The organism is Acidovorax sp. NB1 (genome assembly GCF_005405905.1).
GTDB lineage: Bacteria > Pseudomonadota > Gammaproteobacteria > Burkholderiales > Burkholderiaceae_C > Acidovorax.
This window is the reverse complement of sequence record NZ_BJHU01000025.1, coordinates 112,142-167,560: the sequence shown is the minus strand read 5'-3', so window position 1 is coordinate 167,560 and position 55,419 is coordinate 112,142. Positions and strand designations below refer to the sequence as shown.

The window sequence follows — 55,419 nt, the reverse complement described above, 5'->3', positions numbered from 1 at the left end:
TGCGCCGCTTCAAGCGCACCATCCGTGACAGCTTTGCCGGTTTTCTACGCTTCACGCACCGGTACTGGTTTCACGAGGTGTCCGAACAGGCCCAGGTGCGCGCGCTGTTCCGCATGTGCTCCAACCACCTCGGGCTGGACCCGCTCTACACCGAGGTCAAGGAGCGCATCGGCGAGATGAACCAGTACCTGGACGCCGACAGCCTGCGCCGCCAGGCCAACACCGTGGTGCGGCTGACGGTGGTGACCATCTTTGGCCTGATCGGCACCGTGACCACGGGCTTTCTGGGCATGAACCTGCTGGCCGAGGCCGATGCGCCGGTGGGGCAGAAGCTGGGCATCTTTGCGCTGGTGTTTGTGTTGACCACCTCGCTCACGGTCTACACCATGGTCAAGTCCAAGCGCCTGTCGGATTTTCTGGACGTGCTCTCGGACGAACGCGCCAGCGCCTGGCAAAAAGTCAGGGCGCTGGGGCTGGTGTGGCGGCGCACGGGGGAGTGATACGGCTTCGCCTTCAACCGCATAACGTCGTTGGTTCGCCTTGCCGTGCTACAGCACTGTCTGCGGCTTCCCGCCTGGTTATGCGGTCGAATGCAAATCCGTAGGACGCGCCCGCGCTTCACCGTGCCCCCGGCTGCCGCAGCAGCGCCGCCAGCACCAGCGCCTCGGCCACCACCTCCAGCGCCTCTTCCAGCGTTGCCAGCCACTGCGGCAGCTCGGGCCACCAGCGCCCCTGCGGCTGCACCTCTGGCCACTGGTCCACGGCAATGGCCGCCAGACCCACGGCAAACCCGGCCCACAGCAGGCAGCGGGTGCTGCGGTGGCCCAGGGCGTGGTGCAGCCACACCAGCATGGCCCCGCCCACCACGGCCACTGCCAGCATCGGCGCCTCGCGCACGGGGCCCCAGCGGCAGGCGTCCGTCCATTCGTGGCAGCGGAACTTCCACAGCTCGTGCAGCATGAACTGCTCGTCCACCGCCAGCACCGCAAACGCCAGCGCCAGGCACACGCCCAGCCCAAGGGGCAGGCAGCGCTCGGCCGTGAGGCGCAGCGCGGTGGTGCACAGCGCCAGCAGCAAGGCGCTGGAGAGCCAGGCTGCGGGCGAATGGTCGGAGCGGAAGGCGCGCTCCCAGCCCGGCGCGAACAACCAGGCGGCCAGCAGCAGATAGCCCAGCACCGCACACAGCAGGGCCGGGGCCACCCACCGGTGGGGCGGGGCGCTGCGGGAGGGTGGAGGCACCGGGTGGAGCGAGGGCATGGCGGGCTTGGCGGGCGTGAGGGGTGCCCAGATTCTGAGTTAAAAATGGCCTCTGCGCGCAATGGTATTGCCTTGTAAGCTATATAAATGATAGCAATTGCGGTGCGTGTGTGGTGTACGCGCTGTGCAGCCGGCGGGACTGGTCACGCGCAGGGAATGGCGACAGAATCCGGCATCCCCCCGCTTGCCCTGTATGGCCCTCCCCATCGACCCTTCGCGCAGCGCCTTGCCCCCTGTGGCCCAGTTTCTGGCCGAGGCCGCGCTGCAGCGGCAGACGGCGCTGCTGGGGCTGGACAAGAAACCCGGCGTGGCCCCCGCGCCGCTGCCCCCGGCCGATGCCAGTGCGCCGCCGCCCACGGCCACGTCGCCCAGCCCGGCGGCAGGGCCTTTGCCGGTACCGGCCGACAAGGCCAGCATCTCGCCCCAGGCGCGCGAGCAACTGGGGGCCGGGTTTGAGCCCCGGCGCGAAGCGGCGGGCCCCGGCGCGGGTGCCGTGGGGGCTGCGCCAGGCACGCGGCCGGGGCTGGCTGCCCGCGGGCCCCTGCCGCCCCCGCCGCTGCCCGTGGGGGCGCCTGCCCCCGCAGCGGGTGCTGCCCCCGTGCGGGGGGCGGACTGGCCCGCCACCGGCCTCAGTGCGCCGCTGATGGGCATGGTGCGTGCGGTGCTGGAGCAGGTCACGGCAGGCAGTGGCGCCCCGCAGCGGGTGGTGGCCGCGCAGCCCTGGCCCGTGGGGCTGGCGCAGGACCTGGAGCGTGGGGCGCTGGATGCAGACACACCGCCGCTGCAGACCTGGCTGGTGCGCCAGGGTGCGGTGCTGACCCCCGAAGGCCCGCGCAGTTTTGCGCTGACCCTGCGCGTGCCGGTGCCCTGGATCGCATCGCAGCAGCCTGCGCCCACGCCTGCATCTGCGCAGGGGGCTGCGGGCGCACCGGGGGCGGTGCCGCTGCAGGTGCCTTTTGCCGGCCCCGCGCAGGCGCTGCAGTCGGGCGTGCTGGCCCTGGTGCTGCAGGGGGCGGACGCCGCAGCGCCGCGCACCAGTGCGCTGCTGGTGCTGGACTTTCAGCCGCAGCTGGCCGCCACCGTGTATGGCCGCGACATGCTGCAGCAGGCCACGGGCCGTCTCGACCCCTGGACGCAGATGGCCGTGCTGCAGGCCAGCGGCCAGGTGCCGCGTGAGGAAGACCGCGCGCGCAATGGCGCATCGGGCCTGTGCGAAACGGTGGGCTGCCCCTATGCGGCGCGGGCGGCTTGCGTGCAGCCGTTTTGCCTGGCGATGCGGGGCGTGCTGCCGCCCGAACCGGTGGGACCGGTGCCCAGTGCCTGACCTTCGGCACCGCGATATGAGGCCGCCGCACACCTGTCTTTCCGCAGGGCTATTTGCAGCCAGTGGCCCGTGCGATGTCAAATCCTGTAACCCTGTCTGTCTTGTGAATCGAACGGAGAATCGGATCCATGCCCCCGCTTCCTCTCTCCCCGTCCAACCCTTCGTTTCCTGCCGATTTCGTGCCGCTGGGTGGCACGCCCCGTGACTGCGATGACTGCGGCAAGGCCGTGGGCCTGGGCTTTCAGTTTGACTATGCCTACCACCCCATCGTGGACGTAGGGCGCCGCGTGGTTTTTGCGCATGAAGCGCTGGTGCGTGGCCCCAACGGCGAGGGGGCGATGACCGTGCTGTCCCAGGTCAACGACCACAACCGCTACCGCTTCGACCAGGCCTGCCGGGTCAAGGCCATCAAGGGCGCGGCCGAGCTGGGGCTGACGCAGCCGGTGTCGATCAACTTCCTGCCCAATGCGATCTACAAGCCCGAGGTGTGCATCCGCACGACGCTGGAGGCGGCCCGGGCCCATGGTTTTCCGCTCTCTCAGATCATCTTCGAGGTGACCGAGGGCGAGCGCATCGAGGACGGCCCCTGGTTTGCACAGATCCTGCGCGAGTACAAGCGCTGCGGATTCCAGACCGCCATTGACGACTTTGGCGCCGGTTTTGCAGGCCTGAAGCTGCTGTCGGATTTTCAGCCCGACATCATCAAGATCGACATGGACCTGATCCGCAACGTCGATACCAACCGCGCCCGCCAGGCCATCGTGCGCAATCTGGTGCGCCTGTGCGAAGACATGGGCATCCAGGTTGTGGCCGAGGGCATCGAGACAGCTGCTGAACGTGATTTCCTGTTCGACGTGGGCATCCGCCTGATGCAGGGCTACCTGTTTGCCAAGCCGGCCTTTCGCTCGGTGGCCACGGTGGACGCCTTGGCGCTTGACGTCCAGCCCCGCTGAGCGTTTGGGGGTTGGCGCCTACGCCGCCACCACGCGGTTGCGCCCGGACTTCTTGGCGGCGTACAGCGCGGCGTCAGCCCGCGCAAAAAGGCTGCAGGCGGTCTCGGCAGTGCGCAGGCTGGCTGCGCCAATGCTGATGGTGGTGGGCTGGCTCAGCCAGCTTGCCTGGGCCACCGCAACACGCATGCGCTGGGCCACCTCGTGGGCGCCCTGCGCGTCGGTGTGGGGCAGGATCACCGCAAACTCTTCGCCGCCCACCCGGGCCACGATGTCGATGATCCGGACGCAGCCGCTGAGCACCTGGGCGATGGAGCGCAGCACCTTGTCCCCGGCGTCGTGGCCGAAGCTGTCATTGATCTGCTTGAAATGGTCCACGTCCAGCACCAGCAGGCTCAGGGGCGACCGCGTGCGCTCTACGGCGGCTATCTCCAGCCCCAGGCTGTCGTCAAAAGCACGCCGGTTGTGCAAGCCGGTGAGCGGGTCGGTCCGGGCCAGCTCGTGGAGCGCCTGGTTCAGCTCGTCCACCTTGCGCTGCTGCTGCACCAGCTGTTGGTTCAGCACCTCGGCGTCGTGCAGTGCCCGGCGCAACCGGATTTCGCGCATGGCGGAGTGGGCCAGCTCCTGCAAAATTTCGATGTCCTGCGTCGTCCACCGCTTGGCCTTGAAATCCACCGCGCAAAAACTGCCTAGCACCTGCCCCGCCTCGGTGGTCAGGGGAATGCCCGCATAGGCCCGCACCCCCAGGGACGCCACGGTGGGCACCTCGCGGAACACAGGCAGCTGTGTGGCGTCTTCCAGCACCAGGGGCTCCTCCGACACGAGGGCGTAGTGGCAGAAGGTCCGCCCCGTGAGCTGCCGCAGGGAGTTCAAAGGCCCGTCCAGGCCGAACGTGCTTTTGTAGAAGTCACGGTGCGCGTCCAGCAGCGACACGAAGGCGACGGGCGCCCCGGTGATCTTGGATGCCAGCCGGGTCAAACGGTCAAAACTCTCTTCCGCAATGCTGTCGAGCAAACCGCTGTCATGCACCGCGGCCAGCCGCTGCGGATCGCAAAGCGCCGCCTGGATGCGGGCTTCGTCGGCGGGAGGGGGGAGTGGCCATTCCGTCATGGGGGTGGTGCAGGGAACCGGGTGGGGCTGCTCGAAGGTACACGATCCCCGCAGGCGGCGGCGCTCCTGCGCGCAAAAACCCTCCACCCAGGCTTTGCGCAGGATCAGCGCATGCCGGTGTGGCCCCGAATCTCTGCGTGGCGCGAGCGCGTGATGGGGTACGCCAGCAGCAGCGGAATCGCCAGCACCAGACACAGACCGGGCAGCACGCCGGTCATCAGGGTGATGCCCTGCAGTGCATCGGCCGACTGCACCACATTCGGCACATAACCCGTCACGTCCAACATGCCTGCCACCAGCACCGTGGCGAGCGTGCGCGCTAGCTTGTCCATCAGGCCGTAGAGCCCGTAGTACATGCCCGTCTGGCGCTCGCCCGCCTGCATGTGGCCGTGGTCGATGGTGTCGGGCACCATGGCAAAGGGCACGATCCAGTGCGCGCCCATGCCGATGCCCACCACCACCAGGATCGTGGTCATCAGGTGCTGGTCACCGGGCTTCACCCAGTACAGCGCCAGCAGCCCGGCTGCGCACAACACCAGCCCGAGGATGTAGGCCCGGTTCTTCTCCCAGCGGTCTACCACCACCTTCCACACAAACAGCGACAGCCCCACCACCCCGAGCAGGGTGCCCATGAAGCGGGGCAGGTCGCCCTTGTCGCCCTGCAGCTGGTAGATCACGAAGTAGGCCAGCGAGGCCTGCACCAGCGTGAGGCCCAGGCGCACCAGGGTGGCGGCACTCATCAGCAGCAGAAAAGGGCGGTTGTGCAGCGTGGTGCCCAGCGTGGCGCGCACGCTGGCCCACAGGGGCGGTGCGTGGGCCTCGGTGGCCGGTGGGGCACTGGCTGCAGGCTCGCGCACGCGCCAGGCCACCACGGCCACGGCCACGCCCGCCACCAGGCCAAACACGGCGCCCGCCAGCGCGTAGCCCGTGCGCGCATCGGGCGCGGCGCGCACCAGCACGGGCATGAGCACGCTGCCCGCAAAAAAACCCAGCAGCGCGCCCATCGACGCAAACGCCGTGAGGCTGGTGCGCTCGTCATAGTCCTGCGTCATGTTCGCGGCCATGGCCTGGTAGGGCAGCTGCACCAGGGTCATCATGGTGTCGAACACGGTGTAGGTGATGGCGATCCACAGGAATGCGGCCACGGGCGAGAGGCCTGGCGGCACCATCCACACGGCGGCCGCCGCCAGCCCCAGCGGAATCGCGCCGTAGATCAGGTACACGCGGTGGCGGCCATGGCGTGAGCGGGTGCGGTCGGTCATCCAGCCAAACAGCGGGTCGTTGATGGTGTCCCACACCTTGCCCACCAGCAGCGCCGCGCCCGCCACGGCGGGCGGCACCAGGGCCACGTCGGTGTAGAAGATCATGAGCAGAAAACTCATGGCGGCAATCAGCATCTGCAGGCCGACATTGCCCACGGCGTAGCCGAGTTTGGTGCCCAGGCTCAGGCGGCTCGCGGAGGGGCTCATGGGTGCGCGGCTGCGGGTTGACCGGTGATGTGGTCGGCGACCGCAGGGGCCAGTGTTCGGGGCGGGGCGGCCTCCAGCATCAGGCGCACTTCGCGGCGCAGCATCTTGTTGAGGAAACTGCGCGGGATCTCGGGTACCACGCGCACATCGTCGGGCTGCATCTCCACAGGCAGGTGCTGCACCAGGAATTCCGCCAGATCATGTTCCAGCGGCTGTGTGCTGCGGTCGCTGCGCCAGCTTTGCCGCAGGCTCACCACCAGCACGGCGGCGCTGCCGTGTTGCACCAGGCAGGCCTCCTTCACGGCGGGGTGGCAATGCGCCACCTCTTCGATCTCACGCGGGTTGAGCGCGTGGCCGTGGCGCGCCACGCGGTCGGCGCTGCGGCCCAGCACATGCAGGTAGCCCGCCGCATCAAAGTAGCCCACATCGCCCATCACCACCCAGCCATCGCGCAGGGTTTCGCTGGTCTTTTCGGGGTCGAGCCAGTAGCCCTCAAACCGCACCGGCGTCATCACGGTGATCAGACCCATCTGGCCCGGGGGCAGCGGCGCAAACTGATCGTCGCGGATCACCACGTCTACCCCCGGCATCACGCGGCCCACGGTGGAGAGGATGTCGTTGCCTAGCGGGTTGCCCTGCGCGTCCACATGCTCGTGCGGCAGCAGCCAGGTGATGGGGGGCAGGGCCTCCAGGCAGCCATAGCCCTGCTGAAAGATGGGCCCGAAGCGGCGGATGGCCTCGGCGATCTTGGGCGCGGGCATCATCTCCGAGCCGTAGGGCACGTGGGTCAGGGACGACAGGTCGTACTGGTCCAGCGTGGGCTCGTCCAGCAGGTCAATGATGGCCGAGGGCGACAGGAACGCGCGCGACACGCGGTGCTTCTGGATCAGCCCGGCCAGCGTGGTGGCGCGGAAGTCCTCGGGCATCACCAGCGCCGCGCCTGCCAGCAGTGTGGGCAGCACCAGGCCCGAGCCCGGGCCGGTGAGCGGCAGGCCCAGCATGTTCACGTCCGGCCCGTTGGCCGGGGGCTTGAAGTCGATGGCGCGCGAGATCAGGCGCACGCTGTCCAGGTACTTGCGGTTGCTGTAGCCGATAGACTTGGGCAGCCCCGTGGTGCCCGAGGTCATGTGCAGGGCAAACACGTCGTCCTCGTGCACGTCGGCCGTGCCTGCTGCGGGGGCGTGCTGCGCCAGGGCCTGTTCGTATTCATCCCCCAGCGCCAGCACGCGCAGGCCGGGCAGCTGTTCGCGCACGGCCTGCAGGATGGGGGCGCTCAGCAGCGGGTCGTGGATGAACACCGTGGGCTTGACGCGGCCCATGGTGGTGAGCGCCGCGTCGGCGGGCAGGTGCTTGTGAAAGCTCGCAAAGATGGTGCCGTTCTCGAAGGTGGCCAGCCGGGTTTCGTACTGCTCGCCGGTTTCGGGCAGCCAGGTGAAGACCACGTCGCCCTTCTTCACGCCCTGGGCCTGCATCCAGGCCTGCAGGCGATACACGCGCTCCTGCAGCTGCGCGTAGGTGAGGGTGCCGCGCCGGTCAATCAGCGCAGGCTTGTGGGCATAGCGCCGGTAGGCCAGGCGCGCCACCGAGCGCGCGGTGCGCAGGCGGTTGAGCAGAAAACGCGCGACAAGGCTGCGCAAGGATGGAAAAGCCATCGGAGTCTCCCTGGAGAGGGCTTGTTGAAACTGTGTCCAGGAAGTTTTTCACGCCGAGGCGTGTCAAGACATGACCATTTGTATGCGTACGTATCTTTGTGTTTCGGATTCGCCTGCGCGGTCGTTCTGGCCCCACCAACGGCGGGCATATATCGGGGTCCGCGTCGCCGCAGCACAACAAATCGCAGGTCGGCCGCCGGATGCCGGGCGATGTACCGGCCAGAAAAAAACCGCCAGGGCTGGATCGCAGCGGCTGGCGGTGGGTGTGCAGGCCTGTCCCGGGTCAGGGACGTTGGCCTGAATCACGGGCGAAGGCTTATGGGTACAGGCCACGCATTTCGCGGGCGTGCAGGATGCGCTGGCAGGCCACGATGAAGGTGGCGGTGCGCAGGCTCACCTTGTGCTCTTGCGCCACCTGCCAGATGCCCGCAAAGGCCTCTTGCATGATGCGCACCAAGCGGGCGTTGATCTCGTCCTCGCTCCAGAAGAAGCTGGAGAAATCCTGCACCCACTCAAAGTAGCTCACCGTCACGCCGCCAGCGTTGGCGATCACGTCGGGCAGCACCAGCACGCCCTTGTCGTGCAGGATGTCGTCGGCCTCGGTGGTCGTGGGGCCGTTGGCGCCTTCGATCACGAGCTTGGCCTTGATCTGGCCCGCGTTGTCTTTGGTGATCTGGCCTTCGAGTGCGGCAGGGATCAGGATCTCGCAATCCACGCCCCAGAACTCCTCGGCCTTCATCACGTCGGCGCCAGCAAAGCCGCCCACGCCGCCCCGGGTCTTCACATGCGCCAGCAATGCGGGCACATCCACGCCCTTGCTGTTGAAGATGGTGCCGGTGTGGTCTTGCACGGCCACCACCTTGGCGCCGGCTTCGGCAAACAGCTTGGCGGCAATCCCGCCCACGTTGCCAAAGCCCTGCACGGCCACGCGGGCGCCGTCCAGATGCAGGCCGGTCAGCTTGGCGGCTTCCACGCCCACGGTGAACACACCCCGGCCGGTGGCTTCGACACGGCCCAGCGAGCCGCCCAGGTCCACGGGCTTGCCGGTGACCACGCCGGTGGCGGTGGCGCCCACGTTCATCGAGTACGTGTCCATCATCCAGGCCATGACCTGGCCGTTGGTGTTCACGTCGGGGGCGGGGATGTCCTTGGAGGGGCCGATCAGCAAGCCGATTTCGCTGGTGTAGCGGCGCGTCAGGCGCTCCAGCTCACCCATCGACAGCTTCTTGGGGTCCACGCGGATGCCGCCCTTGGCACCGCCGTAGGGCACGTTCACCGCAGCATTCTTCACCGACATCCAGGCCGACAGGGCCATCACCTCGGACAGCGTCACGTCCTGGTGAAAACGCACGCCGCCCTTGCCGGGGCCCCGGCTCAGGTTGTGCTGCACGCGGTAGCCTTCGTAGTGGGCGATGGTGCCGTTGTCCAGCTCGATCGGCACGTCCACGATCAGGATGCGCTTGGGGCGCTTGAGCGTTTCCACCCAACGCGCCAGGTTGCCCAGGTAAGGGGTGACGCGGTCCACCTGCTGCAGGTAGTTGCCCCAGGGGCCGAGGTGGTCGGCCTGCAGGTACGAGGGCAGGGAGTGGGTGGGGCTGGCAGCGCCAGTGGGTGAAGACATGGTGAATTCCTTGTGGGATCAGTTCAAGCCGCGAAGCTTATGCCTGCGGTTGCACGCTGTCTAAGGCCGGAGTGTTTGAGTGCTATGCAAATAATGCATAACCAGTGGAAAGCACCTGTTTATGCGGCGCTGCAGCAAAAAAAGGGGCCCCGGAGCGCGCTGAAAGGCGCGTTGCCTGGCCCCGCTCAGGGGCTGCCCGGGCCCTGCTTGGCAGGCCTACGCGACGGTGACATGCGCCAGCGCCGGGTCGCCCGCCGGGTAGCGCAGGTCCAGGTTCTGCAGCACCGCACGCAGCACCGTGGCAATCATCAGATTGCGGTGCGTCTTGGAATCGGCGGGCACGATGGTCCAGGGCGCCCAGGGCGTGTGGGTGGCCGCCAGCAGCGTGTTGTAGGCGCGGCGGTAGTCGGCCCACTGCTTGCGCGCATCGATGTCGCCCATGCTGAATTTCCAGTGCTTGGCGGGGTCGTCCAGCCGCTCCTGCAGGCGCTCGCGCTGCTCGTCCTTGCCGATGTGCAGCAGAAACTTCAGCACGATGGTGCCCGTCTCGCTGAGCATGCGTTCAAAGTCGTTGATGTGCGCCAGCCGCTGCTGGTGCTGCTCGGGCGTGATCCAGCCGTTGACCACGGGCACCAGCACGTCCTCATAGTGGCTGCGGTTGAACACGGTGATGTCGCCCGCCTGCGGCACCTGCTGGTGGATGCGCCAGAGGTAGTCGTGGGCGCGCTCGGTCTCGGTGGGCGCCTTCCAGCCCACGGCGTGCACGCCCAGGGCGCTCATGCGGCCGAACACGCCCCGGATCGTGCCGTCCTTGCCCGAGGTATCCGTGCCCTGCAGCACCACCAGCAGCTTGTAGCGCTTGTCGGCGTAGAACAGGTTCTGCAGCGCATCCAGCTCCACCGCCAGCTCCTCCACCGCCGCCTTGTCGCGGGCCTTGTCGCCCAGCGAGAAGGGCTTGGCGCCGGGGTCAATGTCGTCCAGTGACATGGGCTTGCCCGGCGGCTGCCAGGGCTGCAGGCGCTGCAGCAGGGAGGACGGGGTGGTGGCAAACGGTGAAGGCACGGGCGGGCTCCTGGCAGTGCGGCGCGGTGCGCCGGTAATTTCAACAGGTCCTCAAAGATACCCGCTGTGCGCCGGTGCCTGCTGCCACTGGTCGTGCAGCCCGTCCACCCGCACCACGGCCAGGCGCGCCAGGTCTTCGTCCGCCAGGCCATCGATGCAGCCCACGTTCACGCCATACATCTCGCCCATGGGTGTCTCGGCGCCGTGGCCAAACACGCGCACGCCGCAGTGGCGGCAGAAGTAGTGGTGGTTCTTGTGGCTGCCAAAGGTGTAGCGCGTGAGGTCATCCTGCCCCCGCACGATGCGAAAGCCGCCCGGCAAGGCCACCGCAGGCCAGAAGCGGGTGCGGCGGCAGATGCTGCAGTTGCAGCGGTAGGTGGGCTGGGCCAGGTCCAGTGTGGCTTCGACGGCAACGGCGCCGCAGTGGCAGGTGGCGGTGTGGGTGGTGGCGGTCATGGCGGGGTCCTGTTGTTGCGCTGTGGGTGTGGGTGTGGGTGGGCGGGGCATGTTCGCAAACCTTGCGCCCGGCGGCATCCTTCGGGTGAACGATGCCGCGACCACCGGCTGACTGTCAATCCGGGGCCTTCAACCATGTGCCATGCGGTAGGCCAGCGGCGTCTGCCCCGTGGCCTGCTGGAACGCGCGGTGCAGGCCCGCCTCGCTGGCAAAGCCCAAATCTTCGGCAATGCGCTTGAGGGGCAGGGGCGTGTCGCACAGCGCCTCGCCCACCTGGCGCAGCTTGATGCGCCGCATCCACAGCGCGGCCGACAGCCCCGTGTGCGCCTGCACCCGGCGTGCCAGTGTGCGGGGCGACAGCGCCAGCGCCTCGGCCAGCGCGGGCAGGCGCAGCGCGGTGGCGGGGCAACGCTGCACCCACAGCAGCGCGCGGCGCAGGGTGGGATCGGTCACAGCCATCAGGTCGTGCTCCGCAAACGCGGGGTGGGTGGTGCGCGGGCGCGGCAGCATCAGCAGCGACTGCAGGTCGCCCAGCGCGGCGGCATCGAGCCGCTGGGCCAGCGCGTGCAGCATCAGCGGCAGGTGGCCGTTGGCGCCTGCGGCGGTGGTGGCGGGGCCGTCTTCCACCAGCGGCTCGTCAAAGCGCCAATGCACCGCGCCAAACTGCTGTTCCAGCGCCGCGCGCAGCCACCAGGTGGCCGTGGCGCCGCGCCCGCGCAAGCGGCCGCTGGCGGCGGCCAGCGCCACCCCGGCGCAGTAGCTCCACACCCGGGTGCGGCGGGGCAGGGCGCGCAGCGCCGCCACGGCGGGTGCCAGCTGCTGCTGCAGCGCGGGCGCCTGCCAGCCGTCGGGCGACGACAGCCACAGGCCGGGCACCAGCACCGCATCCACCTCGGCCTGCGCCAGCGCCACGCCGGGCGTGAGGGCCGGGCCCTGCCAGGTGGGCACGGGCGCCAGATCCACCCCCGCCCAGCAGGTGGTGACCACAGCGCGCTGCGCGCGCAGGTTGGCTGCACGTGCCAGGTCGGCCGTGGCAAACAGGCCGGCGGGCATGCAGCCGGGGTACAGCAGCAGGGCCAGGCGCAGGGGAGGCAAGGATGGCGGGGGCATGGTGCGGTGCAGGTGGGAGTGGCAGAAATTGGAAAGAAGTTGTCCAACCTGGCCATTCTCGCCGCACCCACGAATCCCAACAATCCATGGCATTCCCACCGGCTCTGGAGCCCCGCCATGCAGATCACCCAATTGCGCAACGCTACCGTGTTGCTTGAATTCACCTCCGCCGAAGGCCGCCCCGTGGGCCTGCTGGTGGACCCCATGCTCGCGCCCCGGGGCAGCCTGCCCGCGCTGCGCTACCTGGGCGCAGGGCGCCAGCGCAATCCCATCGTGGAACTGCCCGCAGGCACAGACGCGCTGCTGCAGCGTGTGACCCACGCCCTCATCACCCACTGCCAGCGCGGCCACTTCGACCACCTGGACCGCATGGGAAAGCGCTTTCTGCGCGAGCGGCAGATTCCCGTGCTGTGCATGCCGCGCGATGCGGGCTACCTTGCGCAGCGGGGTCTGCAGGTGCTGCCGCTGGCGGGGCCGGGGCGCCAGCCGCTGGTGCTGGGCGGCCACATCACACCCATCCCCTGTGTGCACGGCACCGGCTGGGTGGGCCGCCTGATGGAGCATGGCCACGGCTACCTGCTGGAGCTGCCGGGCGAGCCCAGCGTCTACCTGGCGGGCGACACCATGCTCACGCCCACCGTGCGCGACTGCCTGGCGCGCCTGCAGCCCGAGGTGGCGGTGCTGCCCGCCGGTGGCGCGCGTTTTGACCTGGGGGCAGAAATCCTCATGGACGCGGCCGACATGGCCGAGGCCGCGCAGCACACCCGGGGCGCCATCGTGGTCAACCACCTGGAGGCGCTGGACCACTGCCCCACCACCCGCACCGCCGTGCGCCAGCGGGCGGAGGATGGTGGCTGGGCCGACCGCCTGTGGGTGCCCGAGGACGGCGAGCGCCGCGAATACGCGGCTGTGCAAGCGTAGTTTGCTATGCAAACAATAGCTATGAAGGCATTGTGGACGCGCGGAGAAGCCGTTTTTGACTCGTATCTTTCGCCTTCAGCGCGTCACCGCGCCACCCCTTCCAGCGTGGCGCTGTCGCGCATCAGCGCCACAAACCGCGCGGCGCCCAGGCCCAGCGGCCGCTCTTTGGACCACACCACATCCACCCACAGCGCCGTGCCGTTGCTGAGGTTTTCAAACGGCATTTCCACCAGCGTGCCCGCCGCAATGCGCGGCTGCACCAGCGCGCGCGGCTGCCAGCCCCAGCCCAGCCCAGCCTCGATCAGGCCCAGCGCGGCCAGGTGGTTGTCGGTGCGCCAGTGGTGGCGGGCAAACACAAAACGCGGGTCGGTCTGCCCCAGGTCGCGGCTGGCCACCACGATCTGGCGCGTGGTGGTGAGGTGCTCCTCGCGCAGCATCGCGCCCTCGGGCGGCTCGCCGCGCGCCTGGGCGGCGGCGCGGGCCCCGGCCAGCACGGGGTGATCGGGAGCGATCACGGCCACCAAGGTTTCGGTGCCCACCTCCTGGAACCCCTCGCGCCCGTCGATGCTGGGCCGCTCGAACACCAGCGCCAGCTGCGCCCGCCCGCTGTGCAGCAGCGCCAGCGCGTCCACCTGCGGCGCGGCCAGCACCTCCACCTGCAGCAGCGGGTACTCGTGCGCCAGCGTCGCCAGCGGCCCCCGCCAGCGCGCGGCCAGCAGCTCGGGGGCAATGGCCAGGGTCAGGCGCTCCTCCAGCCCCTGGGTCAGCGCCAGCGCCTGGGCGTTGAGCTGCTGCAGCTGCTGGGCCAGCAGCCGCGCCTGGGGCTCCAGCGCGCGCGCAGCCGCTGTGGGGCGGGGCTCGCGGCCGCTGCGGTCAAACAGCTGCACATCCAGCTCGGCCTCCAGGTGCGCCATCGTCATGCTCACGGCCGATGGCACGCGCGACAGCGCCCGCGCGGCGGCCGAAAACGAGCCCTGGTCGAGCACGGTCAGAAACACCTGCACGCTGTCGGAGTTGAAGGCCATGGCGGTTTGATCTATCAGTAAAACTGAAATAAGCTGACTTTATGTGTCAGTGCAGCGAATATAAAGTACCGGCCATGGACAAGACACCCACTCTTTTTGGCCTGCAAGGCGTCAAGCGCCGCGTGATCTACGTGACCCTGTACGAGCTGATCGCCATTGGCGCCGCCACGGTGGGCCTGGCGCTGCTCACGGGCCAGGGCGCGGGGCATTCGAGCGTGGTGGCGGTGGCGGCCTCGGTGATCGCCATCGTCTGGAACATCGTCTTCAACTGGGCGTTCGAGCGCTGGGAGGCGCGCCAGCCCGTGCGCGGGCGCAGCGTGGCGCGGCGCGTGGCGCACGCCATCGGGTTCGAGGGCGGCCTGGTCTTCACGCTGGTGCCGCTGTTTGCCTGGTGGTTCGGCGTGAGCCTGTGGCACGCGTTTGTGATGGACCTGGGGCTCATCGTGTTCTTCCTCTGCTACACCTTTGTCTTCAACTGGGTGTTTGACCACCTGTTCGGCCTGCCTGCATCGGCCATGGCGGCGTCGTAAGAACAGCCCAGAGCGCGTTTCTTCAAACAATGTCAACCGCCGTTCGGCGGCGGGCAGGGGCGCTTTGCCGCCACCCATAATCGGCCGCATGCGTGGGCCGTTTTTATTGCTGCTGCGGGGGTTGCCGGGTTGGTGGGCTGGCGTGGTGGCCTGCTGCGTGCTGGCAGGCTGTGCCAGCAACGCCCCCACGCCGCGTGGCGAGGTGAAAGGCGCGCCCACCCATGCCACCGAGCTGGCCCAGTCCGACGCCAACCGCATGGCCACCCTGGCCATGCAGGAGAACCTGGACGGCCTGCTGCGCCTGGCCGACAAGCTCTACCGCCGCAACCCCGCCGAATGGCGCAAGGGCACTGCCACCAGCCGCGAGCAGGCGCTGGAGCAGCTGCGCACCGCCGTGTTACAGCGCCAGCCCTGGGCCCCACTGCAGGGCCGCCGCGACATCGCCGCCATGGCACTGGCCCTGGCGCCCGAGTTCGCAGGCGACCGCGTGGCGGCCTTCATCCATGCCACGGCCGACATGGTCATCACCGCCCATGGCGGCAAGACGGAGTTCTTCCTGCTCGACGGCGTGGACGCCCAGCACCTCTACAACGCCGCGCGCAATGTCGAAACCGCCGCCTGGCTGCTCGCCCAGCGCCGCAATGCCCAGGGCCAGCCGCTGCTGCTGGCCGACGAGATCGGCGCCCAGGGCCGCAACCTGAGCTTCGAGCGCGAGTTCGGCAAGATCATTGCGCGGCTGGACCTGCTGGCCGCCTTCACCACCGAAAAGTACCGCCGCGCGGCCATCAGCTATGTGCAGGGCATTGTGGGCGGTACCTTTTTGCAATTCCTGCCCGTGCGCTGAGGCGGCGAACGCCAGCTCGTATCACCCGGTAAAATCCGCCCCTTGCCCAAGGAGCGTTGCAGCGGCCCCACCGCCATGGTGAAGCCGTCAGGCTTGGGCACTCCAAAAGCTATTCAAGCCCCACCGCAACGACGCTCACCTGTTTTTCTGCTGCCCCTGCACAGGTGAGTCCTATGTCCGCGTCTGCCCCGTCCGTCCCCCCCATGAAGCTGTCTGGCCTGGAGCCCGTCTCCATTGGCGAGGGCACTTTGTTCGTCAACATCGGCGAGCGCACCAACGTCACCGGCTCCAAGGCGTTCGCGCGCATGATTTTGAACGGCCAGTACGAAGAGGCCCTGGCCGTGGCGCGCCAGCAGGTCGAGAACGGCGCCCAGGTCATCGACATCAACATGGACGAGGCCATGCTCGACAGCAAGGCCGCCATGGTGCGCTTTCTGCAGCTCATCGCCTCCGAGCCCGACATCGCCCGTGTGCCCATCATGGTGGACAGCTCCAAGTGGGACGTGATCGAGGCCGGTCTGCGCTGCATCCAGGGCAAGGGCATCGTCAACTCCATCAGCATGAAAGAGGGCGTGGAGAAGTTCAAGCACGAGGCACGCCTGGTGCGCCGCTACGGCGCCGCCGCCGTGGTGATGGCGTTTGACGAAGTGGGCCAGGCCGACACCTACGCCCGCAAGATCGAGATCTGCGAACGCGCCTACCGCGTGCTGGTCGATGAGGTGGGCTTCCCACCCGAAGACATCATCTTCGACCCCAACATCTTCGCGGTGGCTACCGGCATTGAAGAGCACAACAACTACGCGGTCGATTTCATCGAAGCCACGCGCTGGATCAAGCAGAACCTGCCGGGCGCCAAGGTGTCGGGCGGTGTGTCCAACGTATCGTTCAGCTTCCGTGGCAACGACCCGGTGCGCGAGGCCATCCACACCGTGTTCCTGTACCACGCCATCCAGGCGGGCATGGACATGGGCATCGTCAACGCGGGCATGGTGGGCGTGTACGACGACCTCGAACCCGTGCTGCGCGAGCGTGTGGAAGACGTGGTGCTCAACCGCCGCGCCGATGCGGGCGAGCGCCTGGTGGAGATTGCCGAAACCGCCAAGAGCGGCGCCAAGGACGAGAGCAAGAAGCTCGAATGGCGCGGCACGCCCGAAGCGCCCAAGACCGTGGGCGAGCGCCTCTCCCACGCGCTGGTGCACGGCATCACCGATTTCATCGTCGAAGACACCGAAGAGGCCTACCAGGCCATCGTTGCCAAGGGCGGCCGCCCGCTGCACGTGATCGAAGGCCCGCTCATGGACGGCATGAACGTGGTGGGCGACTTGTTCGGCGCGGGCAAGATGTTCCTGCCCCAGGTGGTGAAGTCGGCGCGCGTGATGAAAAGCGCCGTGGCCCACCTGATCCCCTACATCGAGGAAGAAAAGCGCCAGGACGAACTGGCGGGCCGCGACGTGCGCAGCAAGGGCAAGATCATCATCGCCACCGTCAAGGGCGACGTGCACGACATCGGCAAGAACATCGTCACCGTTGTGCTTCAGTGCAACAACTTCGAGGTGGTGAACATGGGCGTGATGGTGCCCTGCCACGAGATCCTGGCGCGTGCCAAGGTCGAGGGGGCCGACATCGTGGGCCTGTCGGGCCTGATCACGCCCAGCCTCGAAGAAATGCAGTACGTGGCCGGCGAGATGCAGAAGGACGACCACTTCCGCATCAAGAAGATCCCGCTGCTCATTGGCGGCGCCACCACCAGCCGCGTGCACACGGCTGTCAAGATCGCGCCGCACTACGAAGGCCCCGTGGTCTACGTGCCCGACGCCTCGCGCAGCGTGAGCGTGGCGCAGAGCCTGCTGGGCGACGGCGTGGACAGCTACGTGCAGGAACTCAACGCTGACTACGACAAGGTGCGCACCCAGCACGCCAACAAAAAGCAGACGCCCATGTGGTCGCTGGAGAAAGCCCGCGCCAACCGCACGCCCGTCAACTTCAGCACCTACGTGCCGCCCACGCCACGCCTGCTGGGCCGCCGCGTGTTCAAGAACTTCGACCTGGCCGAGCTGGCCAAGTACATCGACTGGGGCCCGTTCTTCCAGACCTGGGACCTGGCAGGCCCGTACCCCGCCATCCTCACCGACGAGGTGGTGGGCGTGGAGGCCACGCGCGTGTTTGCCGACGGCCAGGCGATGCTGAAAAAGCTCACCGAAGGCCGCTGGCTCAGCGCCAGTGGTGTGCTGGCGCTCTACCCCGCCAACAGCGTGGGCGACGACATCGAGTTCTACACCGATGAAACCCGCACCCAGGTTGCCATGACCTGGTACGGCATGCGCCAGCAGACCGAAAAGCAGATGATCGACGGCGTGATGCGCCCCAGCCGCTGCCTGGCCGACTTCGTCGCGCCCAAGGACAGCGGCATTGCCGACTACGCAGGCCTGTTCGCCGTGACCGCAGGCCTGGGCGTGGAGAAGAAGGAGCAGGCCTTTGTGGATGCGCTGGACGACTACTCCGCCATCATGCTCAAGAGCCTGGCCGACCGCCTGGCCGAAGCCTTTGCCGAATGCCTGCACCAGCGCGTGCGCACCGACCTGTGGGGCTATGCGGCGGGCGAGCAGCTGAGCAACGACGAGATGATTGCCGAGAAGTACGCAGGCATCCGCCCCGCGCCCGGCTACCCCGCCTGCCCGGACCACAGCGCCAAGACCGACCTCTTCAGCCTGCTGCAGTGCGAAGAGATCGGCATGGGCCTGACCGAGAGCCTGGCCATGACCCCCGCCGCCAGCGTGAGCGGCTTCTACATTGGCCACCCCGACGCGGTGTACTTCAACGTCGGCAAGATCGGCGAAGACCAGCTGCACGACATGGCCGAGCGCCGGGGCATGGATGAGAAGGTGCTGGAACGCCTGCTGGCGCCGAACCTGTAGCGCTATTGATTGGATAGCTGCCAGCGCTTGGTGGATGGGCGGTGGCGGCCTATTTAATTCAAATTTTCCAGCCCATCAGCCCTGGCTGTCCGGCAGCTTCGCAATCACCTTGATCTCGAACTGAAAGCCGTACAGCCAGGTCACCCCGATGCCCGTCAGCGTAGGGTGCGGCGCTTCGCCCCAGAACTCGGGCACGACGCCCCAGACGGTTGCGAAGTTCGCCTCAGGGTTGACCACAAACATCGTCACATCCACCACATCGTCAAACGTGCAGCCCGCAGCCTGCAGCACAGCATTGAGGTTGGTGAACGCCAGGCGCACCTGCGCGGCCAGGTCGGGCTCGGGCGAGCCGTCCTCGCGGCTGCCCACCTGGCCCGAGACAAACAGGAAACCGTTGGCACGCACGGCGGGCGAATAGCGGTTGCGTTCGTACAGCGCCTGGCGGCCTGCGGGGAAGACAACATCACGGTGGGGCATGGGATTCCTTTCGTTCTGCAGGGCAGATGATTGCGATGAAGGCACTGTAGAAGCGCGCGTTGTTCTGATAAACAGGCTAATCTGCGCACCACTGTTCCTGATCGCCAAACAATGGTGGGCGTGTTGCTGCTTCAACATGCCCCAACGACCTACACGCCATGGACCGTTTTGACGCCTTGCAGGCCTTCGCCCGCGTTGTGGAATCTGGCAGCTTCACCAAAGCCGCCCTTACCCTGAATATGAGCCGCACCACCGTCACCCAGCTGGTGCAGCAGCTCGAAGCCCGCTTGCGCGTGAAGCTCCTGCACCGCACCACCCGGCGCGTGCAGGTTACCCCCGACGGCGCCGCCTACTACGAGCGCGTGGTGCGCCTGCTGGCCGATCTGGACGATGCCGACGCCAGTGTCTCCACCGCCGCCACTGCACCCCGGGGCCGCCTGCGGGTGGATGTGCCCAGCCCGCTGGCGCGCCTGGTCCTCATCCCCGCGCTGCCCGCGTTCCACGCGCAGTACCCCGATATCCTCCTGCACATGGGCGTGAGCGACCGCCCCGTGGACATGGTGGGCGACAACGTGGACTGCGTGGTGCGCGGCGGCGCCATCACCAACCCCGCGCTGGTCGCACGCCATGTGGGCGACCTGCAATTGCGCGTGTACGCCGCCCCCAGCTACCTGCAGCGCGCGGGCACGCCCGAGCACCCGCAGGCGCTGGAAGGCCCGCACCACCGCACCGTGGGTTTTTTGTGGGCGCGCACCGGCCAGCCCCTGCCGTTCGAGATGCGCCGTGGCACCGAACACGTGCGCGCCCAGGGCCACGATGTTTGCGCCGTGGACGACGGCAACGCCTACCTGGCCGCAGGCCTGGCGGGCCTGGGCGTGCTCTGGCTGCCCGACTACATGGCTAGCCCCCACGTGGCCACTGGCGAGCTGGTGCCCCTGCTGCAGGACTGGACGCTGGCACCCATGCCGCTGTACGTGGCCTACCCACCCCAACGGCATGTGAGCGCCAAGGTGCGGGTGTTCATCGACTGGGTGGCGGGGTTGATGGCGCTGCATGCGCCGGTGGTGGGGCGCAGCAGGTGAATGCTATTGAATGAATAGCTGACAAAGATTGCTGGACAGGCGCAAGGCAGTGTTTTGAGTCAGAAAAATGCACTGGGCAAAGTGCAAAAACCTGCGCCCCCCCTCATCCGCGCCACGCCGCCTCAATCGCCGCCACATCAATTTTGTGCATGCCCATCATCGCGTCAAAGGCCCGCTTGGCCGCTGCGCGGTCGGGATCATTGATGGCCTGCGTCAGCACCCGTGGCGTGATCTGCCACGACAGCCCCCACCGGTCCTTGCACCAGCCGCAGGCGCTCTCCTGCCCGCCATTGCCCACAATCGCGTTCCACAGCCGGTCGGTCTCGGCCTGGTCCTCCGTCGCGATCTGGAACGAAAACGCCTCGCTGTGCGCGAAGGCCGGGCCGCCGTTCAGCCCCAGGCACGGGATGCCCAGCACCGTGAACTCCACCGTCAGCACATCGCCCTGGTGCCCTGCGGGGTAGTCGCCGGGCGCATGCATCACCCGCCCCACGGCGCTGTCGGGAAAGGTGGCCGCGTAGAACGTCGCCGCCTCCAGCGCCGTGCCGTTGAACCAGAGGCAGAGGGTGGTTTTGGGGGGCATGGGGTGCTCCTGTCGGGGCCAGCGGATGCTCGGGCCGAGCGGGGTGGAGCCGCGATTTTGGCAGTTTGTGCGGTGCCGCTTGAACCTTTGTGATTCGGCTGGAATGGGCCCAACCCGGTCCTTCGCCGTCCTCCGAAGCGGTCATTGGCCAACGCGTCGTCGCGACTGACGCTGTGCGCCCATTGCAGTCATCGCCGATACCTACAGGCAGCCGTCAAAGGGCTCGCTATGCGGCTCTCAGCCTTTTATTGATCGCCAAAGCGAAAGTTCGCTATGAGTGAAGGCCGTGACCCATGATGGATAGTGTTGATCGAATGCCATGCCAAATCTGGGACTCACCAAAAACCCATAGCGCGCAAACAACTCATCATCGCATTGTTCGAAGAAGAGTTTAAGACCTGTGAAGGAGACGCTCTCGCCCTCGATCTCCAATTGGGAAGAGTCAATCGAAACCTCCTTCAGCTTGCCGTCTTGTCCGAATCGATACACGCCTGCAGCGTAGTGCAGTTCCAATGCCCAGATACGGGATTTCACTTGTCGGTCGGATGGACCAAGGATCTCTTCCAGCTCGTTTCGATCAATCTCGAAACCTACTGCGCCCACTGTCTTGTACGCGACGACTCTGATTGTTCCCAACGGTAGTTCCAATTGTGCTCGTTGATGCTGTCTCGGGTGCTATTGGCGAAGGTCGGCTCCTGGCCGCATTCTGCCTTTGATCACTGCTTCGCAGAGTGGGCATGTTCAAGCCACATCGCCTCGAATGCTTCCTCCGTGATGGCTGAGCCTTCGAATTGCGGGTCTTGGTTGATTTCGTCCAACGGAGGCACGGCACCGATACCAAGACGCGTTCGCGGAGACTCGCGGCCACAGTCCGCAGCATCGACTGTGCCGTCTCTGAAGAACTCCAGCTTGCGCAACTCGGAACGGTCCACGCCAAGCTCCGACACCAATCGAATGGGGTCCTCGTCGCTTTGGTGCTTCCAGAGCACGTCGATGTACTTTTTGGTGGAGTTCACTGAGAGTCTGTGACGAATGTCTGGTTCTGGCCGTTATCTGCCGTTGGTTGTCTGAATCAATAAGCCTTTAACCGCGCCCGGACCCGCGCATTGTCTTGCCCTTCAGCGCGACCCCGCCCCACCCGCGCTCTCCGCCATCTCCAGCTGCATCATCACCATGTTGACCAGCGTGTGCACCGACGGCCGCCCGGTCTCGATCACGTAGTGGGCGGTTTCGCGGTACAGGTGGTCGCGCTGGGCGTAGAGGTCGCGCAGCTTGTCCATGGGGTTGCCGCCTTGCAGCAGGGGGCGGGTCTTGTCGTGTTTGACGCGCTTGAAGATTTCTTCGGGCGAGGCGCGCAGGTACAGCACGTTGCCGAACTGGCGCAGCACCTCGCGGTTCTCGGGGCGCAGCACGGCGCCGCCGCCGGTGGACAGGACCATGCCGCCGGGCTGGCAGGCCACGTCGGCCAGCACCTGGGATTCGATGTCACGGAAGCGGGCTTCGCCTTCGGCCTCGAAGAAGCTGCGGATGGTGGTGCCCAGGGTCTGTTCCAGCCGGTGGTCCAGATCGATGAAGGGCACGCCCGCCCGGTGGGCCAGTTGCCGGCCGACGGTGGATTTGCCCGAGCCGGGCATGCCGACCAGTGCGCAGCGAATCTGCATAGGTTCAAGAAAGAGGTCTGGGGGACGGGCTTGTGCACTGCGGGTGGGGCTGTGTCGCGTGCCGTGACTGGACGCCGAGTGTAAGCCTGCCCCCGCGCACCGCATGTCCGGCACGGCCTTAGCAACTGGCGCGACCCAGACCAGTGGACGCCGAGCAAGGGCCGCCCCGCAGCGAGGGCGTCGTCCCCCTGCCCGCGCGCAGCGCGAGAGCGGGGGTGAAGGAGCGAAGCTCCTCAGGGGGGTGTCCGAATCACAGTGCGGCATACACCAACGCCGGATACAACTCGCACAGATACCGCAGCTGGCCGGGCGCCTGCGTGAGCAGGATGGCGAACAGGTCTTCCGCAGGGTCCACAAAGAAGAAGGTGCCGCCCAGGCCGCTCCAGCTGTAGTGCCCGGCCGATCCCGGGCGGGTGGCCTGGCCGGTGGCGGTGCGCACGGCCACGCCCAGGCCAAAGCCGTAGCCGGAGGGCAGGATGTCGCCCGCCACGGGCAGGCCGCCCAAGTGGTCGGCGGTCATGAAGTCCACCGTGGCGCGGCCCAGCAGGCGAACGGGGGCGTCAATGCCGTTGGGGCCGTCCGACCCGGGGGCGGTGCCCCGGCCCAGCATGAGCTGCAGAAAGCGCGCGTAGTCGCTGGCGGTAGACACCAGCCCGCCACCGGCCGACTCGAACACGGGCGGGGCGGTCACGTCGATCAGCGGCATGCCAAGGCCGGTCTGCGGGTCGCGCTCAAAGGCCTCGGCCAGGCGGTGCTGCTGGGCGACAGGCACCGAGAAGCCCGTGTCGCGCATGCCCAGGGGGCCGAACACGCGGCGCTGCAGGAGGGCGCCCAGGCTTTCGCCCTCGATCACTTCCAGCACCGCGCCCAGCACGTCGGTGGCGCGGCTGTATTCCCAGCGGGTGCCGGGCTGGTGGACCAGGGGCAAGGGGCCCAGCGCCGCGACCAGGTCCGCATTGCTGTGACGGCGCGAGCCGACGCGGGCGGCGCGGTAGGCGTCGGGCACGGTGCCGGCCTCCCACGCGTAGCTCAGGCCGGCGGTGTGGCGCAGCAGGTCGTGCACCGTGGCCTCGCGCTGCACGGGGGCGGTGGTGCCGGTGGCTTCGTCGTACACGCGCTGGCCGGCAAACGCGGGCAGGTAGTGCGCCACGGGGTGCGACAGCAGCAGGCGGCCTTCTTCCATGAGCATCATCGCCACCAGCGAGGCGATGGGCTTGGTCATGGAATAGATGCGGAACACCGTGTCGGGCGCCATGGCGGGCACCGCCGATTCGGCGCTGGGCGGGCGCTGGTGGCCCACCGCCGTGTTCAGCACCGTGTGGCCCCGGTGGTGGACCAGGGCCACGGCACCGGGCAGCAGGCCCTGGTCCACATGGGTTTGCAGCACGGAGCGCAGGCGGGCGAGGGCGGTGGGGTGCATGGGGTGCATGGGGTGGTGAAGGCCGTGGTGTTAGAGGTATTTTGGCTGCTAGCGCTTAGTAGACAAGCGCTAGCAGCTATAAAAATAATAGCATTTTTTTGAACTGAGCGGCGCATCAGATCAGGCACCGGCAGCCGTGCGGCTGCGCTCCTGCTCTTGCAGCTCGCGCCACTGCACCTTGCCCGTGCCGGACTTGGGCAGGCTGTCCACCAGCTGCACGATGCGCGGGCTTTTGTAGGCGGCCATGTGTTCGTGGCTCCAGTCGATGATGGACTGCTCGCTCACCTGGCCCTTGAAGGCGTCGCGCAGCACGACCAGGGCCTTCACCGTTTCGCCCCGGCGCGCGTCGTGCGCCGCGATCACGCACACCTCCTGGATGGCAGGGTGGGCGTACATCATGGCTTCGACCTCGGCGGGCCAGACCTTGAAGCCCGACGCATTGATCATGCGCTTGAGCCGGTCCACCATGAAGAAGTAGCCGTCCTCGTCCACCTGCGCCAGGTCGCCCGTGCGCAGAAAGCGCTTGCCATCCAGCGTCACAAAGCTGTCGGCCGAGGCCCGCGGGTTGTTCCAGTAGCCCAGCATGACCTGGGGGCCATGCACCACGATCTCGCCAATCTCGCCCGGGGGCAGTTCGGTGAAGGTGGCCGGGTCCACCACGCGCGCATCCACGTCGAACACCGGGATGCCCAGGCACTGCGGCTTGGGGCGGTGGGGCGGGTTGATGTGCGTGGCGGCCATGGTTTCAGACATGCCGTAGCCCTCCACGTAGTCGAGCCCGGTCAGGTCCTTCAGGCGCTGCGCCACGGCCTTGGGCATGGCCGCGCCGCCGCCGCGTATGGCCTGGATGCTGCTGATGTCGTAGTCGGCGATGCGCGGGTTGGCCAGAAAGTCCACCACCATGGTCGAGATGGCCTGCCAGATGGTGACCCGGTAGCGCTGGATGAGCTGGGCGGCCGCGTCGCGGTCCCAGCGCGGCAGCACGACCACGGTGGCGCCCACAAACAGCGGCCCGTTCATGCTGCCCGACATGCCGGTGACGTGGAACAGCGGCAGCACCGTGAGGTAGGTCGAATCCTGCGTGCGCGCAAACCACTGCGCGCCGCCCACCAGCGTGCTCATGGCGCTGCGGTGCGTGTGCATGCAGCCCTTGGGGTGGCCGGTGGTGCCCGAGGTGTAGGGCATCACGCACAGGTCGTCCGGCCCGGTGGTGATGGGGCCGGGGGGGCGCTGCTGCGCCAGCATGTCGCTCCACAGCGTGACGCCGGGGGCATCGATGGCCTGGCGCGGTGCGCTGACGAACGCGGGCACGGGCAGGTCGGTGGGCACCTGCAGGTAGTCGCTGTAGGCGGCCACGATCAGGTGCTGCAGCGTGCCTGCACCGCCGGCCACATCCACCAGCGGCTGCGCCTGCGCATGCAGGTCCTGCGGCACAAAGGCCACGGTGGCACCGCTGTCGTGCACGTAGTGGCGCAGCTCGTCGGTGAGGTTCATGGGGTTCACCGGCACCACCACCGCGTTGGCGCGCAGGATGCCGTAGAACGCCAAAATCCACTGCGGGCTGTTCTGCATGTACAGCAGCACGCGGTCGCCCGCCTTCACGCCACACACCTGCTGCAAGAAGCCCGCGATGTGCTCGGCCTGCTGCTGGAACTGGCGGAAGGTCACCAGCGTGTCGTAGAACACCAGAAAGGGCTTGTCCGGGTAGCGCGCGGCCGACACCTCGGCGTTGTGAAACAGATGCGTCTGCGGCAGCGTGAGGTGGCGGGGCAGCCCCGGCGGCCAGTGGGCCAGGTGGCGGTCGGACATGGGGAAGCTCCTTGGGGTCAGGCATCGTCGGGCGGGCGTGGCAGGGCGCCCGCCGTCATCATCATCATGCGCGCTTCAGGTGGCGCGCCAGTTCGTCCTTGGCGATGGCGTTGCGGTGCACCTCGTCAGGGCCGTCGGCAAACCGCAGGGTGCGGGCCTGGGCATAGGCGGCCGCCAGCGGGAAGTCGTCGCTCACGCCGCCGCCGCCATGCACCTGCATGGCCCAGTCGATCACCTGGCAGGCCATGCTGGGGGCGGCCACCTTGATCATCGCGATCTCCTTGCGCGCGACCTTGTTGCCCACGGTGTCCATCATCTGCGCGGCGTTGAGCACCAGGAAACGCGCCTGGTCGATGAGGATGCGCGCGTTGGCGATGCGCTCGCGCGTCACGCCCTGGTCGGCCACGGGGCGGTGGAAGGCCACGCGGCCCAGGGCGCGTTGGCACATCAGCTCCAGCGCGCGCTCGGCTACGCCAATCAGGCGCATGCAGTGGTGGATGCGCCCGGGGCCCAGGCGGCCCTGGGCGATCTCGAAGCCGCGCCCCTCGCCCAGCAGGATGTTGGACACCGGCACGCGCACGTTCTCAAAACTCACCTCGCCGTGGCCATGGGGCGCGTGGTCGTAGCCGAACACGGGCAGGGCGCGTTCCATGGTCACGCCGGGCGTGTCCATGGGCACGAGGATCATCGACTGCTGCTGGTGCCGGTTGGCATGGTCGGGGTCGGTCTTGCCCATGAAGATCAGGATCTTGCAGCGCGGGTCGGGCGCGCCCGAGGTCCACCACTTGCGCCCGTTGATCACGTAGTGGTCGCCGTCGCGCTCGATGCGGGCTTCGATGTTGGTGGCGTCGGACGAGGCCACGTCGGGCTCCGTCATGGCAAACGCCGAGCGGATGGTGCCGTCGAGCAGCGGCAGCAGCCAGCGCTGCTGCTGTTCGGGTGTAGCGTAGCGCGCCAGCGTCTCCATGTTGCCGGTGTCGGGCGCCGAGCAGTTGAAGGCTTCGGGCGCAATGTGCGAGCGGCCCATGATTTCGCACAGAGGCGCGTACTCCAGGTTGGTCAGGCCTGCGCCCAGGTTGGATTCGGGCAGGAACAGGTTCCAGAGGTTGGCGGCCTTGGCCTTGGCCTTGAGGTCTTCCATCACCTTCGTGGGCAACCACGGGTTGCCCGCCTTGCGGTTGGCGGCCACCTCGTGGTGGTACACCGATTCGGCAGGGTAGATGTGTTCCTCCATGAACGCCGTCAGGCGCTGCTGCAGGGCTGTGACCTTGGGGGAATAGGTGAAGTCCATGGGAATCCTTGGCGGTGCGATGGGGGGGGCGGACGGGGTCAGATCAGGCTGGCGCCGCCATCGACCACGATGGATTCGCCCGTGATGTGGCGCGAGGCGTTGGACGCGAGGAACACCACCGCGCCCTTGAGGTCCTCTTCGCCGCCGATGCGGCGCAGGGGCGTGCGCTCGATCATGGCGGGGCCCAGTTTTTCGATCAGGCCGCTGGCCATCTTGCTCGGGAAGAAGCCGGGGCAGATCGCATTGACGCGAACGCCGTAGTGCCCCCATTCGGACGCCAGGGTGCGCGCAAAGTGCAGGGCCGCCGCCTTGGAGGTGTTGTAGGCAATGGTGTTCATGCCCGGGGGCGTGCCCTTGAGCGCGGCCACCGAGGCCGTGACGATGATCGAGCCCTTGCCGCGCGGGATCATGCAGCGCTTGCCCACTTCGCGCGACAGGAAAAACGGCGCGCTCACGTTCAGGTCCATCACCTTGTGCCAGGCGGCATCGGGGTAGTCCTCGGCCTTGGCACCCCAGGTGGCGCCCGCGTTGTTCACGAGGATGTCGATGGTGCCAAAGCGCTCGACCACCTGGTCCACCAGGCCGGGGATGTCCTCGGTCTTTTGCAGGTCGTTCACCACGGTCAGTACCTCGTAGCCCTGCGCTTCGAGGTGCTTCTTGGCCTCGGCCAGCTCATCGGCCTTGCGCGCGGTGATGGCGAGCTTGGCGCCCATTTCGCCAAGGGCTTCGGCCATCTGCAGGCCCAGGCCGCGTGAGCCGCCGGTGACCAGGGCGACCTGGCCGGTGAGATCGAAGAGTTGCTTGACGCTCATGGAAAAAACGCTTTCGTGCAGAGAGTGGGGTGAAGGTGAATGAATGCCCAACCCGGGTCCCGGTGGCTCGTGGCGCGCCGGGTGGGGCGAAGGGGTGCGGGAAAGGCGGCGGTGGCCGCCGTGCAAGCTGGTCGGTCAGCGCTTCATGCTAGCCCTGCGTCCGCCCGGTGTAAAACCGCCGCTGTCACCTTTGAAACTCTGCGCGCTGCCGCCTGCCCGCCCCGTGTGGGATGGCGCCTACCCGCACTTGCGGCCACGGCGGATGGACGGATGCGCGCCCCGGCCCTAGGCTCGCGGGGATGAACGAGTCTTCCCCGCCCCTGGCGACAACCACCCCCAGGCTTGCCCGCATGGCCCAGCCCCTGCAGCCGCTGTGGCGCCTCGTGCAGCCGTTCTGGCGTGCGGCGCAGATGTGGCTGGACGCCGACGGGCTGCGCATGAGTGCGGCCATGTCGTTCTACGGCATGCTGAGCCTCGCGCCCCTGCTGCTCTTGCTGGTGGGCGTGCTGGGCTGGTGGGTGGACCGTAGCTACCTGGAGAGCAGTCTGGTCGCCCAGGTACAGTCGGTGATGGGCCAGCAGGTGGCCGACGTGGTGCGCCAGGCGCTGGCCAGCGCGCAGGCGCCGTCCGAGGGGCGGCTGGCATCGGTCATCGGTTTTGGGGTGCTGGTCTCGGGGGCCACCGGGGTGTTTGTGGAGCTGCAGTCCGCGCTCGAGCGGCTGTGGCGCCGGGACGATGACACGCCGCCCCAGCGCGCCGCATGGTGGCGCATGGCGTCGCTGCGGCTGCGGGGGCTGGCCTATGTGCTGGCGCTGGGGTTCTTGCTGCTGGTGTCGCTGGCGCTGTCCACCTTGATCCACCTGCTGGCGGGCTGGGCCGGGCAGCATCTGGCCGCAGGCCACCTGCCTGTTTTGGCGCCGCTGGCGCCGCTGCTGCAGCTCGTCAACGAAGCCATTGCCTTCGGGCTGGCCGTGGCGCTGTTTGTGGGGCTCATGCGCATTGGCGCGGGCCCCAGGCCGTCGCTGCGCTACCTGGTGATGGGCGCCGTGGTGGGGGCCTCGCTGTTCACGGTGGGCAAGCAGCTGCTGGCCTGGTACCTGTCCACTGCGGCTGTGGTGTCGGCCTACGGCGCGGCGGGCTCGCTGGTGGTGCTGCTGATGTGGATCTATTTTTCGTCGGCCATCCTGCTGTTTTCTGCCAGTTGCGCGCAGGCGCTGGAGGATGCCTTGCATTCCGGCCCGCGCCGCCCAGCGGCCTTGGCGCGCTGGGCCGCATCCGCCCGGGCGCGGGTGCAGGAGCTGTAAATGTTGGCAACAGCGCGCACGATGCCGATTCCATTGCTCTGCCCAGCCCAGAGCGGCCGCCACGACGGGGCTCATTGCGCTGCCAGGATGCGTCCACAAAGGCAGCGTGGCTGGGCTGTGGTCGCAAATGCTGCCAAAAGAGGTTTACCGCTGCTTACTGCCGCTTACAAACCGGCCACATCGCAGCGCCCGCCGCTGTGTACCTTCGGGCCATCCGGTCCGTTGAAACACCACGGCTCCATCCCGTAGCGGGCGCACAGCGCTTTCTTTGCACACCCGCCCCCTGCGGACTTCTCCGATACGAACAAGGAAATGACCATGAACCTGACGGTTTCTTCTCCAACCCCGCCTGCTGCGATCCCCGCTGCGGCCCCCGCCGGCCAGGCCCTGAAATGGATGTGGGCCGCCATTGGCGTGCTGGGCGTGAGCGTGCTGGCACTGGGCGCCACCCTGGTGTGGCAGCAGCGCACACCCTCCGCGATCAGCGCCCCGGCCGTGGCCCCCGCGCAGCTGGCCGCTGCACCCCGCACGCCAGAATCCGAAATCATTGAAGAAAAAAGGCCTTCTGCGCGCGACCAGTATGCCCAGCCAGCTATCAATAGCGTAGCAAATGGCCGAACGCCCCAGGGCCAGGCTGCGCAGCGCCCTGCAGAGATGCCGGGCAGCCCGGGCGCGCCCCTGGGCGCAGGCCCTGCGCAGCCCGTGCGGGCAGCCGCACCGGTGTGCCGCAGCTGCGGCCGGGTCGAATCCGTGCAGGCGGTGCAGCAGGCCGCGCCCGCCACGGGCGTGGGGGCCGTGGCCGGTGGCGTGCTGGGTGCCGTGGTGGGCAACCAGATCGGCAAGGGCAGCGGCCGCACCGCCGCCACCGTGCTGGGCGCAGTGGGCGGCGGCTATGTGGGCCACAAGGTCGAAGAGCGCACCCGCACCCACACGGTGTACCAGGTGGCGGTGCGCATGGAAGACGGCTCTCTGGGCCACTTCCAGCGCGCCGAGCCCACTGCCGTGGGCACGCCCGTGGTGCTGCAGGGCAAGGGCTTCCGCGTGGACCAGGGCGGCTCGGCCCGTGCTGCAGATCCCTATGCACAACCGCAGCCCCAGCCGGGTACGGTGCGGGTGTCGGACACTTACTGAGCCAGTCGTTTTCCCCAGAAAAAAGCCCGCAAACGCGGGCTTTTTTTTGTCGCTGCTGGTGACTGACTAGCGGGTTACAGCACCACCGGAATCTCGGTCGCAGGCGGCGTGTTGCGGCTGCGGCCGCAGCGCACCAGGCCGTCGATCATGACCATGCCAATGCCCGGGATGTCGCCCAGCTGAACGCTCTCCAACAGCGTGGCGCCCGCAGTGTGCTGGGCCCGGTCCATGAACACAAAGTCGGCCGCGCGGCCCACTTCGACCAGGCCACAGTTCAGGTTGCGGATGCGCGCCGTGTTGCCTGTGGCAAAGCAGAACACCAGCTCGGCAGGGATGTCGGCAAAGCTGGAAATCAACGCAATCATGCGCAGCATGCCCAGCGGCTGCACGCCCGAGCCCGCTGGCCCATCGGTGCCCAGAATCACGCGGTGCGGGCACTTGAGTTCGATGGCCGCGCGCGCGGCCTGGATGGCGATCTTCTCGTTGCCGTTGTGCACCAGCTCGATAGCGCGGGACGACTTCTCGCACAGCTCGCACACATGTTTCCAGGGCAGCGAGGTGTGGCCGCCGTTGATGTGGCCGATCACGTCGGCATCGGCCTCCAGCACCACGTCCTTGTCGATCAGCCCCGAGCCCGGAATGGACGGACCACCGGTATGGATGGTGCTCTGGATGCCGTGCTTGCGCGCCCAGGCCACCATCTGCTGGGCCTCGTAGCCCGCCTTGACGGAGCCCAGCCCCACTTCGCCCAGCAGCGTGACGCCCGCGTCTGCGAGGTCCTTGAAGTCCTGCTCGGTCATGCCTTTTTCGATGACCGGGGCGCCCGCGATCACCTTCACGCCACCGGGGCGGAAGTTGTCGAACGAACGCTGCGCGGTGATGGCCAGGGCCTTGAGGCCCACGATGTCCTTGGGGCGGCCGGGCAGGTGCACTTCACCGGCCGAGACCATGGTGGTCACGCCGCCGTTCATGGTGGAGTCGATCCACCCAATCTGGTTCTGGCGCGGCGTCCAGTCGCCAAACACGGGGTGCACGTGGCTGTCGATCAGGCCCGGCGCCACGCAGGTCTGGCGTGCATCGATCACGGTGTTGGCGTGGTCGGTGTCGCAGTCCTTGTAGCGGCCCACGGCCACGATGAGGCCGTCGTTCACCACAATGGTGTCGGCGTCGAGGATGGGGCGATCCAGATCGCCCGACAACAAAAGACCGATGTTCTGGATGACGACTTTGCCCGACTTGCCGCCGGCTGCTGCTTCTGCCATGGATTCTCCTCGTGGGGTGGTGGGCGGGGCGCCGCGCGGCACTCCGCAGGGAAAAATCTCTTGTCGATTCAGGCCGCTGCTGTCACCTTGCCCTTGGGCAGGTTGGGGCCGGGCGCCACGGTGCGCAGCACGCTGTCGATGACGAACGACTCCCAGTGCGCCAGGGCCTCGGGCGTTTCCAGGTCCTCGCCCAGAAAGGCCGACAGCGTGTGCCGGTTGGACATGTAGAAGTAGCCCGTGGCGGCGATCAGCAGGTACACATCGCGCGCCGACACATCCTTGCGGAACAGGCCCTGCGCTTGGCCGCTCTCCAGCACGCGGCGGATCACCTCGATGGCGGGCGATGAATATTCGCGGGCGCGCATCGACTTGGAGATGTGCTTGCCCTTGTGCAGGTTCTCGGTGTTGAGCAGCGTGATGAACTCGGGGTTCTTGCGGTAGTAGCCCACCACAAAGCGGATCACGGCCTGCAGTGCCTCGACGGGCCGGGCGGTGTCCAGGTCGAGCTTGGACTCGGCATCGTTCATGCGCCGGTAGGTTTCCTCCAGCACCTCGATGAACAGGCCTTCCTTGCTGCCGAAGTAGTAGTAGATCATCCGGTCGAAGGACTTGGCCGCCTTGGAGATCTTCTCCACGCTGCCGCCTTCGTAGCCGTAGCGGGCGAACACCTTGGTCGCCGCTTTCAGGATGTTGTCGCGCGTGGTCTGTGCGGCCTGCTCGCGCACGCCCGTCTTGCGGGCAGAGGCTGTGCGGGGGGACGCGGTCCGGGTCTTGGTGGGAGTGGCAGACATGGCGGGTCCTGGTGGATGAGGCGGGCCCCCAGGGCGGGGGCCGCCGGGGATCACTGCTCTGCGAACGCGCGTTCGATCACGAAGTCACCCGGCTTCGTGGTGTTGCCTTCCTTGAAGCCGCGCTCTTCCATCATGTGCTTGAGGTCGCGCAGCATCTCGGGACTGCCGCAGATCATCACGCGGTCTTCAGCGGGGTTGAGCGCGGGCAGGCCCAGGTCGCGGGCGAGCTGGCCGTTTTCGATCACGGTGGTCACGCGGCCCTGGTTCTTGAAGGGCTCGCGGGTCACGGTGGGGTAGTACTTGAGTTGCTTGGAGACGATCTCGCCCAGGAACTCGTGCTTTGGCAACTCTTCGGTGATGTAGTCGTGGTAGGCCAGTTCCTTCACTTCGCGCACGCCGTGCACCAGGATGACCTCTTCGAACTTCTCGTAGGTCTCGGGGTCGCGCATCAGGCTCAGGAACGGGGCCACGCCCGTGCCGGTAGAGAGCATGTACAGCCGCTTGGCAGGCAGCAGGTAGTCGATCAGCAGCGTGCCGGTGGGCTTCTTGCCCACCACGATGGTGTCACCCACCTGAATGTGCTGCAGGCGCGAGGTCAGCGGGCCGTCCGGCACCTTGATCGACAGGAACTCCAGGTGTTCTTCGTAGTTGGCGCTGGCAATGCTGTAGGCGCGCAGCAGGGGTTTGCCGTTCTCGCCGCGCAGGCCAATCATCGTGAAATGGCCGTTGGAGAAGCGCAGCGCGGTGTCGCGTGTGGTGGTGAAGGAGAAAAGGCGGTCCGTCCAGTGGTGCACGGAGAGGACGCGTTCTTCAAGAAAGGCGCTCATGGTGATTTCGTCGGCTAAAAGTTGAGAAATGAGGCGAAAAAGCTGGCTGAAAGGCTGGGGCTGGAGGCGTCAGGGCGCGATGTTCAGCCCGGAAAGCTTGTGGCTCACAACCCTCCATTGTTCCGCATCTGGCAAAGCCGCTTTTCTTTTGGTGATTGGGGGCAGCGCGGGGGCCTGCTTTTTGTTGAATTCCAGGAAGATTTCCATGCCCTCTGGCAGGTCGTCCTCGGCATAGATCGCGTTCACCGGGCATTCGGGAATGCACACCGCGCAGTCGATGCATTCGTCGGGGTCGATCACCAGGAACTCTGGCCCCTCCTTGAAGCAGTCCACAGGGCACACATCGACGCAGTCGGTGTACTTGCACCGAATGCAGGCGTCCGTCACAACGTGCGTCATTTTGGGGCTCCTCGTGCACCGTTTTTGGGGGTGCGAAAACACCATTGCAGAGTCTGAATGATTCCGCTACATTGACATCAAATGTAGTGTTCACAACATTTAAGTTAAGTGAATGCTACACAAAATGCAAAGCGCGTACAAGCACTTGCAACAATGCAATGAATGGGTCGCCACGATGACTGAACACACCAAGACCGATGGGCTGCCGGGCATGGATGCGCCAGATCTGCCGCAGGTGCTGGAGCGTGCCCGTCCGCGCAACGAGCGCATGAACGCTGCCAAGGTCGAGTGCAATGCGTGCCCGGTGCTGTGCCAGATTTCCGAAGGCCGCGCAGGTGCGTGCGACCGTTACGCCAACCAGGCGGGCGTGCTCGTGCGGCTGGACCCGGTGGTGTTGTTGCGCAAGACGCTGGAGGCGGGCGAGGCCACGTTGGTGCCATTTGCGGGCCGCGCCCCGGCTGTAGAAGGCGCTGATGCCGACGTGGCTACAGAACCCGCATGGAATGGCGATCTGCTGCTGTCTGAAGAGGTGTTCGTGACAGGCGTGGGCTCGTCCACCACCTATCCCGACTACAAGCCTGCGCCCTTCATCGTGGGCTCCAAAACCGATGGCGTGGACATGGTCACCGTGGTCACCGAGGGCATCTTCAGCTACTGCAGCTTCAAGGTGAAGATCGACACCGACCGCTTCCTCGGCTCCGAACAGGCCAACGTGCGCTGCAAGGGTGAGGTGGTGGGCCATGTGACCACGGCGGAGTACGGCTCGCAGATGCTGTCGCTGGGCGGCGTGCACCACCTCACGGGTGGCACCAAGAAGGAAGGCCGCATCACCGCCGAGATGATGCAGGCGCTGGGCAACAAGCAGGCCGTGGAGTTCACCATCGACGGTGGCTCGCAGCTCGTGATTCAGGCAGGGTGCGCACCCATCGTCAACGGTGTGGCCGAGCAGCGCATGCGCGTCGGTTGCGGCTCGGCGGCGATTGGCATCTTTGCGCGCCAGTTCTTCGGTCATGCAGACGAGGTGGTGGTTGTGGACGACCACATCACCGGCGTGCTCACCGAACACCAGGCGGGTCGCTGTCTGGACATGAAGCCCTCGGGCATCCAGATGCGCGGTCGCAAGTCCACGCCGGGCCGCTACTTTCAGGTGGCCAACCCGGGCACCGGCTGGGGCGGCACCGACATTGCCGACCCGCTGTCCATCATCGAGGGCTGGGATGAATCCGTGGCCTGGCCAGGGCTGCGCCTGTTGATGACCTCCACCACCGGGGAACATGCCTCCTGGTACGTGCTGGACGAGCAACTCCATCCGGTCGAGGCCGAGATGCCTGCCGAGGTGCGACGCATCGTGGACCGCATTGGCGAAAACTGCGAGCCCTCGCTCGCCTCCGTGCTGTTCCTCGGCGGTGCAGGCGGCAGCCTGCGCGCAGGGGTTACCGAAAACCCGGTGCTGCTTACCCGCTCCATCAAGAACGCGCTGGTCAACGTGACCTGTGGTGGTGCCCCCGCCTATGTGTGGCCGGGCGGCGGTATCACCGTGATGGCGGATGTGCTTCGCATGCCGGACAACAGCTTTGGCACCGTGCCCACGCCCGCCATCGTGGCACCCATTGAGTTCAGCATGCGCCGCGCGGACTACGAAGCGCTGGGCGGCCACACAGAACAGGTCCGCAGCCTGCGCGACGTACTGGAGCGCGGTGCGTGGCACAACGACGGTGCACCGCAGGCGCGCGTGTGGCAAACCTTGCCCGCGGCCAACCCTTGGCCGCTGGGTCGTCCTCCCCTGCTGGGCTAAGTGAGCCGTGCTGTGAACGCTTGCCGCAATCTCCTGTCCGATGGCCGCTGGCATTTCCAGCATGGCCCGATGGACCTCATCCTCCAGGCTGAAGGGGCGCGCGACGCCGTAGACCTGGCGCACGAGCGCGCGTGGCAGCGTTTTGACGGGCTGCTGCAGGAGCTGGTGAATGAACTTCCCGGCTTGCGGGCGCCAGTGGGCGCGCACTGCACGTTGCAGGGCGTGGTGGCGCGCCGCATGTGGGCCGCCTGCAGCCCCTATCGCGCAGGTTTCATCACATCGATGGCGGCGGTGGCGGGCGCGGTGGCGCAGGAGATTCTGACCTGCTACGAACAGCCGGGCATAGACCGCGCGTGGGTCAACAACGGCGGCGACATTGCGCTGCACCTGGCGCCCGGCCAGTCGATCACGGTGGGGGTGTACGCTGACATTGCCGCACTGAACGCTGCACAGTTGTGCAACGGCCTGGTACTGGATGGAAAGATCAGCATCGACAGCGCCATGCCGGTGCGCGGTGTGGCCACCAGTGGCTGGCGCGGGCGCAGCCAGTCGCTGGGAATTGCCGACAGCGTGACGGTGCTGGCGCGCACAGCGGCGCAGGCCGATGCGGCGGCGACCATCGTGGCGAATGCTGTGGATGTAGCCGATGTGCGAATCGTCCGCAGGCCAGCGTGGCAGGTGCGGGACGACAGTGACCTGGGGGCCATTCCCGTCACGGTGGATGTCCCTGCCTTGCCTGAAGAGTCGGTGCGCCAGGCCTTGCACCAGGGGCTGCAAAAGGCGCAAGAATTGCAGTCCGGCGGCCTGCTGTGGTTTGCACTGCTGGCGTGCCAAGGGCAGTGGGTGGCGACCTCGGCGCCTCAGGCGCTGGCGGATGCGGTATGGCCCCGGGATCCGGCGGTGGAATCGGAAGTTGGTTCAGTATTTGCTTAACGAAATGCACAGGTCTCCAGAATGATCCAGATACGACGCGTTTTCACCCATCTTGAGGAAATCCGGCACGAATTCGGGCCGGTGGCCGACGTGCCGCTGCTGCGCGGCGCCATCGGCGCGGTGCTGACCAACCCGTTTGCGGGACGGTACGAGCCCGACATCCTCCCCATGATGGACGCGCTGCAGGACGTGGGGCTGGACATGGCCCAGCGCCTCCTGAAGGCCATGGGCGTGCCCGCCGAGCGCATCGAGACCTACGGCAAGGGTGCCATCGTGGGCGCGGCGGGTGAGCTGGAACACGGTGCGCTGTGGCATGTGCCCGGCGGCTACGCCATGCGCGAACTGCTGGGCTGGAAGGGCGACCGCAACGCCTACGCCAAGGGCCTGGCCGAAGAGAAGACCGGGCAACCCGCCAATGCACTGTCTATCGTGCCTTCCACCAAGAAGGTGGGTGGCCCCGGTGCAGCGCTGGATGTGCCGCTCACCCACATCAACGCCAGCTACGTACGCAGCCATTTCGACGCGATCGAAGTGCGTGTTCCGGGCGCGCCATCCGCTGATGAGATCGTGTTCATACTTGCCATGACCACGGGCCCGCGCATCCACGCCCGCGTCGGAGGGCTCAAGGCGGCAGACATCAGCCAGTGGAACGGCCTGCGCTGAGCCGTCCGCCGACCCGCACACCATCGAACAAGACAAGATCCCAAGGAGCCAAAAAATGCCAGCCAAGATTCGAAAGATCATTGTGCAGACCGACGAGGTCCGCGTGGAAATGGGGCGTGACGTTCAGCCCCCGGTGCGCAAGGCGCTGGCCATGGCCGTGATCGAGAACCCCTTTGCCGGACGTTATGTGGAAAACCTCGACGAACTCATCGCCATCGGTGAGGAGCTGGGAGGCCTTCTGGGCGCCCGCTGCGTGCAGGCCCTGGGCATTGCCCCGGGCGATGCGCACAGCTACGGCAAGGCCGCCATCGTGGGCGAGGCGGGCGAGCTGGAGCACGCCGCCGCCATCCTCCACCCCAAGCTGGGCGCACCACTGCGTGTGGCTGTCGAGAAGGGTGCCGCGTTGGTCCCATCCAGCAAGAAGATGGGCGGCCTCGGCACGGCCATCGACGTGCCCCTGGGCCACAAGGATGCGGCTTACGTGCGCAGCCATTTCGACGCCATGGAAGCCCGTGTAGCCGATGCCCCGCGGGCCAATGAAATCGTGGTGGCCGTTGTCGTGACCGACAGCGGGCGGCCGTTGCCACGTGTCGGCGGCCTCACGGCCTCTGAAATAAAAGGCGTTGACGGCCTGCGCTGAGCCCAGCGCGCGTACAACACACACCTGTCCTGTCTCACCCCCGTTCGATCTCTCTCCAACCATCCTTCAGGAGTCTCCCCATGACGATGCGACGAAACCTCATGCGTGCCACGGCTGCGGCTGCATTGGCCCTTACCCTGGCCCCTGTTTTTGCCCAGGGCGTGATCAAGATTGGCGAGGTCAACAGCTACAAGGCGCAGCCCGCTTTCCTGGAGCCCTACAAGAAAGGCATGGAGCTGGCGGTCGATGAGATCAACGCTGCGGGCGGCGTCAATGGCAAGAAGATCGAACTGATCACGCGCGACGACAACGCCAACCCCGGCGACGCAGTTCGTGTGGCCGAAGAGCTGGTGTCGCGCGAGAAGGTCGATGTGCTGGCTGGCACCTTCCTGTCGAACACCGGTCTGGCGGTGGCCGACTTCGCCAAGCAGAAGAAGTTTTTCTTCCTGGCTGGCGAGCCGCTGACCGACAAGATGACCTGGCAAGGTGGCAACCAATACACCTTCCGCCTGCGCCCCGGCACCTACATGCAGGCCGCCATGCTGGTGCCTGAGGCCGCCAAGATGAAGAAAAAGCGCTGGGCCGTGGTCTACCCCAACTACGAGTACGGGCAGTCTGCCGTGGCGGCGTTCAAGCAACTGCTCAAGGCCGCCCAGCCCGACGTGGAGTTTGTGGCCGAGCAAGCCACGCCGCTAGGCCGGGTGGACGCAGGCAGCGTCGTGCAAGCGCTGTCGGATGCCAAGCCCGACGCCGTCTTCAACGTGTTGTTTGGCGCGGACCTGTCGAAGTTCGTGCGCGAAGGCAACACGCGCGGCCTTTTCAAGGGCATCGAGGTGGTCAGCGTGTTGACGGGCGAGCCCGAATACATGGACCCCCTGAAAGACGAGGCCCCCACCGGCTGGCTGGTGACCGGCTATCCCTGGTACGGCATCAACACCCCCGCACACAAGGCGTTCGAGCAGGCGTACCAGGCCAAGTTCAAGGACTACCCGCGCCTGGGCTCGGTGGTGGGCTACAGCATGATCAAGTCGGCTGCTGCCGGTATTGCCAAGGCCAAGAGCACCGACACCGACAAGCTGGTCGCAGCCTTCAAAGGTCTGCAGGTGGACACCCCATTTGGCAAGATCACCTACCGTCCTGAAGACCACCAGGCCACCATGGGCGCGTTTGTCGGTCGCACCAAGAACGAAGGCGGCAAGGGCGTGATGGTGGATTACGTCTACCTGGATGGCGCCGATGCCAAGTACCAGCCGTCCGCAGCCGACGTGAAGAAGTCGCGAAGCGCTGATTGATTCCCTCTGAGGTCTGAGGCGCCTGCCGCGCCTCGGTCCCGGCAGACGCTACCTGCAGTCCGGCACCGCCCGGTTCTGCGGGTGTTGGCTGGAGCACGGCCGGCTTCTTTCATGGCCTTCGCGCTGGCAAAAACAGTGTGAACAGGCCCTACAGGGTGTATCGAACATGAGTTTTTCGGGTTTCATCGTCCAGCTCATCAACGGGCTGGCGAGTGCGTCGTCGCTGTTCCTCGTGGCGGCGGGTTTGTCGCTGATCTTTGGCGTGACCCGCATCGTGAACTTTGCCCATGGTTCGTTCTTCATGGTGGGCATCTATGTTGCGTACTCGCTGGTCGAGCGCCTGAGCGGTGCCCTGGGCTTCTGGGTGGCCTTGCCGCTGGCCGCGCTGATCGTTGGCGTGCTCGGGGCGCTGATCGAAGTGGTGCTGCTGCGCCGCATCTATAAGGCACCCGAGCTGTTCCAGCTGCTGGCCACGTTTGCCCTGGTGCTGGTCATCAAGGACGCGGTGTTGTGGCTTTGGGGCCCCGACGAACTGCTGGGCCCACGCGCGCCGGGTCTTTCGGGTTCCGTCAGCCTGCTGGGGCGGCAGTTCCCCAGCTACGACCTGTTCCTCATCGTGGTCGGTCCGCTGGTGCTGGGTGCCGTCTGGCTGCTGCTCACGCGCACCCGGTTTGGCACGCTGGTGCGCGCCGCCACGCAAGACCGCGAGATGGTGAGCGCCCTGGGCGTCAACCAGGCCTGGTTGTTCACGGCCGTGTTCGCGCTGGGCGCGATGCTGGCCGGGCTGGGTGGCGCACTGCAACTGCCGCGCGAGCCCGCCACGCTGGAGATGGATTTGCACACCATCGGTGCCGCCTTCGTGGTGGTGGTGGTGGGTGGCATGGGCTCCATCCCCGGTGCCTACGCGGCTGCACTGCTCATCTCCGAAATAAAGGCCATCTGCATCTGGCTGGGTGTGGTCGATGTGTTTGGCCTGAGTGTTTCGTTTTCCAAGCTGACGCTGGTGGTGGATTTTCTTGTGATGGCGGTGGTGCTGGTCTGGCGTCCGTGGGGCCTGTTCGGCCGGCCGCAGGCACCCAGCCGCTACGTGGGTATGCAGGAGGAGCCGCTGCGTCGCCCGGGTAAGGCTTACCTGGTGGCGGCTGCGGTGCTGGGCCTGCTGCTGGCAGCAGCGCCGGTGCTCACCGCACAGTCGCCGTACACCACGGTGCTGCTGATCGACCTGCTGATCGCAGCGCTGTTTGCGGCCAGCCTTCACTTCATCATGGGGCCTGCGGGCATGCACTCCTTCGGCCATGCTGCCTACTTCGGGCTGGGCGCCTATGGCGCGGCCCTGCTGGTGCGTTCGCTCGGGCTACCCATGGAACTCGCACTGGTGGTGGCGCCGCTGGTGGCGGCGGTCGGTGCGTTTGTCTACGGCTGGTTTGCGGTGCGGCTGTCGGGTGTGTACCTCGCCATGCTAACGCTGGCCTTCGCCCAGATCACCTGGGCCATCACCTACCAGTGGGACAGTTTCACGGGGGGCAGCAACGGCCTGACGGGTGTCTGGCCTGCAGCCTGGCTGGCAGACAAGCGCATGTATTACTGGCTCACGCTGGCACTGGTGGGAGCGGGGGTGTGGTGGCTGCGCCGTGTGCTGTTCTCACCGTTTGGCTATGCGCTGCGCGCAGGGCGCGACTCTGTGCTGCGGGCCGATGCCATCGGCATCGACGTCAAGCGCATGCAGTGGGCGGCGTTTGTGGTGGCGGGCACAGCGGCAGGGCTGGCAGGGGCGCTGTATGCGTTCTCCAAGGGCAGCATTTCGCCGGAGTCGCTTGCCGTGGGCAAATCGGTGGATGGGTTGGTGATGGTGCTGCTGGGCGGCATCCAGACGCTGGCTGGTCCCGTGGTGGGCGCGGTCACCTTCACCTGGCTGCACGACACCGTGGCGCGCAACACCGACTACTGGCGCGCCATGCTGGGCGCCATCATCCTCATCCTGGTGCTGCTGTTTCCACAGGGTATCGCGGGCACCATCAAGCAGATTTTTGACAACATGCGCGACGCCAAGAACACCAAGGAGGGCACGGCATGAGCCTCCTCGAAGTCACCGGTCTGGGCAAATCGTTTGGCGGCGTGAAGGCGGTGGATGGCATCCACTTCGAACTCGCTGCGGGTGAGCTGCTGGCGCTCATCGGCCCCAATGGCGCAGGCAAGTCCACCACCTTCAACATGGTCAACGGCCAACTGCCCGCCGATGCGGGTTCCATCCAGCTCAACGGGCAGGAGCTGGTGGGCCGCAAGCCGCGCGACATCTGGCGTATGGGTGTGGGCCGCACCTTCCAGATCGCCGAAACCTTTGCATCGCTGACGGTGGTGGAGAACGTGCAGATGGCACTGATCTCCAACGACAGTCTGCTGTTCTCCCTATGGCGCAGGGCTGCAGACCACAAACGCGACGAAGCTTTGGCGCTGCTGGACCAGGTGGGCATGAAGTCGCAGGCCGACCGGCCCTGCAGCGTGTTGGCCTATGGCGATGTGAAGCGTGTGGAGCTGGCGATTGCCATGGCCAACAGCCCCAAGCTCCTGCTCATGGACGAGCCCACTGCCGGTATGGCTCCCAAGGAGCGCAACGAGCTCATGGCGCTGACCAAGCAACTGGTGATCGACCGCCACATGGCAGTGCTCTTCACCGAGCACAGCATGGACGTGGTGTTTGCCTATGCCGACCGCATGATCGTGCTGGCGCGCGGGCGCCTGATTGCCGAGGGCAAACCGCTGGAGTTGCGCGACCATCCCAAGGTGCAGGAGGTGTACTTCGGCACCGGCAAGACGTTTGAGAAGAAAGCCGCAGCCAATGCGGAGGCGGCATGACCATGACGACCCACAACCCCAAAGAACTGCTGCTCCAGGCCAAGGGCCTGCAGGCCTGGTATGGTGCCGCGCAAATTCTGTACGACGTGGACCTGGACGTGCGGCGTGGCGAAGTCGTGGCCCTGATGGGCCGCAACGGCGCAGGCAAGTCCACCACGCTCAAGACGTTGATGGGCATGCTGGCCAAACGCAAGGGCAGCATCCAGTTCATGGGCCGCGACCTCTCCAAAAGCGACCCGCACGACGCCGCGCGCCTGGGCCTGGGCTTTGTGCCCGAAGACCGCCGCGTGTTCACCGACCTCACGGTGATGGAGAACCTGGAAGTGGGCCGCCAGCCCGCCCGCACCTGGCCCGACGGCACGGCTGCCCCGGTGTGGACGCCCGAGCGCCTGTTCAAGCTCTTCCCCAACCTGGGCGAGATGCCCCAGCGCCCCGGCGGCCGCATGAGTGGCGGTGAGCAGCAGATGCTCACGGTGGCCCGCACGCTCATGGGCAATCCGTATCTGGTGCTGTTGGACGAGCCCTCTGAAGGTGTGGCCCCGGTGATCGTGGAGCAGATGGCGCACATGATCTTGGAGCTGAAAGAGCAGGGCGTGAGCATCCTGCTGTCCGAGCAGAACATGCACTTTGCCGAGCTGGTGTCCGACCGCGCCTATGTGCTCGAAAAGGGCCAGATTCGCTACCAGGCCAGCATGGAAGAGCTGGCCGCCAACGACGAGGTGCGGCGCGCCTACCTCAGCGTCTGAAGAAGAAGTTCCCCGGCCCTGGCCTTACCGGGCCGTGGCCGATGTGTCAGTGCGTTCCCAACCGGAGTGTTCACCATGCAAACTGCGCAACGTCGTCGCTTTCTTCTTCAATCGGCCGCGCTCACCGTGGCCGGGGTCAGCTTCCCTGCCAGCTGGGCTGCAGGCAAGATCAAACCCGGTGAGCGAGCGGCGCTCATCGTGGTCGATGTGCAGAACTGCTTTGTCCCTGGCGGTACGCTGCCCGTAGCCAAGGGGGATGAGGTGGTGCCCGTCATCAACCGCATCGCCACAGCGTTTGAGAACGTGGTGGTCACGCAGGACTGGCACACCCAGGGTCACGCCTCGTTCGCCAGCACCCATGCAGGCAAGAAGCCGTTTGAAACCACCAAGCTCAGTTACGGCCAGCAGGTGCTGTGGCCCGATCATTGCGTGCAGGGCACCGACGACGCCGCCCTGCACAAGGACCTCAAGGTGCCTAAGGCCCAGGTGATCTTGCGCAAGGGCTTTCATCAGCATGTGGACAGCTACTCGGCCTTTGAAGAGGCCGACCGCAAGACCTCCACCGGCCTGGCCGGTTACCTCAAGCAGCGTGGCATCAAGACCGTGTTCGTCACGGGTCTGGCCACCGACTTCTGCGTGGCCTGGACGGCGCTCGACGCCAAACGCCTGGGCTTTGAAACCTATGTGGTCGAAGACGCCACCCGCGCCATCGACCTCAACGGATCGCTCGACGCGGCCTGGAAGAACATGAAGGCCAAGGGCGTCAAACGCATCCAGTCCAGCGATATCGACGTCGCCTGATGGCGCCCCGCCCCGGTGCTTGCGCGCCGGGGTTTGACGGATTCACAACACCCCGCAGAAATGGTTGCGCAGCCGCTCCGCTTGCAGGGAAACTTGCGCACTTGATGTAAGGAGCGTTTCATGAAATTTCGTGGGATGGAGGAGGGGGGCATCGACCGCCGTGTGATGCTGACAACCCTGGCTGCCGCTGCTCTGGGGGCCGCAGGCCCGGCAGCCGCCGAGACCGGGGTGACAGACACCCGCATCAAGGTAGGCCAGTCGGCCGTGTTCACCGGCCCGGCCAAGGATTTCGGGGTGGACTACAAGGCAGGCATTGCGCTGGCGTTCGACAAGGTGAACAAGACCGGCGGCGTGCAGGGCCGCACGCTGGAGCTGGTGTCGCACGACGATGCCTACGAGCCCAAGAAGACGGCCGAAAACACGGCCAAGCTCATTGATGAAGACAAGGTGTTTGCCCTGATCGGCTACGTGGCCACCGGCAACCTCATCGCCGCCATGCCCATCGCCGAAAAGGCGGGTGTGCCCATGTTCGCGCCGCTGGTGGGCACCACGTCATTCCGCACTACGCACAACCGCTACCTGTTCCACGTGCGCGCCAGCTACGAGGTCGAGCTGCGCAAGATCGTGGGGCATCTGGCCACGCTGGGCATTAACAACATTGCCGTCATCTACCAGAACAGCGCGTTCGGCAAATCCAACCTCGACACCTGCCTGCAGATCGCCCAGGGCCTGAAGGTCAAAGTGGTCGAATCCGTGCCCATGGAGATCGCCGCCACCGACGCCAAGCCCCAGGTGGCGCAGCTCACCAAGGCCCAGCCGGGTGCGGTGGTGATGATCATGGCGGGCAAGATGGTGGAGGTGTTCCTGCGCGACTACCGAGCCGCAGGCGCAGCCTCGCCGCTGTACACCATCTCGGTGGGCATCACCGACGCACCGGGCTCTGCGCAGCGCCTGAACGGCGGCATCGAAGGGCTGGTCACGGCCAGCATCGTGCCCTCGCCGCAGGCCAGCCGCCTGGCCATCGTGGCCGACTACCGCAAGGACCGCGCGGACGCGGGCGAGAAGATCGACAGCTACACCATGCTGGAGGGCTACATCGCCGCCCGCGTGTTTGTGGAAGGCGTCAAACGCGCAGGCAAAGCGCTCACGCGTGAAGGTTTCATCAAGGCCATGGAAGACATGGGCACCACCAAGATCGGGGACTTTCCGCTGGTCTACGGCCCTAACAACCACAATGGCTCCAACTTTGTGGACCTGGAGATGTACACGCGCAGCGGGTCGCTGCGACGCTGATTCAGAACAACCCATCGAGACATGCACGCGCCCGCTTCACACTCCCCGGTTGTCGTCAATGGCCAGCCGTTTGCCCTGCCGCAGAGCACCTTGGCCAGCGCCACGCTGCTGCACGTGCTGCGCAACGACCTGTCGCTCAACGGCCCCAAGTACGGCTGCGGCCTGGGGCAGTGCGGTGCGTGCACGGTACTGGTGGATGGCATTGCCGCGCGGGCCTGCGTGATTCCGGCGCAGGGCGTGGCAGGCCGCGAGGTGACCACGCTGGAAGGGCTGCCCGGGCGCTGCCGCAGCACGGCAGGATTTCACCCGGTGCAGCAAGCCTTTGTGGATGAGCAGGCCGCCCAATGCGGCTACTGCCTCAACGGCATGATGATGATGGCCGTGGCCTTGCTGGAGCGCAATCCAGACCCCGACGAAGCGGCAGTGCGCCGCGAGCTGTCGGGCAACCTGTGCCGCTGCGGCACACATGTCGAAATCATCCGCGCCGTACTGCGCGCGGCCCAGCTGATGCGCGAGGCCCAGGCATGAGCACGCCTCTATCCCTGCGCGCCCACAGCCCGCTCACCCGCGCCGACTTCCATGCTGCCCAGGGCGTGCTGCTGGTGGTGCGCAACCCGCCGCCCGCACCGCCGCCCGTCAAGGGTCAGCCCGCGTTGGTGGCGGGCAACCCGGCCGAGGGCGTAGAGATACTGATCGCCGTGTGGGACGACGGCAGCGTGACCGCACTCAACGGCCATGTGGACCTGGGCACCGGCATCCGCACCGCACTCGCGCAGATCGTGGCCGAAGAACTCGACGTGCCGCTGGCCCGGGTGAACATGGTGCTGGGCGACACCACCCGCGCGCCCAACCAGGGCGCCACCATCGCGAGTGCATCCATCCAGATCCACGCCAAGCCCCTGCGCATCGCCGCCGCACAGGCGCGCCACTGGCTGGTGGCACAGGCCGCAGAGCGACTGGGTGTGCCGGTGGATCAATTGCAGGTGCGTGCCGGTGTGGTGCAGGTCGCCTCAGACCCGTCGCGCCACGTGGCCTACGGCGCGCTGCTGGCGGGCGCACACACCACGCTGGAGCTGGCCGATGCCACGGCCACCAAGGCCGCTGCCGACTACACCGTGGTCGGCCAGTCCGTGCCACGCGTGGACATCCCCGCCAAGGTCAGTGGCGAGCTGGTGTTTGTGCACGACATGCGTGTGCCCGGCATGCTGCACGGCCGCGTGGTGCGCCCGCCGTATGCGGGGGCCGACCATGGCGACTTCATCGGCAACACGCTCGAATCGGTAGACCAGCAGTCCATCGCGCACGTCCCCGGCATCCGCGCCGTGGTGGTGATCCGCGACTTTGTGGGCATCGTCGCCGAGCGCGAGGAACAGGCCGAGCAGGCGCTGCGCGATCTGAAAGTGCGCTGGAAGGACTGGCCCGGCTTTCCGCGCCAGGACAGCGCCGAGGCGCTGGAACAAGCCATCCGCGCCAACCCCGCCACGCAGCGCCGCCTGGTGGACGAGGGCGATGTGGAGGGCGCCCTGGCCGCGCTGTCTGCCGACGGCCAGCCCATGCCGCGCACCTATGTGTGGCCGTACCAGATGCACGGCTCCATCGGCCCGTCCTGCGCGGTGGCCGAATGGCGCAGTGATGACAGCACCGGCCGCCCGCGCATGACCGTGTGGGCGGGCACGCAGAACCCCCATGTGCTGCGCGCCGATCTGGCCCGCCTGATGAGGCTGCCCGATGTGGACATCGACCTCATCCGCATGGAGGCCGCAGGCTGCTATGGCCGCAACGGCGCCGACGATGTGGCGGCCGATGCCGCGCTGCTCTCGCGCGCCGTGGGCGCCCCGGTGCGCGTGCAGCTCACGCGCGAGCAGGAGCATTTGTGGGAACCCAAGGGCACGGCCCAGCTCATGCAGGTGCGCGGCGGGCTCAAGGCCGACGGCACCGTGGCGGCGTACGACTTTGAAACGTCCTACCCCTCCAACGGCGCGCCCACGCTGGCCCTGCTGCTCACCCGCACCATCGAGCCCGTGGCCCAGGCCTACGAGATGGGCGACCGCACTGCGCGCCCGCCCTACCAGTACGACAACCTGCGCGTGGCCGTCAACGACATGCCGCCCATCGTGCGTGCATCGTGGCTGCGAGGCGTGTCGGCCCTGCCCAATTCGTTTGCGCACGAGTCGTATGTGGACGAGCTGGCCACGGCGGCGGGTGTGGACCCGGTGCAGTTCCGCCTGCAACTGCTCAACGACCCGCGCGCAGCCGAGCTGGTGCAGGCCACGGCCGAAAAAGCGGGCTGGATTCGCCGCACCGGCCCGCAGCAGCGCCCCTTGGATGCTGACAACAGCGGTGACTGGGTGCAAGGCCAGGGCTTTGCTTACGCCCGCTACATCCACAGCAAATGGCCCGGCTTTGGCGCCGCCTGGGCGGCCTGGGTGGCCGATGTGGAGGTCAATAAGAAGACCGGCGAGGTGCATGTGCGCCGCGTGGTCGTGGGGCACGACGCGGGCCTGATGGTGAACCCTGCTGGTGTGGAGCAGCAGGTGCACGGCAACGTGCTGCAGACCACCAGCCGCGCGCTCAAGGAGCAGGTGACGTTCGAGCCCGTCAAGCAGGCCGTGGACAACCGCGAATGGGGCAGCTACCCCATCCTGAGCTTTCGAGAAGTGCCGGTCATCGAGGTCATGCACATGCCCCGGCAGGACGAGGCGCCGCTGGGCTCGGGCGAGTCGTCGTCCGTGCCGGGCACAGCAGCGATTGCCAACGCGATTTTTGATGCGACGGGTGTGCGCTTTCGCGCGCCGCCGTTCACGCCCGAGGTGGTGCGCGCCGGGCTCAACCCGCTGCCCGGTGCCGCAGGCGAGTCGGCTGCAGGCAACCCCCCACCCACCGAGCAGGCCGAGGTTTTGCCCACGCTGGAGCTGCCCGCACCCACCGTGCCCGCCAGCGCCACATGGCCCGCAAAACGCAGCCCCTGGGCACGCGCCCTGGCCCTGGCCGCTGGTGGCATCGCCATGGGCGCGGCTTTGCTGGGCTGGCGCCCCTCCATCGCGCCCGTGGTGCAGACGGCGGGCGCGTCGGTCTACAACGCCGCCACCATCGAACGCGGCCGCTTGCTGGCCGCTGCGGGTGACTGCGTGGTGTGCCACACCGCCCCAGGCGGTACGCCCAATACGGGCGGCCGCGCCATGGAAACGCCCTTCGGCAAGGTCTACACCACCAACCTCACGCCCGACGCCGAGACCGGCATCGGCCAGTGGTCCTTCAGCGCCTTCCAGCGCGCCATGCGCGAAGGCATCTCGCGCGACGGCAAGCACCTGTACCCCGCGTTCCCCTACACGTCGTTCGCCAAGATGAGCGACGACGACCTCACGGCGCTGTACGCTTACCTGATGGCGCAGCCCGCCGTGCGGGCCGAGGTGCCCAAGACCGAGTTGACCTTCCCCTTCAGCGTGCGCCCCCTCATGGCGGGCTGGAACGCGCTGTTCCACGACGCCACGCCGTTCAAGCCGGACCCAACCCGCCCCCCCGAATGGAACCGGGGCGCCTACCTGGTGCAGGGCGTGGGCCACTGCGGCGCCTGCCACACGCCGCGCAATGCGCTGGGGGCGGAGCAGGGTGGCGCTGCGTTTCTGTCGGGCGCCATGATTGATGGCTGGGAGGCGCCTGCGCTCACCGGCCTGTCCAATGCGCCCGTGCCCTGGACGGCCGATGCGCTGTATGGCTACCTGCGCCACGGCCACAGCCCGCAGCATGGCAGCGCCTCCGGCCCCATGGCGCCCGTGGTGCGCGAGCTGGCGCATTTGCCCGACGACGACATCCGCGCCATGGCGGGCTACTTGGCCTCGTTCACCGCTGCGGAAGCGGCTACCCAGCCAGCCACCCAGCCCGTGTCTGACCCGCAGCAACGCGCCCAAGCCGCCGTGGCCCAGGCCGCCGCGCTGGCCCCGCAACCCGGCCAGGCCCAGCGCCTGTTCGACAGTGCCTGCGCCGCCTGCCACCATGACGGCAACGGGCCCAAGCTGCTGGGCGTGAACGTGCCCCTGGCGCTCAACAGCAACCTGCACAGCGACCGGCCCGACAACCTGCTGCAGGTCATCGTGCACGGCATCCGCGAGCCCGCCGCGCGCGACATCGGCTTCATGCCCGGCTTCGGCCATGCGCTCAGCGACGCGCAGATCACCGAGCTGGCGGGCTACATGCGCCAGCGCTACGCACCGGGCCTCCCGGCATGGCGTGACGTGCCCGAGGCGCTGGCCCGCGTGCGTGCGGGGCCCGCGCACCCTTAGAACAGGTTCTTAGAGCTTTTTAGGGCCCTAGCGCAGGTGGGGTATGCGCAAGCAGCTATCAAAAATGCAGCAACTGCAGGCCCCGTGTCCGGCCCGACAATCGGGCTGCATCACCGCCCAGACACCATGACACCTGCCGCTCCCCTGCCATCGCACAGCGCCCTACCTGCAACGCACCCGCGCGCGCAGCGCATCGGTGGGGCCGCAACGTTGGCCCTGTGTTGCCTGGCCCTCACGGCCTGCGGGCCGGACGTGCAGGGGTCGCCCAAGCCGCCCGCGGCGTTTGGCCCCATGCAGAGCAGCTGGTTCGGTTGCCCGTCCCTGCAAGGCGTGTACGCTTGGCCGCCGGTGCAGCCTGCGGGTGTGCGGGGCAGCCTGCCGTTTTTTGCCGGCTCGCCCGAGATACAGGTCTGGGTGCAGCAGCAGGGCGGCGAAACCACGCTGCGCACGCGCACCATCAACCGCGCCCGCAACGTGCGCACCCCGCTCACCCGGCAGTGGAGCCTGGTCACCTACAGCGGCGCGCAGGCCCGCTGCAGCTCCGGCATGCTCGACCTGGCTCCGCAGACCGCGCCGTCCGGCAACGAGCCCGGGACCTCTGGCAAGCTGCAGGGGTTCCGGCTGGCGTTGCTCAAAGACGGCAGCCTGGCTGTGGGCAAGCGCACCCTCACTACCGGCAACAAGGGCTCGTACTTTTCGTGGGGTGGGCAGTCCTACGGCAGCTACGACGCGCCCGATGTGGAGACCTGGACCTGGTTCAAGCTGGCCCGCACCGCTGCGGGGGACAGCGAGCCGCCGGTCATCGACGCCTACGTGCCCGGGGCCACCTCTCCATAAGCCCCTTGGTTGCAGAGCGGCGCGCGAAAAAAGCCGCGAACTTCCCCGTTTATCGTGCTACCGCCTGCGCTGCCACCCCGGCACAGTGGCATCGGGGCTTGGTCCATGGTGGGGCAGGCCCGGGCGCCCGCCTCTTTGTGTCGTGGCAGGTGCCCATGTCATCGGCCCGCCACGCGGCGGCCGCCCACTGTTGCCGTTCAAGGAGATGACCATGCCCGCTAGCGAAATTGAAATCCACGCGATCGTGCTGCGACTGCTGCGTGAAGGCTATACCGCCCTGACCGCCGCCCAACGCCGGGTGGTGGACACGCTGATGGCGGTGTGCTGACGCCAGTCTGCGGGCTGTTCGGAGGCCCCACGGGGCTGTTCGCGACCCGTTTGAAGCCTTTTGGGCCAGATGCGCTAGTGCAGATTGCCTGAGGTGCTATTAAAAATGTAGTGATTGCAGCTCGGCCTGCATCGCCTGCGCAATCAGGCGCATGTCGTGGTCGCTGATGGCAAACAGCCCAAAGCGGAACTTGCTGCCCCAGCGCTGGCGGTCGTCCACAAACTCGAAGTCGTCCAGCAGCGGCGCAATCGCCGCCTCACGCGCAGGCACATAGGCCACGTCCCGGCGCGAGGGCACAAACCCTCCGCCCATGTCAAACGCATACGGCGCGCCCGGCAACACGATGCCGATGGAAACAAACGCCTGCAGCCGGTCCTTGCCGCCCATGGTCACCGTGGGCGCGTAGTACGCCACGCGGTCGCCGGGGCGTATGCGCTGCAGCGGCGCCACCTTGCCATGGCACACCTGCATGTAGCCCGCGCCCGGCGTGGCGCAGCCCCGGCGGGCGTGCTGGGCGCAGGCCACGGCGATCCAGTTGCGGCGCGGGGTGGCTGCGGAGGTCGCTGCCGACACAGGCATGTCGCTGCGCGCAGGCTCGGCATCCGGCCAAAGGGGGTGTTGCAGCAGGGCGTCTGTCATGAGAAAAGCTCCTGGTCAAAGAAGCCACCGATGGTGCGGGCCCGCTGCTGACACCGCATTGTCAGTACCTTTGCAGCATCCCTGTGCGTAACTCAAAGCCTCAGACCAGTTGCCCCCACTGCCACAACGCAAACCCGCCCAGCAGCAAGGCCGATGCCCGGTTGATGCGCTGGCGCCAGGCGGGGGTAAAGCGCTGCCGCTGATAGGCAATCGCGCTGGTCAGCAGCAGCCACCAGGCGGCAGAGCCCACCAGCACGCCCGCCACCATCCACAGCGGCGACGGCAGGCTGGGCCGGCCGCCGCCTAGCGAGCCAAACACCGCAATGAACGACACGATGGTGGCCGGGTTGGCCAGCGTCAGCGCAAACGTGCCCGCCGCCAGGCCCAGCAGGCCCCGCGCGTCGCGCGCCGGGGCGGCGTTGTGGGCCACGGGCGCGTGCCAGGTACGCCAGGCCAGCACCAGCAGCAGTGCGCCGCCGCCCAGTGCCAGCGGCGTCCTGGCCTGCGTCAGCCCATCGATGAGCCAGCGCACGCTGAAGGCGCCCACGGCGCCATACACCGCATCGGCTGCAGCGGCGCCCAGGCCCGTGGCCAGCCCGGCCGCCAGGCCCCGCTCCAGGGTGCGTTGCATGGTCAGCAGGCCAATGGGGCCCACAGGGGCCGCGATGAGCACGCCGATCACGGCGGCTTGCAGAAACACGGTGATTGAAGTGAAGTCCATGCACCGATGCTAGGGCGGCGTCTGGCGGTAGAGAATGCAGAAAATTCGGCGAATCCCAAATTAGGTTTCGCTTTTTTCTGTGCCAACCGATAAAGGCTTGTATGGATATCGATGACAAAGCCTGGCGCCTGATCAGTGCGCTGCAGGCCGATGGCCGCGCCTCGCTCAAGGAACTGGCCGAGGCCGTGGGCCTGTCGGTGCCCGCCACGCTCGAGCGCCTGCGCCGCCTGCAAGAGGCGGGCGTGGTGCGCGGCGTGCATGCCGACATCGACCCCGCCAAGGTCGGCTACGGCGTGCGTGCCGTGGTGGGCATCAACGTGCCGCAGCCCGGCAAGAAGGCGCTGATCGACAAACTGTGCCAGTCGCCCCAGGTGCTTGAGTGCCACCATGTCAGCGGCAACGACTCGTATGTGATGCAGGTCGTGGCGCGCGACCTGCCCGATCTGGAGCGCTTCTTGGGCGACATCAACGGCTATGGCGAAACACGCACGTCCATCGTGTTCTCCACGCCCATCCCCCTGCGCGGTCTGGCCCGGCCAGAGGCGGGCTGACCCACACGCTCAGAACGTGATCTTCACCGACGCCGCGCTGCGCTGCGCGTCGCCATGGAACACGGCCTCGATGTTGTTGCCATCCGGGTCCAGCACAAACGCCGCGTAGTAGCCGGGGTGGTAGGCGCGCTCGCCTGGTGCCCCGTTGTCGGTGCCGCCGTGGGCCAGCGCGGCGCGGTAGAAGGCATCCACCATCGCCCGGTCCTGCGCCTGGAACGCCAGGTGCGTGCGGCCGGTCAGGTGCCCCTGCGCGGCCACGCTGTCGGCGGTGGAGACAAACAGCTCATCCGCCCAGAAGTAGTCCTCGGCCGTGCCGCCCATGGGCACGTTCAGTGCGTCGAATACGGCCGAGTAGAACCTGCGGCTGGCGGCGAGGTCGCGCACCACGAGCTGGATGTGGTCGATCAGCCGGCCTCGGTGCAGTTCCTGTGCTTCCATGGGGCCTCCTTTCGGTGAGAGGAATCGGTTCCAGGTCTCAATCGGGTGCATGCAGCCCGACGCGGTTGCCATCCAGGTCATGGATGTGCGCAAAGAACCCCATGCCCGGTGGCAGCGCCTGGCGGGGCAGGGCGACCTGGCCGCCCTGGGCTACCGCGCGCTCCAGCGCTGCGTCGAGCGAGGGCGATGCGTCCAGGTACACCAGCGTGCCGTTGCCCGACACCTGGGGCGCCGTGGGGCCCATCATCAGCGCGCCGCCCGCGCCATCGGCCTCGGGGTCGTAGGCAAACACGGCGCCCTCGCTCGGGCCCATGTTCTCGCGGCGCATGGGCTGGCCCAGCACGGCTTCGTAAAAGGCCTGGGCGCGGTCCAGCTGGGTGGTGGGGATTTCAAACCAGGCGATGGCGTTTTTCATGAAAGGCTCCTTGTCGTTCAACGAGTGATGGAAAGAAAGAAGCCCCGATGGTGAGCGGGGGCTGCTGACAGCGGCGTGTCAGCAGCCTGTCACGCACCGTCACATCGCCGTGGCGGGCGCCGATGCTGCCACCTGCGCCCGAAATGCACGCGGCGACAGCCCCGCATCGCGCGTGAAGGCGCGGGTGAAGTACGCCGGGTCGGCATACCCAAGCGTGTAGGCAATGGTGGCCACGCCCAGGTGCGTGTAGGCCAGGTTGCGCCGCGCCTCGCGCATCAGTCGTGCCTCAATCAGCCGCTGGGCCGACACGCCCGTGGCAGCCCGCGCCACGCGGCTCAGGTGCGTGGGCGACACGGCCAGCGCCCGCGCATAGTCCGCCACCTGCCAGTGCTCAAGAAAATGCGCCTCGATCAGCGCCTCCAGCCGCTGCACCAGGCTGGACTCTGGCGCTGCCGCGTCGCCCGGGCTGTGGTCTTCCATCGCGCGCGCCACCCAGCCCAGCAGCGTGGCGCTCAGGCCCCGCAGCACCAGCGCACGCGCCTTGGCGCGGCCCGAGAACTCCTGCCAGACCTGGCCCATAGCCTGGTGCAGCTCCGGCGGCGCAGGCGCCACAGCGGGCCGCGCCAGGTCGCGCCGCACATCGCCCACGCGCACAAAAATCTCGTCCATCAATTCATCGGCCAGCGTGGCCACCCAGCCTTGCGTGTGCTGCGTAAAGCGGAATGCGTGCACATGCCCCTGCGGCACGTTGATGAGCGCGCCGGCAAACAGCGGCACCCGCTCGCCGTCCAGGTGCGCCATGCCCCCGCCCGAGGTGATCAACAGCACCTGGTGCAGCCGCGTGTGCCGGTGCGGCGCCAGCTCCCAGTCGTGCAGCACCGATCGCTCGGCAATCGTCTCGCAGTGCAGCACATCGGGCAGGTGCAGCGACTCGCCGAACAGGCTGTACGAGCGGATGCCATCGATGTTCGAAAAGTGCATGTTCTGGCTCCATCCGTCCATTCAACGCGGCGACTTTGCCACGTATCTTTGGATGGTCCGTTTGACCCATGTCATGAACACACCAACCACTACTGGAGACGTTATGAAAACCCAGGTTTGCATCATCGGCGGAGGCCCCTCGGGCCTCATGCTCTCGCAGCTCTTGCACCTCAAGGGCATCGACACCATCGTTCTGGAGCGCCAAAGCCGCGAATACGTGCTGGGCCGCATCCGCGCCGGCGTGCTGGAGCACGGCTTTGCCGCGCTGATGCGCGAGGCCCAGTGCGGCGACCGCATGGACAAGGAAGGCGAGATCCACGACGGCTTCATCATTGCCCACGACGGCCAAATGGACCGGGTCGATTTGCACAAGTACAGCGGCGGCAGCTCGGTGGTCGTCTACGGCCAGACCGAGCTGACGCGCGACCTGTACGAAGCGCGCGACCGCATGAAGGGCGTCGTCATCCACAACGCCGAAGACGTGCAACCGCACGACCTGAAAAGCGCCAACCCGTATGTGACCTACCGCAACGGCGACGAGGTGGTGCGCATCGACTGCGACTTCGTCATCGGCGCCGACGGCTTCCACGGCGTGAGCCGCAAGTCCATCCCGCGCGACGTGCTCAAGGAATACGAAAAGGTCTACCCCTTCGGCTGGCTGGGCGTGCTCTCGCGCACCAAGCCGGTCTCGCCCGAGCTGATCTACGCCAAGCACGAACGCGGTTTTGCGCTGTGCTCGCTGCGCTCGCAGGTGCTGAGCCGCTACTACATCCAGGTGCCGCTGACCGACAACGTGGAAGACTGGTCCGACGAAGCCTTCTGGGCCGAGCTGAAACGCCGCCTGCCCGCCGAGGTTGCCGCCCAACTCATCACCGGCCCCTCCATCGAAAAGTCCATCGCCCCCCTGCGCTCCTTCGTGGCCGAACCCATGCGCTTCGGCAACCTGTTCCTGGCCGGCGACGCCGCCCACATCGTGCCGCCCACCGGCGCACGGGGCCTGAACAGCGCCGCATCCGACATCTACTACCTGTACCACGCCATGGTCGCGCACTACAAAGATGGCGACAGCACCGGCCTGGACAAATACTCCGAAAAGGCCCTGGCCCGCGTGTGGAAGGCCCAGCGCTTCTCGTGGTGGATGACGACCATGCTGCACACCTTCCCCGAGTCGCTGGCATACGACCAGAAGCTGCAGGACACGGACCTGGCGTACCTGTTCTCGTCCGAGAAGGCGCTGGGCTCGCTGGCCGAGAACTACGTGGGGTTGCCGTTCTGAGCACCCTGCGGTAGCGCTGCTACCCAGTCAAAGGCTTGCATGGGGTGCCTCCCTGCAAGCCTTTTTTGCGCCCAGATCGGCGTTCAGTGCAAGCAGTCGCGTTGGGCAGCGGTCTCCATCTGCTACGGGAAATTTAGGCAGAACTGATGCTTACGCCAGGACGGTAGGCCCGATAGCATCACACCAAGTTTTCAGATCATTTGCCCAGTGCTGTCGATGTGAGATTCGACGATGGCTTGAACACGATGAAGCTGCTGACGCAGCGTTTTGAGGCAGTGCACTGCGCGGTAGTGAGTGCCCATCAACAGCCAGGAAAATCTCCAAGATGGATTGGGTCCCGATAGTCTTCATTGTCTTCAAGGTGGCCGTGTTCGGCACCGGCATGTTCTTTGCCATCAAGTGGCATTACGACCAAGGGAAGAAGGTGAAAGAAGAAGCCAACAGATCGCAAACGCCGACTGAACGCACGCCGGGCGCGTCGGGGTAGGCGGCTGATGCCACGGGATGCTCTGCCTGGCATCAGACTTCCACCTGCCTGCATCACGCCGTGGTGGCCCACCACCCAAAACTGCGACAGCATCGAGCTCGACAAACACTTCGGCACAGCATTGGCCCGCGTGTAGCAGACCCAGCGCTCCTGGTGGTGGGTGGCGAACGGGAGGGTTGGAAATGGACGCCGTGGGTGTACCGATCTAGCTCACGCTTTTCCCATTTCGCTATCGCCGGGTGCCCTGGCAGTGGACCCAAATGCAGGATTTTTTGCAAACACTTCGGCAATGAAGTCCATGAACACGATGGCCCGTGTTGGAAGCAACCTGTTGGCGACATAGACGATCTGAACG

The 55,419-nt window shown here is 66.9% G+C and carries 53 protein-coding genes, 1 pseudogene and 1 riboswitch (2 of these 55 only partly in view); of the genes and pseudogenes, 26 read left to right on the top strand and 28 right to left on the bottom strand.

Annotated features, from left to right (window positions below; genetic code table 11):
- Window positions 1-500, top strand: the end of a protein-coding gene (locus AvAM_RS12005) for a hypothetical protein (protein WP_137747276.1). 1,153 nt of this gene lie to the left of the window's left edge; the window shows 500 of its 1,653 coding nt (coding positions 1,154-1,653); its start codon lies beyond the left edge, outside the window; the stop codon is at window positions 498-500.
- A gap of 118 nt (window positions 501-618) precedes the next feature.
- Here the strand turns inward: AvAM_RS12005 and AvAM_RS12000 are convergent, their stop codons facing one another.
- Window positions 619-1,257, bottom strand: a complete 639-nt coding sequence (locus AvAM_RS12000; RefSeq protein ID WP_137747275.1) for a hypothetical protein — start codon at window positions 1,255-1,257, stop codon at window positions 619-621.
- Window positions 1,258-1,450: 193 nt separating this feature from the next.
- Here AvAM_RS12000 and AvAM_RS11995 point away from each other — a divergent pair, with 193 nt between their 5' ends.
- Both AvAM_RS11995 and AvAM_RS11990 read left to right on the top strand, forming a co-directional pair.
- A complete protein-coding gene (locus AvAM_RS11995) occupies window positions 1,451-2,581 on the top strand; it encodes a hypothetical protein (RefSeq protein ID WP_137747274.1) in 1,131 nt (376 codons plus the stop codon).
- Window positions 2,582-2,709: 128 nt separating this feature from the next.
- Entirely contained in the window at window positions 2,710-3,534 is an 825-nt protein-coding gene (locus tag AvAM_RS11990; protein ID WP_137747273.1) for an EAL domain-containing protein, read from the top strand.
- Between the two features lie 18 nt (window positions 3,535-3,552).
- Here the strand turns inward: AvAM_RS11990 and AvAM_RS11985 are convergent, their stop codons facing one another.
- From AvAM_RS11985 to AvAM_RS11955, 7 genes are all read right to left on the bottom strand, one after another.
- Window positions 3,553-4,641 carry a sensor domain-containing diguanylate cyclase gene (locus tag AvAM_RS11985; protein ID WP_137747272.1) on the bottom strand — a complete coding sequence of 363 codons (1,089 nt, stop codon included), beginning with the start codon at window positions 4,639-4,641 and terminating at the stop codon, window positions 3,553-3,555.
- A 104-nt stretch (window positions 4,642-4,745) separates the two neighbouring features.
- A complete protein-coding gene (locus AvAM_RS11980) occupies window positions 4,746-6,110 on the bottom strand; it encodes an MFS transporter (RefSeq protein WP_137747271.1) in 1,365 nt (454 codons plus the stop codon).
- Entirely contained in the window at window positions 6,107-7,762 is a 1,656-nt protein-coding gene (locus AvAM_RS11975) for a class I adenylate-forming enzyme family protein (RefSeq protein ID WP_137747270.1), read from the bottom strand. Before AvAM_RS11975 ends, AvAM_RS11980 begins: the two co-directional genes overlap by 4 nt.
- A 316-nt stretch (window positions 7,763-8,078) precedes the next feature.
- Window positions 8,079-9,383 (bottom strand): Glu/Leu/Phe/Val dehydrogenase, encoded by a 1,305-nt coding sequence (locus AvAM_RS11970; protein ID WP_137747269.1) that lies wholly within the window; start codon window positions 9,381-9,383, stop codon window positions 8,079-8,081.
- 216 nt (window positions 9,384-9,599) lie between these two features.
- Window positions 9,600-10,445: a PPK2 family polyphosphate kinase gene (locus tag AvAM_RS11965; protein WP_137747268.1), complete on the bottom strand. Its 846-nt coding sequence runs from the start codon at window positions 10,443-10,445 to the stop codon at window positions 9,600-9,602.
- A gap of 51 nt (window positions 10,446-10,496) precedes the next feature.
- On the bottom strand, window positions 10,497-10,901 hold the full coding sequence (locus AvAM_RS11960; RefSeq protein ID WP_137747267.1) for a GFA family protein: 405 nt from the start codon (window positions 10,899-10,901) through the stop codon (window positions 10,497-10,499).
- 129 nt (window positions 10,902-11,030) lie between these two features.
- A complete protein-coding gene (locus AvAM_RS11955) occupies window positions 11,031-12,011 on the bottom strand; it encodes a helix-turn-helix domain-containing protein (RefSeq protein ID WP_137747266.1) in 981 nt (326 codons plus the stop codon).
- A 117-nt stretch (window positions 12,012-12,128) separates the two neighbouring features.
- Between AvAM_RS11955 and AvAM_RS11950 the strand changes: the two genes are divergently transcribed.
- Window positions 12,129-12,932 (top strand): MBL fold metallo-hydrolase, encoded by an 804-nt coding sequence (locus tag AvAM_RS11950; protein ID WP_137747265.1) that lies wholly within the window; start codon window positions 12,129-12,131, stop codon window positions 12,930-12,932.
- 83 nt (window positions 12,933-13,015) lie between these two features.
- Here AvAM_RS11950 and AvAM_RS11945 read toward each other — a convergent pair whose 3' ends face one another.
- Window positions 13,016-13,957, bottom strand: a complete 942-nt coding sequence (locus tag AvAM_RS11945; protein WP_137747264.1) for a LysR family transcriptional regulator — start codon at window positions 13,955-13,957, stop codon at window positions 13,016-13,018.
- A 74-nt stretch (window positions 13,958-14,031) separates the two neighbouring features.
- Between AvAM_RS11945 and AvAM_RS11940 the strand changes: the two genes are divergently transcribed.
- From AvAM_RS11940 to metH, 3 genes and pseudogenes are all read left to right on the top strand, one after another.
- Window positions 14,032-14,487 (top strand): PACE efflux transporter, encoded by a 456-nt coding sequence (locus AvAM_RS11940; protein WP_056057131.1) that lies wholly within the window; start codon window positions 14,032-14,034, stop codon window positions 14,485-14,487.
- An 88-nt stretch (window positions 14,488-14,575) separates the two neighbouring features.
- On the top strand, window positions 14,576-15,331 hold the full coding sequence (locus AvAM_RS11935; protein WP_137747263.1) for a hypothetical protein: 756 nt from the start codon (window positions 14,576-14,578) through the stop codon (window positions 15,329-15,331).
- A gap of 42 nt (window positions 15,332-15,373) precedes the next feature.
- Window positions 15,374-15,475: riboswitch (S-adenosyl-L-homocysteine riboswitch) on the top strand.
- A gap of 17 nt (window positions 15,476-15,492) precedes the next feature.
- A pseudogene (metH, locus tag AvAM_RS11930) lies at window positions 15,493-18,246 on the top strand (methionine synthase); the annotation flags it as partial.
- 75 nt (window positions 18,247-18,321) lie between these two features.
- On the opposite strand, the gene AvAM_RS11925 reads toward metH, so the two are convergent.
- Window positions 18,322-18,723 (bottom strand): RidA family protein, encoded by a 402-nt coding sequence (locus AvAM_RS11925; RefSeq protein WP_137747261.1) that lies wholly within the window; start codon window positions 18,721-18,723, stop codon window positions 18,322-18,324.
- A 158-nt stretch (window positions 18,724-18,881) separates the two neighbouring features.
- Here AvAM_RS11925 and AvAM_RS11920 point away from each other — a divergent pair, with 158 nt between their 5' ends.
- Window positions 18,882-19,805, top strand: a complete 924-nt coding sequence (locus AvAM_RS11920; RefSeq protein ID WP_137747260.1) for a LysR family transcriptional regulator — start codon at window positions 18,882-18,884, stop codon at window positions 19,803-19,805.
- A 103-nt stretch (window positions 19,806-19,908) separates the two neighbouring features.
- Here the strand turns inward: AvAM_RS11920 and AvAM_RS11915 are convergent, their stop codons facing one another.
- The 8 genes from AvAM_RS11915 to AvAM_RS11880 form a co-directional block, all read right to left on the bottom strand.
- Window positions 19,909-20,388: a VOC family protein gene (locus AvAM_RS11915; protein WP_137747259.1), complete on the bottom strand. Its 480-nt coding sequence runs from the start codon at window positions 20,386-20,388 to the stop codon at window positions 19,909-19,911.
- A gap of 237 nt (window positions 20,389-20,625) precedes the next feature.
- Entirely contained in the window at window positions 20,626-21,036 is a 411-nt protein-coding gene (locus AvAM_RS11910; protein WP_137747258.1) for a hypothetical protein, read from the bottom strand.
- A 68-nt stretch (window positions 21,037-21,104) separates the two neighbouring features.
- Window positions 21,105-21,404 (bottom strand): DUF6881 domain-containing protein, encoded by a 300-nt coding sequence (locus AvAM_RS11905; protein ID WP_137747257.1) that lies wholly within the window; start codon window positions 21,402-21,404, stop codon window positions 21,105-21,107.
- A 102-nt stretch (window positions 21,405-21,506) separates the two neighbouring features.
- A complete protein-coding gene (locus AvAM_RS11900; protein WP_137747256.1) occupies window positions 21,507-22,049 on the bottom strand; it encodes a shikimate kinase in 543 nt (180 codons plus the stop codon).
- Between the two features lie 250 nt (window positions 22,050-22,299).
- Entirely contained in the window at window positions 22,300-23,469 is a 1,170-nt protein-coding gene (locus AvAM_RS11895) for a serine hydrolase (RefSeq protein ID WP_137747255.1), read from the bottom strand.
- Window positions 23,470-23,589: 120 nt separating this feature from the next.
- Entirely contained in the window at window positions 23,590-25,278 is a 1,689-nt protein-coding gene (locus AvAM_RS11890) for a long-chain fatty acid--CoA ligase (protein ID WP_137747254.1), read from the bottom strand.
- A gap of 64 nt (window positions 25,279-25,342) precedes the next feature.
- On the bottom strand, window positions 25,343-26,569 hold the full coding sequence (locus tag AvAM_RS11885; protein ID WP_137747253.1) for an acyl-CoA dehydrogenase family protein: 1,227 nt from the start codon (window positions 26,567-26,569) through the stop codon (window positions 25,343-25,345).
- A 38-nt stretch (window positions 26,570-26,607) separates the two neighbouring features.
- A complete protein-coding gene (locus AvAM_RS11880; protein ID WP_056742279.1) occupies window positions 26,608-27,381 on the bottom strand; it encodes an SDR family oxidoreductase in 774 nt (257 codons plus the stop codon).
- A gap of 299 nt (window positions 27,382-27,680) precedes the next feature.
- Here AvAM_RS11880 and AvAM_RS11875 point away from each other — a divergent pair, with 299 nt between their 5' ends.
- Both AvAM_RS11875 and AvAM_RS11870 read left to right on the top strand, forming a co-directional pair.
- Entirely contained in the window at window positions 27,681-28,685 is a 1,005-nt protein-coding gene (locus AvAM_RS11875; protein WP_137747252.1) for a YihY/virulence factor BrkB family protein, read from the top strand.
- A 318-nt stretch (window positions 28,686-29,003) separates the two neighbouring features.
- Entirely contained in the window at window positions 29,004-29,816 is an 813-nt protein-coding gene (locus AvAM_RS11870) for a glycine zipper 2TM domain-containing protein (RefSeq protein ID WP_137747251.1), read from the top strand.
- A gap of 74 nt (window positions 29,817-29,890) precedes the next feature.
- Here AvAM_RS11870 and AvAM_RS11865 read toward each other — a convergent pair whose 3' ends face one another.
- The 4 genes from AvAM_RS11865 to fdxA form a co-directional block, all read right to left on the bottom strand.
- The gene (locus AvAM_RS11865; RefSeq protein WP_108626267.1) at window positions 29,891-31,078 is read right to left on the bottom strand and encodes an amidohydrolase family protein; all 1,188 of its coding nucleotides are present in this window, start codon (window positions 31,076-31,078) and stop codon (window positions 29,891-29,893) included.
- Between the two features lie 68 nt (window positions 31,079-31,146).
- A complete protein-coding gene (locus AvAM_RS11860) occupies window positions 31,147-31,869 on the bottom strand; it encodes a TetR/AcrR family transcriptional regulator (protein ID WP_137747250.1) in 723 nt (240 codons plus the stop codon).
- 50 nt (window positions 31,870-31,919) lie between these two features.
- A complete protein-coding gene (locus AvAM_RS11855) occupies window positions 31,920-32,696 on the bottom strand; it encodes a ferredoxin--NADP reductase (RefSeq protein ID WP_108618860.1) in 777 nt (258 codons plus the stop codon).
- A 69-nt stretch (window positions 32,697-32,765) separates the two neighbouring features.
- Window positions 32,766-33,095: a ferredoxin FdxA gene (gene fdxA / locus AvAM_RS11850; RefSeq protein ID WP_137747249.1), complete on the bottom strand. Its 330-nt coding sequence runs from the start codon at window positions 33,093-33,095 to the stop codon at window positions 32,766-32,768.
- A gap of 175 nt (window positions 33,096-33,270) precedes the next feature.
- Between fdxA and AvAM_RS11845 the strand changes: the two genes are divergently transcribed.
- The 13 genes from AvAM_RS11845 to AvAM_RS11785 all read left to right on the top strand — a co-directional run bounded on the left by AvAM_RS11845 (window position 33,271) and on the right by AvAM_RS11785 (window position 49,228).
- Window positions 33,271-34,890 (top strand): 6-hydroxynicotinate reductase, encoded by a 1,620-nt coding sequence (locus AvAM_RS11845; protein ID WP_137747248.1) that lies wholly within the window; start codon window positions 33,271-33,273, stop codon window positions 34,888-34,890.
- Window positions 34,891-34,902: 12 nt separating this feature from the next.
- Entirely contained in the window at window positions 34,903-35,823 is a 921-nt protein-coding gene (locus AvAM_RS11840; RefSeq protein WP_137747247.1) for a UPF0280 family protein, read from the top strand.
- A gap of 21 nt (window positions 35,824-35,844) precedes the next feature.
- A complete protein-coding gene (locus AvAM_RS11835; RefSeq protein ID WP_137747246.1) occupies window positions 35,845-36,486 on the top strand; it encodes an amino acid synthesis family protein in 642 nt (213 codons plus the stop codon).
- A 55-nt stretch (window positions 36,487-36,541) separates the two neighbouring features.
- Window positions 36,542-37,126: an amino acid synthesis family protein gene (locus tag AvAM_RS11830; RefSeq protein WP_063461058.1), complete on the top strand. Its 585-nt coding sequence runs from the start codon at window positions 36,542-36,544 to the stop codon at window positions 37,124-37,126.
- Between the two features lie 80 nt (window positions 37,127-37,206).
- Window positions 37,207-38,418, top strand: coding sequence for an ABC transporter substrate-binding protein (locus tag AvAM_RS11825; RefSeq protein WP_137747245.1), 1,212 nt, complete (start codon window positions 37,207-37,209; stop codon window positions 38,416-38,418).
- A 166-nt stretch (window positions 38,419-38,584) separates the two neighbouring features.
- On the top strand, window positions 38,585-40,492 hold the full coding sequence (locus tag AvAM_RS11820; protein WP_137747244.1) for an ABC transporter permease: 1,908 nt from the start codon (window positions 38,585-38,587) through the stop codon (window positions 40,490-40,492).
- On the top strand, window positions 40,489-41,271 hold the full coding sequence (locus tag AvAM_RS11815) for an ABC transporter ATP-binding protein (RefSeq protein ID WP_137747243.1): 783 nt from the start codon (window positions 40,489-40,491) through the stop codon (window positions 41,269-41,271). The genes AvAM_RS11820 and AvAM_RS11815 overlap by 4 nt, the downstream gene beginning before the upstream one ends.
- A 2-nt stretch (window positions 41,272-41,273) precedes the next feature.
- The gene (locus AvAM_RS11810) at window positions 41,274-42,017 is read left to right on the top strand and encodes an ABC transporter ATP-binding protein (RefSeq protein WP_137747457.1); all 744 of its coding nucleotides are present in this window, start codon (window positions 41,274-41,276) and stop codon (window positions 42,015-42,017) included.
- Window positions 42,018-42,092: 75 nt separating this feature from the next.
- A complete protein-coding gene (gene pncA, locus AvAM_RS11805) occupies window positions 42,093-42,818 on the top strand; it encodes a bifunctional nicotinamidase/pyrazinamidase (RefSeq protein ID WP_137747242.1) in 726 nt (241 codons plus the stop codon).
- Window positions 42,819-42,938: 120 nt separating this feature from the next.
- A complete protein-coding gene (locus AvAM_RS11800; protein ID WP_171012204.1) occupies window positions 42,939-44,111 on the top strand; it encodes an ABC transporter substrate-binding protein in 1,173 nt (390 codons plus the stop codon).
- A gap of 21 nt (window positions 44,112-44,132) precedes the next feature.
- Window positions 44,133-44,639 (top strand): (2Fe-2S)-binding protein, encoded by a 507-nt coding sequence (locus tag AvAM_RS11795; protein WP_137747241.1) that lies wholly within the window; start codon window positions 44,133-44,135, stop codon window positions 44,637-44,639.
- The gene (locus AvAM_RS11790; RefSeq protein ID WP_137747240.1) at window positions 44,636-48,391 is read left to right on the top strand and encodes a molybdopterin cofactor-binding domain-containing protein; all 3,756 of its coding nucleotides are present in this window, start codon (window positions 44,636-44,638) and stop codon (window positions 48,389-48,391) included. The genes AvAM_RS11795 and AvAM_RS11790 overlap by 4 nt, the downstream gene beginning before the upstream one ends.
- A 126-nt stretch (window positions 48,392-48,517) precedes the next feature.
- Entirely contained in the window at window positions 48,518-49,228 is a 711-nt protein-coding gene (locus tag AvAM_RS11785; RefSeq protein ID WP_249368088.1) for a hypothetical protein, read from the top strand.
- 427 nt (window positions 49,229-49,655) lie between these two features.
- On the opposite strand, the gene AvAM_RS11780 is transcribed toward AvAM_RS11785, so the two are convergent.
- Together AvAM_RS11780 and AvAM_RS11775 are read right to left on the bottom strand one after the other, a co-directional pair.
- Window positions 49,656-50,195, bottom strand: coding sequence for an EVE domain-containing protein (locus tag AvAM_RS11780; RefSeq protein WP_249368086.1), 540 nt, complete (start codon window positions 50,193-50,195; stop codon window positions 49,656-49,658).
- A 100-nt stretch (window positions 50,196-50,295) separates the two neighbouring features.
- Entirely contained in the window at window positions 50,296-50,916 is a 621-nt protein-coding gene (locus AvAM_RS11775) for a LysE family translocator (RefSeq protein ID WP_137747238.1), read from the bottom strand.
- A 101-nt stretch (window positions 50,917-51,017) separates the two neighbouring features.
- Between AvAM_RS11775 and AvAM_RS11770 the strand changes: the two genes are divergently transcribed.
- Entirely contained in the window at window positions 51,018-51,467 is a 450-nt protein-coding gene (locus tag AvAM_RS11770; RefSeq protein ID WP_137747237.1) for an Lrp/AsnC family transcriptional regulator, read from the top strand.
- Window positions 51,468-51,476: 9 nt separating this feature from the next.
- Here AvAM_RS11770 and AvAM_RS11765 read toward each other — a convergent pair whose 3' ends face one another.
- The 3 genes from AvAM_RS11765 to AvAM_RS11755 form a co-directional block, all read right to left on the bottom strand.
- Window positions 51,477-51,905, bottom strand: a complete 429-nt coding sequence (locus AvAM_RS11765; RefSeq protein WP_137747236.1) for a VOC family protein — start codon at window positions 51,903-51,905, stop codon at window positions 51,477-51,479.
- A gap of 37 nt (window positions 51,906-51,942) precedes the next feature.
- Window positions 51,943-52,320, bottom strand: coding sequence for a VOC family protein (locus AvAM_RS11760; RefSeq protein ID WP_137747235.1), 378 nt, complete (start codon window positions 52,318-52,320; stop codon window positions 51,943-51,945).
- Window positions 52,321-52,419: 99 nt separating this feature from the next.
- Window positions 52,420-53,301, bottom strand: a complete 882-nt coding sequence (locus AvAM_RS11755) for a helix-turn-helix domain-containing protein (RefSeq protein WP_137747234.1) — start codon at window positions 53,299-53,301, stop codon at window positions 52,420-52,422.
- Between the two features lie 103 nt (window positions 53,302-53,404).
- On the opposite strand from AvAM_RS11755, the gene pobA reads away from it, so the two are divergent.
- Window positions 53,405-54,577 carry a 4-hydroxybenzoate 3-monooxygenase gene (gene pobA / locus AvAM_RS11750; protein ID WP_137747233.1) on the top strand — a complete coding sequence of 391 codons (1,173 nt, stop codon included), beginning with the start codon at window positions 53,405-53,407 and terminating at the stop codon, window positions 54,575-54,577.
- 325 nt (window positions 54,578-54,902) lie between these two features.
- On the top strand, window positions 54,903-55,064 hold the full coding sequence (locus AvAM_RS25640; RefSeq protein WP_171012203.1) for a hypothetical protein: 162 nt from the start codon (window positions 54,903-54,905) through the stop codon (window positions 55,062-55,064).
- A gap of 210 nt (window positions 55,065-55,274) precedes the next feature.
- Here the strand turns inward: AvAM_RS25640 and AvAM_RS11745 are convergent, their stop codons facing one another.
- Window positions 55,275-55,419: the 3' portion of a LysR family transcriptional regulator gene (locus tag AvAM_RS11745; protein WP_249368084.1), read on the bottom strand. It continues 782 nt past the right edge of the window; only the last 145 of its 927 coding nucleotides appear in the window; the start codon falls outside the window, past its right edge; its stop codon occupies window positions 55,275-55,277.

What these genes read in the sequence shown, in the direction of transcription:
- AvAM_RS12000 (WP_137747275.1), bottom strand. Translation starts at nt 1,257, where the DNA reads ATGCCCTCGCTCCACCCGGTGCCTCCACCCTCCCGCAGCGCCCCGCCC.
- AvAM_RS11995 (WP_137747274.1), top strand. Translation starts at nt 1,451, where the DNA reads ATGGCCCTCCCCATCGACCCTTCGCGCAGCGCCTTGCCCCCTGTGGCC.
- AvAM_RS11990 (WP_137747273.1), top strand. Translation starts at nt 2,710, where the DNA reads ATGCCCCCGCTTCCTCTCTCCCCGTCCAACCCTTCGTTTCCTGCCGAT.
- AvAM_RS11985 (WP_137747272.1), bottom strand. Translation starts at nt 4,641, where the DNA reads ATGACGGAATGGCCACTCCCCCCTCCCGCCGACGAAGCCCGCATCCAG.
- AvAM_RS11980 (WP_137747271.1), bottom strand. Translation starts at nt 6,110, where the DNA reads ATGAGCCCCTCCGCGAGCCGCCTGAGCCTGGGCACCAAACTCGGCTAC.
- AvAM_RS11975 (WP_137747270.1), bottom strand. Translation starts at nt 7,762, where the DNA reads ATGGCTTTTCCATCCTTGCGCAGCCTTGTCGCGCGTTTTCTGCTCAAC.
- AvAM_RS11970 (WP_137747269.1), bottom strand. Translation starts at nt 9,383, where the DNA reads ATGTCTTCACCCACTGGCGCTGCCAGCCCCACCCACTCCCTGCCCTCG.
- AvAM_RS11960 (WP_137747267.1), bottom strand. Translation starts at nt 10,901, where the DNA reads ATGACCGCCACCACCCACACCGCCACCTGCCACTGCGGCGCCGTTGCC.
- AvAM_RS11955 (WP_137747266.1), bottom strand. Translation starts at nt 12,011, where the DNA reads ATGCCCCCGCCATCCTTGCCTCCCCTGCGCCTGGCCCTGCTGCTGTAC.
- AvAM_RS11950 (WP_137747265.1), top strand. Translation starts at nt 12,129, where the DNA reads ATGCAGATCACCCAATTGCGCAACGCTACCGTGTTGCTTGAATTCACC.
- AvAM_RS11945 (WP_137747264.1), bottom strand. Translation starts at nt 13,957, where the DNA reads ATGGCCTTCAACTCCGACAGCGTGCAGGTGTTTCTGACCGTGCTCGAC.
- AvAM_RS11940 (WP_056057131.1), top strand. Translation starts at nt 14,032, where the DNA reads ATGGACAAGACACCCACTCTTTTTGGCCTGCAAGGCGTCAAGCGCCGC.
- AvAM_RS11935 (WP_137747263.1), top strand. Translation starts at nt 14,576, where the DNA reads ATGCGTGGGCCGTTTTTATTGCTGCTGCGGGGGTTGCCGGGTTGGTGG.
- AvAM_RS11925 (WP_137747261.1), bottom strand. Translation starts at nt 18,723, where the DNA reads ATGCCCCACCGTGATGTTGTCTTCCCCGCAGGCCGCCAGGCGCTGTAC.
- AvAM_RS11920 (WP_137747260.1), top strand. Translation starts at nt 18,882, where the DNA reads ATGGACCGTTTTGACGCCTTGCAGGCCTTCGCCCGCGTTGTGGAATCT.
- AvAM_RS11915 (WP_137747259.1), bottom strand. Translation starts at nt 20,388, where the DNA reads ATGCCCCCCAAAACCACCCTCTGCCTCTGGTTCAACGGCACGGCGCTG.
- AvAM_RS11900 (WP_137747256.1), bottom strand. Translation starts at nt 22,049, where the DNA reads ATGCAGATTCGCTGCGCACTGGTCGGCATGCCCGGCTCGGGCAAATCC.
- AvAM_RS11895 (WP_137747255.1), bottom strand. Translation starts at nt 23,469, where the DNA reads ATGCACCCCACCGCCCTCGCCCGCCTGCGCTCCGTGCTGCAAACCCAT.
- AvAM_RS11890 (WP_137747254.1), bottom strand. Translation starts at nt 25,278, where the DNA reads ATGTCCGACCGCCACCTGGCCCACTGGCCGCCGGGGCTGCCCCGCCAC.
- AvAM_RS11885 (WP_137747253.1), bottom strand. Translation starts at nt 26,569, where the DNA reads ATGGACTTCACCTATTCCCCCAAGGTCACAGCCCTGCAGCAGCGCCTG.
- AvAM_RS11880 (WP_056742279.1), bottom strand. Translation starts at nt 27,381, where the DNA reads ATGAGCGTCAAGCAACTCTTCGATCTCACCGGCCAGGTCGCCCTGGTC.
- AvAM_RS11875 (WP_137747252.1), top strand. Translation starts at nt 27,681, where the DNA reads ATGAACGAGTCTTCCCCGCCCCTGGCGACAACCACCCCCAGGCTTGCC.
- AvAM_RS11870 (WP_137747251.1), top strand. Translation starts at nt 29,004, where the DNA reads ATGAACCTGACGGTTTCTTCTCCAACCCCGCCTGCTGCGATCCCCGCT.
- AvAM_RS11865 (WP_108626267.1), bottom strand. Translation starts at nt 31,078, where the DNA reads ATGGCAGAAGCAGCAGCCGGCGGCAAGTCGGGCAAAGTCGTCATCCAG.
- AvAM_RS11860 (WP_137747250.1), bottom strand. Translation starts at nt 31,869, where the DNA reads ATGTCTGCCACTCCCACCAAGACCCGGACCGCGTCCCCCCGCACAGCC.
- AvAM_RS11855 (WP_108618860.1), bottom strand. Translation starts at nt 32,696, where the DNA reads ATGAGCGCCTTTCTTGAAGAACGCGTCCTCTCCGTGCACCACTGGACG.
- fdxA (WP_137747249.1), bottom strand. Translation starts at nt 33,095, where the DNA reads ATGACGCACGTTGTGACGGACGCCTGCATTCGGTGCAAGTACACCGAC.
- AvAM_RS11845 (WP_137747248.1), top strand. Translation starts at nt 33,271, where the DNA reads ATGACTGAACACACCAAGACCGATGGGCTGCCGGGCATGGATGCGCCA.
- AvAM_RS11835 (WP_137747246.1), top strand. Translation starts at nt 35,845, where the DNA reads ATGATCCAGATACGACGCGTTTTCACCCATCTTGAGGAAATCCGGCAC.
- AvAM_RS11830 (WP_063461058.1), top strand. Translation starts at nt 36,542, where the DNA reads ATGCCAGCCAAGATTCGAAAGATCATTGTGCAGACCGACGAGGTCCGC.
- AvAM_RS11825 (WP_137747245.1), top strand. Translation starts at nt 37,207, where the DNA reads ATGACGATGCGACGAAACCTCATGCGTGCCACGGCTGCGGCTGCATTG.
- AvAM_RS11820 (WP_137747244.1), top strand. Translation starts at nt 38,585, where the DNA reads ATGAGTTTTTCGGGTTTCATCGTCCAGCTCATCAACGGGCTGGCGAGT.
- AvAM_RS11815 (WP_137747243.1), top strand. Translation starts at nt 40,489, where the DNA reads ATGAGCCTCCTCGAAGTCACCGGTCTGGGCAAATCGTTTGGCGGCGTG.
- AvAM_RS11810 (WP_137747457.1), top strand. Translation starts at nt 41,274, where the DNA reads ATGACGACCCACAACCCCAAAGAACTGCTGCTCCAGGCCAAGGGCCTG.
- pncA (WP_137747242.1), top strand. Translation starts at nt 42,093, where the DNA reads ATGCAAACTGCGCAACGTCGTCGCTTTCTTCTTCAATCGGCCGCGCTC.
- AvAM_RS11800 (WP_171012204.1), top strand. Translation starts at nt 42,939, where the DNA reads ATGAAATTTCGTGGGATGGAGGAGGGGGGCATCGACCGCCGTGTGATG.
- AvAM_RS11795 (WP_137747241.1), top strand. Translation starts at nt 44,133, where the DNA reads ATGCACGCGCCCGCTTCACACTCCCCGGTTGTCGTCAATGGCCAGCCG.
- AvAM_RS11790 (WP_137747240.1), top strand. Translation starts at nt 44,636, where the DNA reads ATGAGCACGCCTCTATCCCTGCGCGCCCACAGCCCGCTCACCCGCGCC.
- AvAM_RS11785 (WP_249368088.1), top strand. Translation starts at nt 48,518, where the DNA reads ATGACACCTGCCGCTCCCCTGCCATCGCACAGCGCCCTACCTGCAACG.
- AvAM_RS11780 (WP_249368086.1), bottom strand. Translation starts at nt 50,195, where the DNA reads ATGACAGACGCCCTGCTGCAACACCCCCTTTGGCCGGATGCCGAGCCT.
- AvAM_RS11775 (WP_137747238.1), bottom strand. Translation starts at nt 50,916, where the DNA reads ATGGACTTCACTTCAATCACCGTGTTTCTGCAAGCCGCCGTGATCGGC.
- AvAM_RS11770 (WP_137747237.1), top strand. Translation starts at nt 51,018, where the DNA reads ATGGATATCGATGACAAAGCCTGGCGCCTGATCAGTGCGCTGCAGGCC.
- AvAM_RS11765 (WP_137747236.1), bottom strand. Translation starts at nt 51,905, where the DNA reads ATGGAAGCACAGGAACTGCACCGAGGCCGGCTGATCGACCACATCCAG.
- AvAM_RS11760 (WP_137747235.1), bottom strand. Translation starts at nt 52,320, where the DNA reads ATGAAAAACGCCATCGCCTGGTTTGAAATCCCCACCACCCAGCTGGAC.
- AvAM_RS11755 (WP_137747234.1), bottom strand. Translation starts at nt 53,301, where the DNA reads ATGCACTTTTCGAACATCGATGGCATCCGCTCGTACAGCCTGTTCGGC.
- pobA (WP_137747233.1), top strand. Translation starts at nt 53,405, where the DNA reads ATGAAAACCCAGGTTTGCATCATCGGCGGAGGCCCCTCGGGCCTCATG.
- AvAM_RS25640 (WP_171012203.1), top strand. Translation starts at nt 54,903, where the DNA reads ATGGATTGGGTCCCGATAGTCTTCATTGTCTTCAAGGTGGCCGTGTTC.